Here is a 53659-nt window from a genome sequence, read left to right as displayed (position 1 = left end):
GTGGCGCGCGACGTGCTGCCCAACACCATCGTCACCGACCTCGACGGCCAGTCGCGCGAGTTCCGCGACTCCTCGGGCAGCATCTACCTGGTCTTCGCCATGGCGCTGGCCTTCATCTACCTGGTGCTGGCCGCGCAGTTCGAGAGCTGGCGCAACCCGTTCATCATCATGCTGTCGGTGCCGCTGTCCATGACCGGCGCGCTGCTGGCGCTGTGGCTGACCGGCGGCACCCTGTCCATCTACAGCCAGATCGGCCTGATCACCCTGGTCGGGCTGATCACCAAGCACGGCATCCTGATCGTCGAATTCACCAACCAGCTGCGCGACGAGGGCAGGGAACTGTTCGAGGCCGTCATCGAGGCCAGCGTGCTGCGGCTGCGCCCCATCCTGATGACCACCGGCGCCATGGTGCTGGGCACCGTGCCGCTGGCGCTGTCCTCGGGCGCGGGCGCGGAATCGCGCCAGCAGATCGGCTGGGTCCTGGTGGGCGGGCTGATGCTGGGTACACTACTGACCTTGTTCGTCGTGCCGGTGGCCTACACGCTCATCGCCACCGCACGCAAGAAACCCGGCCAGGCCGGCAGCGCAGCGCATTCCGCGGATTCCGTTCCGTCCCCGCATACGCCGCCGGCCGCGCCCGCCCAAGCGTCGGAATAGTTTTATGCGCCAGATCATCTTTGACACCGAAACCACGGGACTGGATCCCGCCCAGGGCCACCGCATCGTCGAAATCGGCTGCGTGGAGCTGGTCAACCGGATGGCCACGGGCAACAACCTGCACATCTACCTGAACCCGGACCGCGACAGCGACCCCGAGGCGCTGGCGGTGCACGGCCTGACCACCGAATTCCTGTCCGACAAGCCGCGCTTTGCCGACATCGCCGATGAATTCGTGCAGTTCATCCAGGGCGCCGAGCTGATCGCGCACAACGCCGCGTTCGACGTGAAATTCTTCAACGCCGAACTGGCCAGGACCGGCCGCGGCCCGATCAGCGATTTCTGCGAGACGGTCACCGACTCGCTGCTGCACGCACGTTCGCTGTTCCCCGGCAAGCGCAACTCGCTGGATGCGCTGTGCGACCGTTTCGGCATTTCCAACGCCCACCGCACGCTGCACGGCGCCTTGCTCGACTCGCAGCTGCTGGCGGAAGTCTGGCTGGCCATGACGCGCGGCCAGGACGCGCTGCTGATCGACGTCGAAGAGGGCGACTCGGCGGGCGCCGACGGCCTGGTGCTGGGCAGGTTCGACGCCTCCGGCCTGCCGGTGATCAAGGCCGGCGACGAAGACCTGGCCGAGCACGAAGCCTATCTGGCCGCGCTGGACAAGGCCGTGGGCGGCGAATGCATCTGGCGTAAACTGGACGCGCCGGCGCCGGCCGCATAAAGTTTTTCGGGGTGACTTGCACACGTTCAAAAAAACGTGCTAATATTTCGCCTCTTTCGGGGTGGTTAGCTCAGTGGTAGAGCACTGCCTTCACACGGCAGGGGTCACTGGTTCGAACCCAGTACTACCCACCAAAGACCCTTGAGAGACAACGCCAGGCCACCAGCCGGCCGTTGTCGGCGTCCAAGGTAAAACGACGCAGCAAAAATAGCCAACCCTTGCGGTTGGCTTTTTTGTTTTTCGCCTATGTTTGGCCGGGTGTTGATATTGCACAACCCCGCGCGCGCCGATTGAGCCGCGCGGCCTGCCAGCTGTCTATGATGGATACCGCGGGGACACATCCACAATAAACCCGCGCAAACTGGAGATGGCGATGTTCGCGAATACCAATACCATGATCATCATCATCGTCACGGCCGTGGCCCTCATGCTGGTGGGCTTCGGGCTGCGTGACCGCAATATCGGCATGGGGCTGATGGGGCTGGGCCTGGTGACGGCGCTGGGCACCATTATCTACAAGGCGTACATCACGTTTTATTGAGCTGGCGCGCCGCGCGCGACAGCAGGGCGTCGAGCTGGTTGGCGAAGGCCTTGCGGTCGGCGTGGCTGAACGAGGCGGGGCCGCCGGTGTCCACGCCGCCGGCGCGCAGTTCTTCCATCATGTCGCGCAGCGCCAGCCGTTCACGGATGGTGTCGGGCGTATAGCGTTCCCCGCGCGGGTTCAGCGCCATCGCGCCATTTTCCAGGACTTGCGCGGCCAGCGGGATGTCGCCGGTGATCACCAAGTCGCCGGGCGCGGCGCGTTCGGCGATGTGCGCGTCGGCCACGTCGAAGCCGCGCGGCACCTGCACGGCGCGGATCAGCGGCGAGGGCGGGGTGCGCAGCGGCTGGTTGGCCACCAGGGTCAGCGGCCGCTGCCAGCGTTGCGCGGCGCGGAACAGAATGTCCTTGATGACCGCGGGGCAGGCGTCCGCATCGACCCAGATGTGCATCGCTTTACGCGCCCAGCGCCTTGCGCAGCGCCTCGGCCACGATCTCGTTGGTGGACACGCCGCGCTCGGCGGCCGCGGCGCGCAGCCGGTCGGCGTCGGCCTGCGACAGCTTCAGCGGGAACGGCACCAGGCCGGCGGCCTGGTCCAGCTTGCGCTGCTCGCGCCGGTCGGGCGCGTTCGAGGCGCTGCCGTAGCGGTCCGGCGTGCCGGCCTGCTTGAGCTGGCCGGCCAGTTTCAAGGCCTGGTTTTTCTGCAGATCGAATTTATTCATGGGGTTTCCTGATGAGGAGCGCCATCATAAGCGCAACGGCCTCATCGCGGCTTGGCCTTCTCCAGTTCCGTCAGGCCCTCCTGGGCGCCGTCGTGCAGCGGCACGGTCAGTCCGCGCCGCGCGGTGGCGATGGAGACCTGGCTGCCCTGGGTCGATCCCGCGGCCAGCAGGTCCTGTCCGGTCGAATAGACGGCGCGCACGATCACCAGGGCTTCGTCGCGGGTCAGGTCCGCGGTGGTGAGCAGCAGGGCGGCCATGCCGACGGTGGGGATCGCTTCGACCTGGTTGGGATAGGTGCCGGCGACGATGTCCAGCGGCATTAGCGAACTGTCGGCCGCCGTCAGCGCCTTGATGGCGGCGGGATCGAGCGGCAGCAGCTTCAGCCGGGCCTGGGTCAGCGCGTCGCGCAGCGGCGTGGCCGGCACGCCGATCACCTGGGCGGCGGCGTCGACCGAGCCGGAATTCAGCGCCGGCAGCGAGGCCGCGAACGGGGTGTCTGCGACCTGGTAGTCGCGTCCGGCCTGCAGCCCGTGCGCGGCCAGTACCGCCTCCAGCGTGGCCCGCACGGCCGAGCCCTCCGGACCCAGCGCGACGGTCTTGCCCTTCAGGTCGCGCACGCCGCGCACCGAGGCGTCGTCGCGCACCACGATGTGGACCAGTTCCGGATACAGGCTGCCCAGCGCCCGCAGGCCGGTGAACGGCCCCTGGGCCGCGAACGGGCCCTTGCCGTCATAGGCCAGCCGCGCCGTATCGGCCTGGGCCAGTCCGACCACCGCGTCGCCGCTGCGCAGCAGCGCGATGTTCTCGGCGCCGCCGCCGGTGATGAGCGGGGCGACGCGGACCTGCCGCGAGCGGGCCACGTCGCGCAGCGCGCGCGCGAACGCCACGTATTCGCCGCGGTCGGGGCCGCCGGCCAGCGGATAGCCCTGCTGCATGCGGGCCAGCCGGCCGTTGATGCGCGCCACCGAGCGTTCCAGTTCCTGCTGCACCACGTGCTGGGCGGTGCTGGAGCCGGTGTAGGCGACGGAATGGGTGATCTGGTCCAGCGAGTCGAGCAGCTGGCGCGTGACCGGCGGCGGCGCGCCGGTGTCCAGGCTGGGGGCCTGGGCCGCCTTGAAGCCGGCCGGCGTCACCAGCTTCCAGTCCTGGCCGTCCTGCCGGTAGATCGCGCTGGCGTGCGCCACGATGCGGTCGCCGGCCTGGTTGCCGCCGGATTTCACGCCGCTGATGCTGCGCGGACCCGCGCCCAGCAGCGTGACCAGCGAGGCCGCGCCCGGCTGGTCCCAGGCGCCCAGCGAGACGTCGCGGGCCAGGTCCAGCGCGACGTCGTAATAGACCACGCGGCGGGTTTCGCCGGCGGGCGCGCCGTTGTCGACGGCCGATCCCATGCGCTTGAGTTCGGCGATCCGGAACAGCCCTTCGCCATAGGCAGCGTTCAGGCTGCGCTCGACGTCGCCGCGCAGCGCGTCGGCGTCCGGCGCGCGGCCGCAGGCGGCCAGCGTCAGGCACAGCAATACGAGGATGAGATGTTTGAACATGCTTACATCCCTCCCACGAACGGCAAGGAGATCAGCGAGGTCAGCACGATCACGTTGAGGATGTCGACCAGGAACGCGCCGGTGACCGGCACCACGATGAAGGACTCCGGCGCGGGGCCGTGGCGGCGCGTGAGCGCCTGCATATTGGCGATGGCGGTGGCGGTGGCGCCCAGCGAGAAGCCGCAGAAGGCGGCCGACATGACGGCCGCTTCGTAGTCGCGCTTGAGCAGGCGGAACACCACCCAGGCCGCGTACAGCGCGCAGAACGCCGTCTGCACCACCAGCATCAGGGCCAGCGGGCCGGCCAGGCGCGCCACGCTGGACAGGTCCAGCGTCATCATGGTCATGCCCAGGAACAGCGACAGCGAGATGGTGCCGATGATGTCGGTGACGCGGTCGTCCAGTTTCAGTCCCAGGCGCTCGCCGCCGTTGCGGATCACCACGCCCGTGGCCAGGCACCACAGGAAATTGGGCAGGCTGACCGGGGCGTCCTCGACCAGCGCGGCCAGGTAGCCGCCCACCACCAGCGCGACGAAGGCGGCCGTCAGCGACACGATGAAGGAGCCGGCGGTGGTCGGGCCCTGGTCTTCGGTCAGGTCGGGGGCGTCATGCTTGTCGCCGGGCGCGTGGTCCAGGCTGCCGGCCAGCTTGTGGCGCCGCATGATCCATTCCGCGACCGGGCCGCCTACCACGCCGCCCAGCACCAGGCCCAGCGTGGCCGAGGTCATGGCCAGCGCCATCACGTCCTGGATGTTGTTGAAGTCGGCGAAGCGCGTGGCGTAGGCTGCGCCCGTGCCGTGCCCGCCCACCAGCGTGATGGTGCCGCCCAGCAGGCCCATCAGCGGATGCATGTCCAGCAGCCAAGCCATGCCCAGTCCCACGGCATTCTGCAGGACCAGGAACGGGATCAAGGCCAGCAGGAACGCGATCAGCCTGGGGCCGCCCTTGGCCAGCAGCTTGAGGTTGGCGGTCAGGCCGATGCAGCCGAAGAACAGCAGCAGCAGGGTGGGTTTGATGCTGGTTTCGAGCGAGACGGAGATTCCGCCCCAGGTCGACAGCAGGTAGGCGATCACCGCGAAAAGCAGGCCGCCCACGATGGGATCGGGAATGCTGTAGCGGGCAAGAAACCCGATGCGGGTGGTGAGCACCCGTCCGACGACGAGCACCAGGCAGCAGGCCAGGAGTGATTGAACGGGCGAAAGCGAGATCATAGATACCTTTGCGCCCTGTCGGGGCGCAGTTAGATTTCCGGCTTCGGGAACCCTGCCGCCTCACACACGTGCGGCTTATGTTACGTCCGCGGCGGCAACGTTGTACATGGGGGGACGGAAGCGGCGCTACAGCGGCAGCGCGCGGGACATGTAAAGCGCTTGCGGGCCGTAGCCAGCAAGCTTTTCGGCCAGGCCGGCCGCGGCGACGTCCATCGGCGCGTAGCCGTGGCGCCGCCAATAGCCGGTCGCCGATTCCAGCGATACCAGGCTGGCCCGGCGCAGGCCAGCCTGCCCGGCGGCCGCCGCGGCGGCGCGCAGCAGCGCCTGGCCGACTCCCAGGCCCTGGGCCTGCGGCACCACCGCGCAATCATGCAGGAACCAGTGATCGGCCTTCGACGGCAGCGCTGTCAGCGCGACGTCGAGGGCCGGCGGCAGGCCCGCGTCCCAGGGATAGGAGATCAGATAGCCCAGGAGGTCGCCGCCTTCGGCGCGCGCGACCCAGCAGTGGGCAGGCGCGAGCGCCAGGCGGTTGAGGAAGAACGCCGCGCTCTCCAGCAGGAAATCGGGATAGGCCAGGGTCTGGGCGGCGAGGATGCCGTCCACGTCGCCGGCAAGCATGGGCCTGACTCGGTATTGCATGACTAACGGGAAAAACTGGAATCGGGCGCATTGTAGCGATGCCAACCTGTCCCCGCTTTGCTTGCGGCATTTCATGAAAATTCGACGACCCCCTGCGCATACTGCCCGCCATAGTGTCCTGCAATCCGAGTTCAGCATTCCATGCATATCCAATTCCGGTCCGATCCCATAGCCGCCCAGGTGCTGGCCAAATCGTTTCCCGTGGAAGCGTTCTGGTCGACGCAGGCGGCCAACGTGCCGTACGACACCTGCGTGACCTGCGTCATCCCCTGCCTGAATGAATGCGACAACCTGCGGGTGCTGCTGCCCCTGCTGCGTAGCCGCCTCACGGCGCTGTGCTCCAGCTGGGAAGTGATCGTGGCCGACGACGGCAGCACCGACGGCACCGAGGCGCTGATGGCGCAATGGACCGAGCACGCCGGCTTTCGCTACGTGCAGCTGTCGCGCAATTTCGGCAAGGAAGCCGCGCTCAGCGCCGGCCTCGAGGCCGCCGCCGGCAATGTGGTGATCTGCATGGACGCCGACCTGCAGCATCCGCCGGCCCTGATCGAGCAGATGCTGGCGCGCTGGGCCGCTGGCGCCGAAATGGTCTATGCCGTGCGCGAAAGCCGCGCCGACGAATCCTGGCTCAAGCGCTGCGGCGCGCGCTGGTTCTACAAGCTGCTCAGCGGCGCGCGCGGCGTGGACGTGCCGCCGCATGCCGGCGATTTCCGGCTGATGGACCGCAGCGTGGTGGACGCGCTCAACGCGCTGCCCGAACGCACGCGCTTCATGAAGGGCCTGTACGCCTGGGTCGGCTTCAAGGGCGAGGCGCTGGCCTATACACCCGACGAACGCATGCACGGCGACAGCCGCTTCAGCGGCATGCGCCTGTTCCGCCTGGCGCTGGACGGGCTTACCGCCTTCACCACCTGGCCGCTGCGCCTGGTGAGCCTGGTGGGCGTGGCGTTCGCCCTGATGGCGCTGGCCTACGCGGCCTATCTCGTGGCCGACTACCTGCTGTCCGGCAATCCGGTATCGGGCTGGACCACCATCGTCACCGCCGTGCTGTTCTTCGCCGGCGTGAACCTGATTTCCCTGGGCGTGGTGGGCGAGTACGTCGCCCGCATCTTCGACGAGGTCAAGGGCCGCCCCTTGTTCGTGGTGCGCCGCCGCCAGGGCCGCACCTGCCATCCGGACCAGGACCCGCACTGACATGTCCGCCATGACGCAACCGGGGCGTTCCAACTGGACCCCGCCGGCAGGACGCTTCCTGCTCGTCGTCGGCGCCTGGCTGGCCTGGCTGGCCTGGCTCAGGCCCCTGACGCTGCCCGACGAAGGCCGCTACGCCGGCGTCGCCTGGGACATGCTGCGCAGCGGCTCGCATGCCGTGCCGCTGCTGGACGGCATGCCGTACTTCCACAAGCCGCCGCTCTATTACTGGCTGACCGAGCTGTCCTTTTCCGTCTTCGGCGTGCATCCGTGGGCGGCGCGGGTGCCGTCCTGGCTGGCGGCCTGGGCCACGGCGGCGGCGCTGTACGGTTTCGTGCGCCGCTACCGCGACGCGGCGGCCGCCACGCTGACCGTGCTGATCCTCGCCACCATGCCGTTCTTCTACGGCGGGGCGCAGTTCGCCAACCTGGACATGCTGGTCGCCGGCATGATCGCGCTATGCCTGCTGGCCGCGGCCGACGCGGTGCTGCGCGCCGAGCGCGGCCAGGCCTGGCGCCGGATGTCGCTGGCCGCCGCCGCGCTGGCGGCGCTGGCGGTGCTGGCCAAGGGCCTGATCGGCGTGGTGCTGCCGGGCGCGATCCTGTTTCTCTGGCTGGCGTGGAGGCGGTACTGGCGCGGCCTGGCCGTGCTGCTGTGGCCGCCGTCGATACTGCTTTTCATCGCGCTGGCCGCGCCGTGGTTCGTGCTGATGCAGCTGCGCTATCCCGGCTTCTACGATTACTTCTTCGTCTACCAGCATTTCCAGCGCTTCGCCGCCGGCGGCTTCAACAACGCCCAGCCATTCTGGTTCTATCTGCCGGTGGTCGCCGGGCTGAGCCTGCCCTGGTCCTTGTGGGGCGGCGCCATCCTGCGCAAGTCGTTCTGGGCCGACGGCCCGGCGCGCGACCTGAGGCGCTTCGCGCTGTTGTGGCTGGGCGTCGTGATCGTGTTTTTCTCGCTGCCGCATTCCAAGCTGGTGGGCTACGTGCTGCCGGTGCTGGCGCCGCTGGCCTTTTTGCTGTCGGAAGCCATCCTGGCGGCCTGGCGCCGCGAGACCGAGCCCGTCACGCAGCGTCTGGTCCGCCTGAGCGCGGCCGTGGCCGCCGCCATCTGCGTGATCGCGGTGGGCATCGCCGCGCACAATGCGCGCGGCAGCGCCAGCCCGCTGGCCAAGGTGGTGCGCGAGCAGGCCAGGCCGGGCGACACCTTCGTGTCCCTGCACTCCTATCCGTTCGACCTGGCCTTGTACGCCCGGGCGCCGCGGCCGATGTGGGTGGTGGACGACTGGCTCAATCCCGAGGTGCCGGTGCGCGACAACTGGCGCAAGGAACTGTACGACGCCGCCAAGTTCGATCCGCAGACCGGCGAGCAGGTATTGCTTGGCGCGGCCGAATTCAACCAGCGGCTGTGCCGCGCGCCGGATGGAGCGCGCTACTGGGTATGGGGCACCGCCTCGGACAATCAGGCCTATCTGCCGCTGCAAGGCCTGGCGCCCGCGGTCACCAGCGCGAAGTACATGATGTGGCGGGTGGAAGTGGACGCGGCCCTCAGGCAGCGGGTCTGTGGCGGAATGCCCAGAGCCGGCCTGCAATAAAGGTCGCGACGGCAAGCCCGGCCAGTATCAGGGCGAGCAGGACATCGTAGCGGATGGCCGTGCTGTGCAGCAGCCACGCGTAAGCGGCTTCGTTGATGGCGAAGCCGGCGGCTGACACGAGAAAGAAACGGCGCGCTGCTACTGTCCAGGGAATAGTCGAATGTCGGAACGTCAGACGATAGTGGCCCAGGAAGGAAACCACGAAGGCGATCAGCCAGCCGATCAGGTTGGCGGCCAGCGGCGGCATCCCGAAGGCCTCCACGCAGCCCACGGCGACAGCCCAATGGGTGGCGGCGGCGGCGCATCCGACGGCAATGAAGGTGCTTACTTGTTGCAGCAGGGCGCGCATGGAAAGCGTGGCGAAATGGAAGTAAGGGGTATTGCGATGAGCAAACGTATCGTGGTCTGCGGGGACGATTTTGGCATGAATGCCGATATCGATGAAGGCATGATCGAACTGGCCGGCATGGGCCGCCTGAGCGCGGTCAGCTGCCTGTCGCAAGGGCCGTCGTTCGCCGCCCACGTGCGGCGGCTCGCGCCGCTGGACGTGGACGTCGGCCTGCACGTGAACTTCACCGAACAACTCGACCCGAACGCCGAAGCGCTGCCCGCGCTGGGCCGCCTGATCCTCAACGCCTACGCCGGACGCCTGGACGCCGCCTGGATCGACGCCCGCCTGCAGCGCCAGTTCGACGCCTTCGAGGCCGCCACCGGCCGCGCGCCCGATTACGTCGACGGCCATCAGCACGTGCACCAGCTGCCGGGCATCCGCGCGCGCCTGTTGCTGCTGCTCAAGCGCCGCTATGGCGAGAACCGGCCGTGGCTGCGTCAGACCGCGCCCGGCATGCAAAGCGGCATCCCGCTGCGTGAAGCGTTCAAGGCCCGCATCATCGGCGCGCTGGGCGCGGCCGCGCTGGCGCGCGAGGCGCGCGCCGACGGCCTGCGCACCAATCGCCGGCTGCTGGGCGTCTACGGCTTCGAAGGCGGCAAGCGGCACTACGCCGGCCTGCTACAGAACTGGCTGTTCAACGCGCGCGACTGCGACCTGCTGATGTGCCATCCGGCCGCGGCCAGCCAGGACGGCTGCGCCATGTCGCGCCAGCGCCGCGCCGAATTCGATGTGCTGGCCAGCCCCAAGCTGGGTGATTGGCTCAACGTCAACGGCGTGCATATTTCGCGGTTGCCGGCTGGGGCGTGATGGGTGCAGCGCGCAAATTCCTTGGCAAGAACACGAATATCGAGCGCGCGAAACCCATCACGCCCCACAAAGAAAAAACCTACCCACTAGTCAGGCTCTGCAGCAGCCACGCCCCGGCCGGCCCCAGCGCCCGGCGCCGCGACCAGACCGCATCGACCCGGATGTGGCGCGGCCAGCCCGGCGCCTTCAGCTCGGTCAGCTGGTCCTGCCCGAACCGCTGGATCATCCAGCGCGGCAGCTCGGTCCAGCCGAAACCCCGGCTGGCCATTTCCAGAAGCATCAGATAACCCGGCGCCGACCAGGTCGAATAGGCCGGCTCGGTGTCCTTGTCGCCCAGCTCGAAGGTGCTCAGGCGCAGCGCGCGCTCGGACTTCAGCTGGTCTTCGGTGACGCTGGGCAGCTTGGCCAGCGGATGGTTGCGGCCCACGCACAGCACGATCTCCGACAGTTCCGCCAGCGTGGCGTGGGCCACGTCGGGCGGATAGGTATCCTGCGCGGCCATCAGGCCCAGGTGCGCGCGCCCCTGCTGCACCAGGGCCACCACGTCCTCGTATTCCGCGATCAGGCATTCGAAGCGCAGCGCCGGATAGCGCTGGTCGATCTGGCTGAGCATGGTCTCGAAGGTTTCCGACTGGAACGTATCGGACAGCACCAGGGTGAGCCGGGGCTCCAGGCCCTCGGCCAGCTGGCTGGCGCTGCGGTTCAGGCGATCGTTGGCGGCCAGCACCTGCAAGGCCTGCCCCAGCAGCACCTGGCCGGCCTCGGTCAGGGTGGGCTGGCGCTGGCTGCGGTCGAACAGGGCCACGTTCAGGTCCACCTCCAGGTTGGCGATGGTTTCGCTGATGGTGCTCTGGCTTTTGCCCAGCTTGCGGGCCGCGGCGGAAAACGTGCCTTCCGAGGCGACCTGGGCGAAAGCGGCCAGGGATTCCAGTGAATGGCGCATGGGATGTCCGGCAAAATAGATATCGGTTTTTCCGATGAAAACCATCTTTATCGTACCGGAAATATCGTGGAAAATCCGTTCCGTTCAGTAGTAACCGACCTCGGGTGGGTCATGACGCAAGCCAAGAAATCCCTCAAAGAACGCTTTTTCCACGCCTTTCTGTTCGAAGTCCTGGCCATCGGCCTGTGCGCGCCGGCGGCCGCCTGGGCCATGGGCAAATCCCTGTTCGAGATGGGCGTGCTGACGGCCGTGATCGCCTGGATCGCGCTGGTCTGGAACATGATCTACAACGCTGGATTCGACCGAGTCGAGAACCACTACGGCTGGACCCGCAACCTGAGGGTCCGGGTGCTGCACGCCTGCGGCTTCGAGATCGGCCTGATCCTGATCGTGATCCCGCTGGCCGCCTGGTGGCTGAGCATCAGCCTGTGGCAGGCCTTCGTGCTCGACATCGCGCTGGTGCTGTTCTATCTGCCGTACGGCTTTCTGTACAACCTGGCCTACGACCGCTCGCGTCCCTACGTCATGAAATGGCTGAGCCGCAACGAGCCGGTCGCGGTCGCGCGCCAGACGCCCTGCGCGTAAGCGCGCCGGCGCGGCTTCAGCCCGCGCGGCCGCGGTAGGCGCGGCTGGCGTCGCGCATGAAACTGCCGACGGCGGTTTCGTACTGCGCGCCGCTGCGGAAGGCGCCCGAATGCGAGGCGCCTTCGATCTTCACCAGGCGCTTGAGGTCCGGCGCCACGTTGCGCGCGGCGGCGTAGAGCTCGTCGCTCATCGTATGCGGCACGACGCGGTCGGCGGTGCCGTGCATGAACAGCATGGGCGTGTGCAGGCTGGCCAGTTTCTCCACCGAATCGAAGGGCTGGGTGACCAGCAGGCCGGCGCCCGGCATCTTGCCCCAGCGCAGCGTGGCCAGCATCGCGCCGATGCTGGTGAAGCTGGATTCCACGATCAGGCCGGCGAAGTCCGGCTGTTCCGGACGCGCGGCCAGGTCGATGGCGATCGCGCCGCCCAGACTGTGGCCATAGATGAAGCGGCGCGCCGGGTCCGGCTGCAGCCGGGCCAATTCCTTGAGACCCGCGATGGCGTCTTCCTGGGCGGTGCGCTCGGAAGGCAGCAACGCGGTCGAGGCCCCGAAGCCGCGGTAGTCGATGGCCAGTACGGAATAGCCCATGCGCGTCCAGCCCTCGATGCGAAAGGCGCTGCCGTTCAGATTCCAGCGCGCGCCATGCAGGTACAGCACGGTGGGGGCGTCGGCCCGCGGGCTCTGCCAGTACCAGGCGCGCACGTGATCGCCGCCGGCCAGCGGCAGGTCATATACCTGGGTGCCGGCGGCCGGCTCGCGCCACCAGGTCTGGGGTTCGGCCTGGGGCGAGAAAATCGTCTGGCGTTGCCAGGAGTCGAGCTGGGTGCAGCCCACCACGCCGGCGCCCGTGAGCAGGGCGGCGGCCAGCAGTCGGCGCAGGGCGGGGCGGGATAGTGCGGGCATGAACGATATGACCCGGGCAGGGCGGCGGGGTTCCGGCATCAGCATACTAGCGGGTCAGCGCCAGCCAGGCCTGGGCGGCGTGCGACAGATAGCCGCCGCGGCGCCAGACCAGCACCATTTCCCAGTCCGTGCCCGCGTCGCGCAGCGGCACGCGGGCCACGCCGGCATGCAGTTCCTCGCGCGCCTTCAGGCGCGGCAGAAAGGCCACGCCCAGGCCGGCCGCCACCAGCGCCACGATGAAATCCACCTGGCTGCTGCGCGCCGCGATCGTGGGGGCGAAGCCGGCGCGCTGGCAGGCGTCATGCAGGATGCGGTTGAGTGCGAAGCCGGTCTCGAACAGGATGAAAGGCGAGTCCCGCAGCTCGCGCAGGCTGACCGACGCGGCGCCCGCCCTGGGATGGTCGGCGGGCATCAGCGCCACCAGGGGCTCGCGCGCCACGGGCTGCCACTCGAAATGCTCGGGCACCGGCTTGAGCGAGGCCGCCAGCTCGATTTCGCCGGCCATCACCATTTCCTCCAGGCGCCGGCTGCCGTGTTCCACCAGGCTGATTTCCACCTGCGGATAGCGGCTGCGAAAGCGCGCGAAAAGCGGCGCGAACAGCGTGCTGCTGCCCAGCGGCGGCAGGCCCAGCCGCAGCACGCCGCGCTTGAGGCCCTTCAGTTCGTCCAGCTCCGCGTACAGGTCGTCGCGCTGGGCCAGCATGGCCTGCGCGCGGCGGTAGACGATTTCGCCGGCGGCCGTCAGCCGCGGCGGCTGGGCGTGGCGGTCCAGCAACGGCATGCCCAGCTCGTCCTCGAGCTGGCGCACCGCCTTGCTGACGGTGGGCTGGGTGGCGTAGACGGCCTTGGCCGCCTGGGAAAAACCGCCCTGGCGGACCACCTCGACCAGCGCGCGCAGGGGGCGCAGTTCCATGGTTATGCCTGATTGGAATACGGTGGATTCAATGAATTCATTTTATCTATGGCGCGCGCCGGCGTAAAACATAGGCATGCCGCTGGAAGTCCTGCCGATGTTTTTGTCCCGTTATTCCATCCTCGCGCGCAGCGCCCTGCGCCGCAGCCGCGTCCTGCAAATCTGCCTGATCGTCCTGTTTTCCTGGCTGGGCCAGGCGCTCGCCGGGTGGCTGGGGCTGCCCATACCGGGCGCGGTCATCGGCATGGCCATCGTGCTGCTCCTGCTGGCCACGCGCCGCCTGCCGGTGCGCAGCGTGCACCGCGGCGCCAGCTGGCTGCTGGGCGAAATGCTGCTGTTCTTCGTTCCCGCCGTCATGTCGCTGCTGGACCACCGCGAATTCCTCGGGCTGCTGGGGCTGAAGCTGCTGGCCGTCATCGTGCTGGGCACCGTGCTGGTGATGGCGGGCACGGCGCTGACCATAGACCTCTGCTACCGCTGGATGAACCGCCATGCCGGTTGATTTCAATCTGCTGTTCTGGCCGGCGGCGACGGTGCTGGCCTACGCCGGCGCCCGGCTGTTCTACCGCCGCTACGCCTATTGGTGCACCTCGACGCTGGTGGTGGCGCCGGCCCTGCTGCTGGCGCTGGCGATCGCGCTGCACACCGGCTATCGCGACTACATGGCCGGCTCGCACTGGCTGATGGCGATGCTGGGCCCGGTGATCGTGGCGTTCGCGCTGCCGCTCTACCAGCAGCGCGCGCTGATCCGCCGCTACTGGCCGGTGCTGGCCGCCGGCGTCGCGGTCGGCAGCCTGGTGGCCGGCGCCAGCGCTTGGATGCTGGGCAGCCTGCTGGACCTGCCGCCCGACCTCCGGCTGAGCCTGCTGCCGCGTTCGGTGGCCACGCCTTTCGCCGTGGAAGTGTCCACGCACGTGGGCGGCATGCCCGACCTGACCGCGGTGTTCGTGATCGTGACCGGCGTGTTCGGCGCGGCCATCGGCCAGCTGATGCGCCGCTGGCTGCCGCTGCGCTCGGCCCTGGCGCGCGGCGCGCTGTTCGGCATGGGCGCCCACGGCGCGGGCACCGCCAAGGCCCGCGAACTGGCGGCCGACGAGGGCGCGGTGGCCGGCCTGGTCATGGTGATGGCGGGCCTGTTCAACGTGCTGATCACGCCGGCCGTGGTGGTGGCTTTGCGGGCCTAGTCCGGCAGGGTCAGTGCACCAGTTCGAGGGCCACCGGATACAACGAGGCCACCAGCAGCAGCGCCATGCTGATGTTGAAGGCGCGGATCGCCCAGGGCCGGTGCAGCACGCGGCGCAGCGCCGTGCCGAAGGTGACCCAGATGCCGATGCTGGGCAGGTTGACGATGCCGCAGACCAGCGTGGCGATGACCAGGTTGGCGAAAAAGCTGTTCTGCGGCGTGTAGGTGGCCACCACGCCCACGGCCATCACCCATGCCTTGGGGTTGACCCACTGGAAGGCCGCGGCCTGCAGGAACGTGAAAGGCTTGCCGCGCACCTCGCCGTCCTCCATGGCGCCCGAATTGGCGATCTTCCAGGCCAGGTACAGCAGATAGGCCGCGCCCACGTACTTCAGCACGGTGTACAGCTGCGGCATCTGCTGGAACACCGAGCCCAGCCCGACGCCCACCAGGAAGATCATCAGCGTGAAGCCGAGGTTCACGCCCAGCAGGTGCGGCATGCTGCGGCGAAAGCCGAAGTTCAGGCCCGAGGACGCCAGCATCACGTTGTTGGGGCCGGGCGTGATCGAGCTGACCAGCGCGAACATGGCCAGCGGACCGAGCAGGGACAGCGACATCAGGGGCACGTCGGCCCATTGGGAAGGGAGCAGATTCATTTAGGGGTCCTGACTATGGCGCGGCGTCCGCCGGCGATCACGACGATCACGGCGGCGGCGAAGAAGAAGGTCGCCGTTTCCACGGATTCGTCAAACAGCGCTGCCGCGGCCACCACCGTAAGAAAGGGCTGCAGCAACTGAACTTGTCCCACGCGGGCGATCCCGCCCACGGCCAGGCCGCGATACCAGGCGAAGAATCCCAGGAACATCGAGCCGAACGCCAGGTAGGCGCAGGCCAGCACGACCGACGGGCTGGGCCAGCTGGCCTGCGCGGCCATCCAGCCTACGGGGGCCGCCACGACCGGGGCGCTGATCACCAGCGCCCAGCATATTGTGCGCCCGCCGCCCAGCGTGCGCGAGGCCCGCGCGCCTTCGGCATAGCCCATGCCGCCCAGCACCACCGCCACCAGCAGCCACAGATCGCCCAGCGACAGCGTGCCGTGGCCCTGGCGCAGGGCGTAGGCGGTGACCAGCGCGGCGCCCAGCAGGGCCCAGGCCCAGAATGCCGGCGACGGGCGCTCGCCGCTGCGCAGCGCCGCGAAGGCCGCCGTCGACAGCGGCAGCAGGCCGTTGAACACCGCGCCGTGCGACGAAGGCACGGTCTGCATGGCGAAGGAGGAGGCCAGCGGCCAGCCCACCACGATGCCCAGCGCGGCCAGGATCACGCCGGGCCATTCCTCGCGGTTCGGCCGCCGCGCGCGCGTCAGCCACAGCAGCGCCACGGCCGGCACCGCCGCCACCAGCGCCCGGCCCAGCCCGATCAGCAGCGGGTCCAGTTCGGCCACGGCCAGCCGCGTCATGGGCAGCGTCAGGGAAAAGACCAGCACGCCCAGGAAGCCATAGGCGTAGCCCTCCCAGACGGGGCCGGCCGCCTTGGCGGCGGCCGGGGAGGAGGGATAGAACGCAGGACGGGTCATGGGCGCCACCAGTTGCAGGTTTTCGTGATTGCTGCCACTCTACGCATAGTCATCGGTACAGTACCGGTACACTTTGGCATATCACTTTAATCACTGGCCTGGTGAAATCTCCATGACAGTTGCCCCCGCGCTCTCATCCTCCCCGCCCTGGCAGCCGGTGCGCCAGGCCGACGCCACCCTGGTGACGCAGCTGGCCGACGGCCTGGCCCGCCGCATCGACGAGCAGGGCCTGCGGCCCGGCACCCGGCTGCCGTCCATCCGCAAGATGGCCGAACAGTCCGGCGTCAGCCGCTTTACGGTGGTGGAAGCCTACGACCGGCTGGTGGCGCGTGGCCTGGTGCAGTCGCGCCGGGGCGCGGGGTTTTTCGTGCGGGCGCGCAGCGGCCCGCTGGCGGCGTCCGCCACGGCGCCGTCCGCCGCTTCGCTGGCGCCGCCGGCGCGCATCGACGTGGCCTGGCTGCTGCGCAGCATGTTCCGCGAAACCGCCGCGCTCGGCATGCCGGGCGGCGCGGGCCTGCTGCCGCCGGACTGGCTGGACCCCGAAATGGTGGCCGGCGCGGTGCGCGCGGTCGGGCGCTCGGTGCGCGGCCATCTGGTCAGCTACGGTCATCCCCAGGGCTTCGCGCCGCTGCGCCAGCAGATCGCCGCCTCGCTGCAGAACGACGGCGTGCCGGCGCATCCGGAGCTGAACCTGCTCACGACCAACGGCGTCACGCACGGCCTGGATCTGATCGCGCGGCACCTGGTCAAGCCGGGCGACACCGTGCTGGTCGAAGACCCGGCCTGGTTCGTCATTTTCGGCCGCCTGGCGGCCTTCGGCGCGCGCCCCATCGGCGTGCCGCGCGGCCCCGACGGCCCCGACATCGCGCTGCTCGAACAGCTGGCCGCGCAGCACAAGCCCAAGCTCTTCATCGTCAACAGCGCGGTGCACAACCCCACCGGCCATACCCTGTCGGCCGGGGCGGCCTACGACATCCTGCGCATCGCCGAGCGCCACGATTTCATGGTGGTCGAAGACGACACCTACGGCGAACTGCATCCCGGCGGGGCCATGAAGCTAGCGGTGCTGGACCGCCTGAAACGCGTGATCCTGGTGGGCGGCTATTCCAAGATGCTGGCGGCCAGCCTGCGCGTGGGCTATCTGGCGGCCAATCCCGACATCCTGCAGAAGCTGGCCGACCTGAAGATGCTGGCCGGCCTGACTTCCCCCGAACTGGGCGAACGGGTCGTGCACCGGGTGCTGATGGAAGGGCAGTACCGGCGCCATATCGAACGGGTGCGCGCGCGCGTGGACGAGGCCCGCCAGCGCTGCCTGAAGGGCCTGCTCAAGCTGGGAATGACGGTGCATCACGAACCGAATGCGGGCATGTTCGTCTGGGCCGATTGCGGCCGCGACAGCGAGGAGCTGGCGCGGGTGGCGGCCGACCACGGCATGCTGCTGGCGCCGGGCACGCTGTTCTCGCCGTCGCAGGCGCCCTCCAGCATGCTGCGTTTTTCGGTCACCATTGCCGATCACCGGGGAATCTGGGCGGACCTGGAAAAAATCTTCGCGCAAACCGGCGCGGGCATTCAATAATATAAAAAGCCCTCATTACCAAGCCATATAAGGAATCGTCATGTCCGCACCCATCAAACCCCTGACCCAGAATTTCGCCGTCGCCCCGCAGCTCGGCCCGGACGACATGGCGGACGTCGCCGCCGCCGGCTACAAGAGCGTCATCATCAACCGTCCCGATTTCGAAGGCGGCCCCGACCAGCCCACCGCCGCCGACGTGTCCAAGGCCGCGCAGGCCGCCGGCCTGCAGATCGAATACCAGCCCGTGGTGGGCAGCGCCATGACCGCCGCCGACGTCCAGCGCTTCGCCGAACTGCTGCGCACGCTGCCCGGTCCGGTGCTGGCGTATTGCCGCACCGGCACCCGCTGCACCAACCTGTTCGCCGCCGCGCAGCAACTGGGCTGAGGCCGCGCTTGACGCGCATCAAGCACATCGGGTTCACATTGATGTACGCGTAGCGGGTTTCCGGTAGCATGGAGACTCCTCTCAAACAGGAGCAGGCAGATGTTCAAGAAGATCCTGATTCCCACCGACGGCTCGCCGCTGTCGGCGCAAGCCGCCAACGCGGGTATTTGTTTTGCGCGTTCCGTAGGCGCTGAAGTCGTCGCGCTGTACGTCACGCAGCCGTTCGCGGCCACCATCGGCTTCGACGGCATGGCCGCGGCCTATGCCATCACCGACGAAGACTACGAAAAGGCCTCGGCCGAACAGGCCGACAAGTACCTCAAGCAGATCACCGACCGCGCCGACACCGCCGGCGTGAAGTCCGAGGCGCGCGCCGTGTCCAACTTCAACGTGGCCGACGGCATCGTGCAGGCCGCCGCCGACGCCGGCTGCGACCTGATCTTCATCGGCAGCCACGGCCGCAGCGGCCTGTCGCGCCTGCTGCTGGGCAGCGTCACGGCCAAGGTGCTGTCGCTGGCCAGCACCGCCGTGCTGGTCTACCGCGTCAAGGAAGACAAGAAGTAAGTCCTTCCGCGCAGGTCGCCCCGAACCCCTCCGCAGCGAGGGGTTTTTTTTGCGCCCGGCGCGGCGCGCAAGCGGGCCGCGCGCGTCTTTGTATCTTGCGGCGGCGGGCGTAATATTCATGCATCAGCGCGGGCGCGGCCTCGCCACTACGCAGTCCTTCACGCGGCCTCGCGCCCGCCGCGGCAAGGCCCGGTCGGGCCTGCCGTCTTTGCCTGGCGACTTCAAAGGAAGAGGCCATGACTCGCAAGACGCGTATCGAGCTATACCGCAACATCGGCATCAGCGCCCACATCGACGCGGGCAAAACGACGACCACCGAGCGCATCCTCTTCTATACCGGCATCACCCACAAGATCGGCGAGGTGCACGATGGCGCCGCGGTGATGGACTGGATGGAGCAGGAGCAGGAGCGCGGCATCACGATCACCTCGGCCGCCACCACCGCCTTCTGGAAAGGCATGGCCGGCAACTATCCCGAGCACCGCATCAACATCATCGACACGCCCGGCCACGTGGACTTCACCATCGAGGTCGAGCGCTCCATGCGCGTGCTGGACGGCGCGGTCATGGTGTATGACGCGGTCGGCGGCGTGCAGCCGCAATCCGAGACCGTCTGGCGCCAGGCCAACAAGTACAAGGTGCCGCGGCTGGCCTTCGTCAACAAGATGGACCGCGTGGGCGCGGACTTCCTGCGCGTGCAGCGCCAGATCGCCGAGCGCCTCAAGGGCGACGCCGTGCCGATCCAGCTGCCGGTGGGCGCCGAAGACCATTTCGAAGGCGTGATCGACCTGGTCAAGATGAAGGCCATCATCTGGGACGAGGCCAGCCAGGGCGTGCGTTTCGAATACCAGGACATCCCGGCCGCGATGCAGGCGCAGGCCCAGGAATGGCACGACAAGATGGTCGAGAAGGCCGCCGAAGCCAACGAGGCGCTGCTGGAGAAATACCTGGCGGGCGAGCCGCTGACCGAGGAAGAGATCAAGCAGGGCCTGCGCCAGCGCACGGTGGCCAACGAGATCGTGCCCATGCTGTGCGGCAGCGCGTTCAAGAACAAGGGCGTGCAGGCCATGCTGGACGCGGTGCTCGACTACCTGCCGTCGCCGGTCGACGTGCCGGCCATCAAGGGCCATGACGAGCGCGACCGCGAGATCGAGCGCCATCCCGCCGACAACGAGCCGTTCTCGGCCCTGGCCTTCAAGATCATGACCGATCCCTTCGTCGGCCAGCTGGTGTTCTTCCGCGTGTATTCGGGCGTGGTGAAGTCGGGCGACTCGGTGTTGAACCCGGTCAAGGGCAAAAAGGAAAGGCTGGGCCGCATCCTGCAGATGCACGCCAACGAGCGCCGCGAAATCACCGAGGTCTATGCCGGCGACATCGCCGCGGCGGTGGGGATCAAGGACGTCACCACCGGCGACACGCTGACCGATCCGGCGCACGTCATCATCCTGGAACGCATGGTCTTCCCGGAGCCGGTGATATCGCAGGCGGTCGAGCCCAAGACCAAGGCCGACCAGGAAAAAATGGGCATCGCGCTGGGCCGCCTGGCGCAGGAAGACCCGTCCTTCCGCGTGCGCACCGACGAGGAGTCGGGCCAGACCATCATCTCGGGCATGGGCGAGCTGCATCTGGAAATCCTGGTGGACCGCATGAAGCGCGAGTTCGGCGTCGAGGCCACGGTGGGCAAGCCGCAGGTGGCCTACCGCGAAACCATACGCAAGACCTGTGCCGAGGTCGAGGGCAAGTTCGTCAAGCAGTCAGGCGGGCGCGGCCAGTACGGCCACGTGGTGCTGAAGCTCGAACCGCAGGAACCCGGCAAGGGCTATGAGTTCGTCGACGCGATCAAGGGCGGCGTGGTGCCGCGCGAGTTCATCCCGGCGGTGGACAAGGGCGTGCGCGAGGCGCTCAACGCCGGCGTGCTGGCCGGCTATCCCGTGGTGGACGTGAAGGTGACGCTGTTCTTCGGTTCCTACCACGACGTGGATTCGAACGAGAACGCGTTCCGCATGGCCGGCTCGATGGCGTTCAAGGAAGGCATGCGCCGGGCCGACCCGGTGCTGCTGGAACCCATGATGCAGGTCGAGGTGGAAACGCCCGACGATTACACCGGCAACGTCATGGGCGACCTGTCCTCGCGCCGCGGCATGGTCCAGGGCATGGAGGACATCGCCGGCGGCGGCGGCAAGCTGGTGCGCGCCGAAGTGCCGCTGGCCGAGATGTTCGGCTATTCGACCTCGCTGCGTTCGCTTACCCAGGGCAGGGCGACCTACTCCATGGAGTTCAAGCATTACGCCGAGGCCCCGCGCCAGGTGGCGCAGGAAGTGATTGCGGCCCAGGGCACGGGCCGCTGAGGCGGCTCAGGCCGCCGCGGCGGCCGCGCCCGTCGCGGCCGCGCGCCGGCGCGTCGAGGCCAGTCGCACGCCGAACAGAATCATCACGAAGCCGTAGGCGTGGAACAGCTGCGGCGCCTCGCCCAATAGCGGCCAGGCCAGCAGCGCCGCATACACCGGCACCAGGAACATGGCCAGTCCGGCCGTGGCCGGGCCGGCCTGGCTGATCAGCCGGCCGTATACGTAGTAGGCGCCCAGGCTGGGCACCACGGCCAGGAACAGCAGCGTCGCCGCCAGCCGCGGATCGGTCCATGGCGGCACGGCGCCGCTGGCCGCCTCGATCGCCGCGAACGGCGCCAGCGCCAGCACGCCACCCAGCATCAGCGTCGCCAGGCGCGCGCTGTCGGGCACCGCCGCCGGCAGGCTCAACCGCTTCTGCAGCACCGTATAGAGCGCCCAGCCGGTGGCGGCCAGCAGCACCCACAGGTCGCCCTGGCCGAAAGCCAGGCGCGCCAGCGCCTGCGCATCGCCGCGCGACAGCACCGTCAGCACGCCGCCCAGCGCCAGCGCCAGGCCCGCGGCGCGCAGGGCCGACAAAGGCTTGCGCCAGATCGCCGCTTCCAGCAGGGCCACCAGAATGGGGCTGCACGAGAAAATCAGCGCGATATTGGTGGCGCTGGTGGTCTGGGCGCCGATGTACTGCGGCGCCACCGCCACGCCCATGCCCAGCACCGCCAGCGGCAGCAGCGACGGCAGGCTGCGGCGCAGTGTCCGGCGGTGCGCGCGCAGCGCCGGCGCGGCCAGCGGCAGCAGGATCAGCAGGGCGATCAGCCAGCGGCCGAAGGCGAGAAACACAGGGGGGAGGCTGGCGTCGTGGGCCCAGCGGGCCGCGACCATGTTGGAGGCGAATAGCGCCGGGGCGGTAAGAAGCATGGCGGTGCCGGACAGGCCCAGGCCGGATCTTGCGGGTGCTGCTGCGAAGGACATGATTTCCCGCCGCGCGGATCGGCGCGCGGCATGATGCGTTGGAACTGCCGGCGCGCGCGCCGGGTTGTGCCGCAGCGAGCGCGCCGAAATCCGACGGCCGGGGTAGGCGGCCGTCTTGCAGGAAAGTCTACGGCGGGTAGCGAAAAATAGGTTTCCTGATTCACGCCTGATTGGCGGATATAGGAAAATGTCTATCCTCTAGAATTGATATTCAGAGAGATTTTCTCCTGGAGCGCCTGTCATCGTGTCCGCCATGCCCAAAATCGACGAAACCGACCGCAAGATCCTGCGCGCGCTGCGCGCCGACGGGCGGCTCACCAACCTGAAGCTGGCCGAGCAGGTGGGGCTGTCGCCCACGCCGTGCTGGAACCGCGTGAAGGCGCTGGAAGAGGCCGGGGTGATCGAGGGCTACGCCGCGCTGTTGAACCAGAAGGCGCTGGGCCTGCCCGATACCGTCATGATCGAGGTCACGCTGGAGCACCACGACGACGACACGCTGGCGCGCTTCGGCGAGGAAATCACGCGCCTGCCGGAAGTGGTCGAGGCCTTTCTCGTGACCGGCGAGTACGACTACCTGATCAAGGTGGCGGTGGCGGGCACCGAGGGCTACGAGTCCTTTCTGCGCAAGCGCCTGTACAAGCTGCGCGGCGTGCGCCACAGCCGCTCCACCTTCGTGCTGCGGCGGCTCAAGCACACGCCTTCGGTCGAGCCCTGATCAGCCGCCGATGAATTCCTCGATGGCGCCGTTGAAGGCGCGCGGATTGCCCAGGTTCATGCCGTGCGAGGAGCCGGCGATGGTCACCCGGTGGGCGTGCGGCAGCCATTGCGCCAGCGCGTCGAGCACGGCGGGGTAGGGCGCGGGGCTCAACGCGCCGCCGATCAGCAGCGTGGGCATTTTCAGGGAGCCGATCTGCTGCGGCGTCAGCGCGGCGGGCGTCTCGCGCGCCTGACCGAACAGCGTGCCGACGTTGTCGCGCACCATCTCCTTGAACCAGGGCATCATGCGCTGCCAGGTGTTGGGGCCGGTCACGGTATCGACGAACAGCGCCAGGCCGGCTTCGGTTTCGCCGGCGCGGATGAGCTCCAGCGCGCGCAGCCGGAAACCGCCGCGGTGGTCGTCCGCGCCGGGCAGCGGCAGGCCGGGATCGGCCAGGGTCAGGCTGCGCAGCGCGTCGGGACGGCGCAGCGCCGCTTCCAGCGCCACGCGCCCGCCGCGGGAATGGCCCACCAGATGGGCCGGGCCGCCGGCCACGGCGTCGATGAATTCCAGCACGTCGCTGGCGTGCTGCTCGATCGAAAAGCCGTCGCCCGCGCCGTCCCAGGCTTCCGGCCAGTAGCGGCGCAGGCATACCGCCAGCACGCGGAACGACCGCCCCAGCGGCGCCATCTGCGACTTCCAGTAGCGGCTGTCGGACAGGGAGCCATGCACCAGCACCAGCGGCGCGCCGCTGCCATACTCGGTGTAGGACATGGCATAGCCGCCGATCGGCGCGGTTTGCAGGGGCAGGACGGGTTCGGAACGCATGGGAGTCTTGTGCAAAAGCCAGGTGCGCATTCTAGCTCCCCAGCCATCGCGGGCCGGCGCTGATAAACTCGTTTTCCGTTGCGCCGGCCTATCCCAGCGCCGGCATCGCCTGAAACGGAGCCCGCCACGATGTCCCCCGAGTCCCTCGCCGCCCTGCCCGAATCCGCTCGCCGCGTCGCCCAGCTGCTGCTGGACCTGGGGCACGACAAGCCCGTCGTGGTGCTGCCGCAGACCGGCAAGACCTCGGCCGAAGCGGCGGCCGGGCTGGGCTGCGAAGTGGCGCAGATCGCCAAGTCCATCATCTTCCGCCGCGCCGCCGACGATGCGCCGGTGCTGGTGATCGCCAGCGGCGTGAACCGGGTCGACGAGGCCAAGGTGGCCGCGCAGGTCGGCGAACTGGCCAAGGCCGACGCCAAGTTCGTGCGCGACATGACCGGCTATGCCATCGGCGGCGTCTGCCCCATCGGCCACACGGTCAAGCCGGTGATGCTGCTGGACGCGGACCTGTTCAACTACGAAAGCCTGTGGGCCGCCGCCGGCCATCCTCATGCCGTGTTCAACCTGACGCCGCGGCAATTGGCGGACATGACCGGCGCGCCGGTCGCCGACGTGGCGCAGCGCGCATGAGCCGTCCTTAGCGCGGGCGCGCCTCCAGCCCGTCTATCAGCACCTGCCGCAAGCCGTGCGAGCAGGTTTCGACGCGCCCCTGCACCCCATACACCGCCGCCAGCGAGGCCGGCGTGATGACTTCGGCGGGGGCGCCCGCCGCGTGCAGCCGTCCGCCGTGGATCATGACCGCGCGGTCCGCGTGCTGCAGGGCCGCGTTCAGGTCGTGCAGCACGATCAGGCTGATGAGGCCGTGCTCGCGCGTTTCCTGCCTGAGCAGGCGCATCACGTGGAACTGGTAGTTCAGGTCCAGCGCCGACAGCGGTTCGTCCAGCAGCAGCACGCGCGGATGGCGCACCAGCGCCTGCGCCAGGCCGACCAGCTGCTTCTGCCCGCCGGACAGCGCATCCAGGTAGTGCAGCGCCAGATGGGCGATGCCCAGCCGTTCGAGCAGCCGCTCGACGCTGCGGGCATCGGCCGCCGCGGCATCGCCGCCGCTGGCCCGCGCCGCCACCAGCACCGATTCCAGCACCCGCAGGTGCACCGCGGCGGGCAGGCTCTGCGGCAGATAGACCACGTGGCGCGCGCGTTCGCCGAAGTTCAGCCGGATCAGGTCCTGTTCGCCCAGCCGGGCGCTGCCGGCGCGGGTCCGGACCAGGCCGGCCAGCGCCTTGAGCAGCGTGGACTTGCCGCTGCCGTTGGGGCCGAGCAGGGCGGTGACTTCGCCGGCGGCCAGCGCCGGCAGGCCCAGCCCGTGCAGCACGTCGCCGCGCCCGTAGCCGGCGCAGAGCCCTTCGATGGCGAGTTGCGGGCTCATGGCAGTTGCCGGCGCAGGACCACCGCCACGAAGAAGGGGATGCCGACCAGCGCGGTCACGATGCCCACCGGCACGATCACGCCGGGCACGAGGTTCTTGGACGCGATCGAGGCCAGCGACAGGATCACCGCGCCCACCAGCGCGCTGCCGGGCAGGTAATAGCGGTGATCTTCGCCGAACAGCCGGCGCGCGATATGGGGCGCCACCAGCCCGATGAAGCCTATCGTGCCGACGAAGGCGACGGCCAGCGACGACAGCAGGCTGACGCGCGCCAGCGCCGCGACGCGCACGCGGCGCACGTCCACGCCGAAGCTGGCGGCGCGGTCTTCGCCCAGTCGCAAGGCGGTCAGCTTCCAGGACTGGCGCATGGCCAGCGGCAGGGCCAGCGCAACGGCGGCCGCCAGCACGGCCACCGCGGCCCAGCCCGGGCGCGCCAGGCTGCCCAGGGTCCAGAACACCAGGTTCTGCAGGGCTTCGGCGCTGGCCATGAACTGCACCAGCGAAACCAGCGCGTTGAAGGTGAACAGCATGGCGATGCCGAACAGCACCACAGTCGACGTATTCATGCCGCCCCAACGGGTCACCGCGTCCAGCAGCAGCGCGGCCAGCAGCGCGAACAGAAACGCGTTGCCGGCCACCAGCCAGCCGTCGGGGATGCCCGGCACGCCCAGCTGCAGCACGATGGCCAGCGAGGCCCCGAAGGCGGCCGCCGAGGACACGCCCAGCGTGAACGGGCTGGCCAGCGGGTTGTTCAGGATGGTCTGCATCTCGGCGCCCGCCAGGCCCAGCGCCATGCCCACCAGGGCGGCCAGCAGGGCCGAGGGCAGGCGGATGTCCCAGACGATGACGCGGGTGGTGGGATCGGCGGCGGCGGGCGCGGTCAGCGTCTGCCACAGGTCGCGCCACGGCAGGCCGGAAGGGCCCAAGGTGAAATCGGCCAGCAGCGCCATGAAAATCGCCGCCAGCAGCAGGGCGATCAGCCCCGCGCGGCGGCGCAGGATATGCCGGTAGGCGGCAACCGCCATTACTGGAGCAGCTGCAGGCGGCTCTTGGCGGTGCCGGCGGCCGGCGTGGTGGGGTAGTCGCGCACGATGCGCTGCAGCGTCGTCTTGGCGCCGGCGCGGTTGTTCAGCTCGATCTGGCTGCCGGCGATGACCAGCAGCGCATCGGGGGCGCGCGCGTTGTCGGGGGATTTTTCGACCATGGCGTTGAGCTGTTCGATGGCGCCCTTGAAGTCCTTCAGCGCGTAGCGGCTGCTGCCCAGGTAGAACTGGGCGCTGGGCGCGAGCTGGCTGGAGGGGTAGAGCGCGGTGAACGCGGCGAACGACTCGGAGGCGTCCTTGTACTGGCCCTTGCGGAAGAGGTCGATGGCGCCGTCATAGGCGGCCTGTTCCTGCGGGTCGCCGGCATTGGCGCCCGGCGGGTTGGTGCTGCCGGCGGCGCCGCCCGGGCGCGCGCTGGGCTGCTGGCGCGACACCAGTTCGAGCTGGTCGCGCAGTTGGGCGATTTCCTGCTGCAGGGACTGGATCTGGTCGGCAAGCTGCAGCTTGGCGCGCTGGTTCTGCTCGTTCTGCTGCTGAACCTGCTTGCGCAGATCCAGGATGGCCCGACGGGCCTCATCGTCGGAAAAAGCGTGGGCCGGCGCCGTCAGGGCGGCAAGCACCAGGCCGGTGGCCACAATAAGGGGACGCAGGGACAGAACGTTATCGCGCATGAAAATTCCCGGGTATAAAAACAAACGTCGGGACGGCCGGCTGACCGTCCCGACGCGTGGTAGGACACTCGACTATACGGAAAGTTTAGCGGCGATAGACGATATCGGCACGGCGGTTTTCCGCAAAATCGGCTTCCGACGTACCGGTCGCCTTCGGCTTTTCCTTACCGAAGCTGATGGTTTCGATCTGGTTGTCGCTGACGCCCAGCAGGGTCATCATGCGGCGCACGGCGTCGGCACGGCGCTGGCCCAGGGCCAGGTTGTACTCGGAACCGCCGCGTTCGTCGGTGTTGCCTTCGATCTTGATGTTTTGCTGCGGGTGCGAGGCCAGGTACTTCGCGTGGGTTTCGACCAAACCGCGGTACTGGTCCGACACCGTGTAGCTGTCGAAGTCAAAGTACACCGAGCGCTGTTGCGCCAGGATGCTTTGGGGGTTGAAGGGATCAAGGATTTCGCCGGAGCTCGACGACGATCCTTGGCCAGCGCCTCCGCCCTGACCCGCTTTATCGTCGAGAGGGACGGAGCTGCAGGCTGCCAGGGCGGCAGCCAGAGCGGCGATGGTTAGGCTTTTGGCAATGCGCGACTTCATGATAGTTCCTTTGCAAAGAGAGTCACACGTGTTATCGGGTAAATGGGCCCCAAGTCGGTTCACGTATTTCCCCGTTCAGTACCGATAGCGTCTGCCGTACGCGGCCATCGCTCGAGACACCTGCAAGCACGCTACGACCGTTTTGGACGGCGGCGTAAAGCACTTGCATTCCATTAGGCGCGAAGCTAGGGGACTGATCGTCACGACCATCGGTCAGCAAAGTCTCGGCACCTGAGGACAGGTTCAACGACGCGATACGAAACGCGCCGTCGCGTTTCGCAACGTACAGCAGCGTCGATCCGTCGGGGGAAATTCGGGGTGAGATGTTGTAACCACCATTAAACGTGAGGCGGCGGGCTTCGCCGCCACTCGAGCCGGTCTGGTAGATCTGCGGCCCGCCGCTGCGGTCACTCGTAAAGATAATGGATGCCCCGTCCGGCGTAAAGCGCGGTTCGGTGTCGATGCCGGGAGAACGCGTCACACGGGTCGGATTGGAGCCGTCGGACGCATTAACGATGTAAATTTGCGACAAACCATCGCGGGTCAGAGCCACCGCGAGCTTGGAGCCGTCGGGCGACCAGCCGGGTGCACTATTGTTACCTTTGAAGTTGGCGACGGGAACGCGCGCGCTGGAAGCCAGATTGTGCACGTACACGACAGGTTTGCCGGATTCGAAGCTCACGTAGGCCAGCTTGGAGCCATCGGGCGACCAGGACGGCGAGATGATGGGCTCGCGCGAGCGCAGGGCCACCTGCGGGTTCTGGCCGTCGGCATCGGCCACCTGCAGTTCGTAGGTGGTGCCCTTCTTCAGCACGTAGGCGATACGGGTCGAGAACACGCCGCGAACGCCGGTGATCTTCTCGTAAATGCGGTCGGCGATCTGGTGGGCGACGCGGCGCAGTTCCTGCTCGGTGCCCGAGAACGCGACGCCGTCGAGCTGGCCCTTCTTGACCGTGTCGGCCAGGCGGTAGCGGACGTCGTAGCGGCCGTCGGCCCCGCGCGAGATGCTGCCGTAGGCGATGAAGTCGGCGCCCTTGGCGCGCCAGTCGTCGTGCGAAATGGGGGAGTCGACGTTCAGGCCGGAACCGGCGGCGTTGATGAGGCGGAACTGGCCGGTGCGGGTCAGGTCGGCGCGGATGACTTCGGCCAGCGCGCGTCCGTGGGTGTCGTCGACGGCGAAATCGGCGATGGCCACGGGGTACTGGGTGGCGCCGGTCCCCGAGATATCGACGCGCAACTGGGCCTGGGCGGGTCGCATGGCCATCAGGCAGGCCAGCGCCAGCATCAGCAGCCCGAGTCCATACGATCGCCAGAGAGCGAGCTGGGGTACTCGTCGGCTATAAGCGGGAGTCATATTCGTCAATCTCCTGTCAATCATACATTCTGTACACAACGTCAATAATGGGTTCGTAGCGGCCCGTCGAAGGCTTGGGGAAGGGGTTGCAACGGCGGATGCCGGTTTCGACCGCGCGGTCGAAGCCTGCAATGCCCGAAGACCGGGTCAACGTTACGCCGTTGACCTTCCCGTCGGAACCTAACTGTACCCGGTATTGTGCCGTGGGATTTTCCGATCCGCTGCGCGGCGGGGGCGGATAGGCCACCCCGGGCTGCACGCAGGCGCGCACCTTGGCGCCGTAGCCGCTGTCGCGCCCGCCGCCTGCCTGGTTGCGGTCGGCCGTGCCGCCGGGGATGCCGGCGGCGCCCAGGGCGTCGTTGCGGAACGCCTCCCGGAGGGCCTTGTCGGCGGCCGCCTTCTTGGCGGCTTCTTCCTTGGCCTTCTTCTCGGCGGCGGCCTTTTTCTCGGCTGCGGCCTTTTCGGCAGCAGCCTTTTCGGCGGCAGCCTTCTTCTCGGCGGCCGCTTTTTCCTCGGCCGCCTTCTTTTCGGCAGCCGCCTTCTCGGCAGCGGCCTTTTCGGCGGCGGCCTTCTTGGCGGCTTCTTCCTTGGCCTTTTTCTCGGCGGCGGCCTTCTCGGCTGCGGCTTTTTCGGCGGCAGCCTTCTCGGCGGCCTGGCGTTCCTGCTCCAGGCGCTTCTTCTCTTTCAGTTCGGCCTGCTTGCGCTCTTCCTCGAGGCGCGCCTTTTCCTTGGCGGCTTCGGCGGCCTGGCGCGCCTTTTCCTCTTCCTCGCGCTTCTTCTTGGCTTCCTGGAGCGCGATTTCGGGGTCGACCTCCTCGGTCTTGGGCTGAACCTGGGGTTCCGGCTCGGGCGGAGGCGGCGGGGGCGGCGGAGGCGGCGGCTCGGGCGCTTCTTCAGGCTCGGGCTTGGGCTGCGGCTTGGGTTCGGGCTTGGTCGGTTCGGGTTCGGGCGTGGGCGGCGGCGAGTCGGGCGAATTGCCGTCGGCCCAGAGTTCCACCTGCACGGGGCCGGGGTTCTCCGAGCGCCAGCTCACGCCGAAGATCAGCACGATCAGCAGCAGCACGTGCACCGCCACGGCCAGCAGCAATGCCTTGCGGTTGTCGTGATGGGGCGGGGGGGCCGGGGGGCCGCTGCGGTGTCGGATAATGGGTGGCGTCATGGGCGTTGCATGCCTTCGGCGCCGGCCGAAGGCGTCGCGTTAGCGTTTCTTCGCGGGGGCGGGCTGGTTCTGGCCGGCGGATTGGTCCACCAGCAGACCCAGGCGGGTGATGCCGTTGGTGCGCAATTCATCCATGACCTTCACTACCGTCTCGTACGGCACCTTGCCGTCGGCGGCGATGACCACCGGGGTTTCAGCCGTAATGCGCGAGCGCACTTGCGCCACCAGTTCGGGACGCGCGATGTCCTGCGGCGTCGCGCCGGGTTCGCGCATGCGCAGGGCGAGCTTGCCGTCTTCCGAAATCTGGACTTCCAGCGGCTTGACCGGCACCTCGGAGGCGGCGCCGACCGAGGGCAACTGGATCAGGCCGGGCGTGATGAGGGGCGCGGTCACCATGAAGATGACCAGCAGCACCAGCATGACGTCGATGTAGGGCACGACGTTGATGTCGGCCTTCATGCGGCGGCCGGCCCGGCCGCGCGAGCTTACCGAGGGCATTAGCGTACCTGCCGTTGCAGAATGTTCAGGAATTCATCGACGAAGCTGTCGAAGCGGATCGAGATGCGGTCGATGTCGTTGGTGAAGCGGTTGTAGGCGACCACGGCCGGAATGGCGGCGAACAGGCCGATGGCGGTCGCGATCAGGGCTTCCGCGATGCCGGGGGCCACCGAGGCCAGCGTGGCCTGCTGCATGTTCGACAGGCCGATGAAGGCGTGCATGATGCCCCAGACCGTGCCCAGCAGGCCGATGTACGGCGAAACCGAGCCGGCCGAGGCCAGGAAGTTGAGATGCGATTCCAGCGAGTCCATTTCGCGCTGGTAGGCTGCGCGCATGGCGCGGCGCGGGCCGTCGAGCAGGGCGATGGCGTCGCCCGTGGCGTTGCCGCGGCGGGCCTTCAGGAATTCGGTCATGCCGGCATCGAAGATGCGGGCCAGCGCGCCCTGTTCGTCGCGGCGCGAGGCCACGGCCTGCTGCAGCATGGACAGGTCGCCGCCGGACCAGAAATCGTCTTCGAAACGGCGGGTCTGCGCATGGGCGCGCTTGATGGCCAGGCGCTTGGCGAAGATGTAGGTCCAGGACATGATCGAAATGCCCAGCAGCAACAGCATGATCAGCTGGACCGGCACGCTGGCGTCGGTGATCAGGGTAAGCAACGACATGTCGTTGGTGACTTGCATGGTTATTCCTGAATGAATTTCAGTTTGGCGCGAACGTCGGCCGGCAGTTCCGCCGGCCGCATGTGGATGGCATCGACGCAGCAGACTTGGATATTGCCTTCGGCAAGCAGTTCCCCGTCACGCTCGGCGCGCTGCGCGAAGTGTATCGAAGCGCGGCCCAGTCGTGTGATCCGGCTGCGTATGGTAAGCAGGTCGTCCAGCCTGGCCGGTTTGCGGTAGGACATGTCCAGGGAGTGGACGACGAAAAGCCGTTGCTCGCTGGCCGCCAGGGCGGACTGGTTGACTCCCAGGTCGCGCAGCCACTCGGTGCGTGCGCGCTCCAGGAATTTCAGGTAGTTGGCATAGAAAACCACCCCGCCCGCGTCCGTGTCTTCGTAGTAGACGCGGACCTGCAGGATGGATTCGGGGAACTTCGGGGCGGTCACGGTACGGATAGGCAGATGTCGGACAGGGCCGATAAGCCCGTAGTTACTATAAGGTTAAAGGGTGTCGAGCTTGCTCAGCACGGCCTCGAGCGCGGACTCTACCGGAATCTTGGCGGCTTCGGTTTCCCGACGGGCCTGCAATTCCAACACACCATCGTTCAGGCCGCGTTCTCCAACTGTTACACGCAGCGGCGCGCCGATCAATTCCCATTCGGCGAACATCACGCCGGGGCGGGCGTCGCGGTCGTCCAGGATGACGTCCACGCCGCGCGCCAGCAGCGATTCATAGAGCTTCTGGGCGGTGTCACGCACGGTTTCACTTTTGCCCCAGCCCACCGGGCAGATCACGACTTCGAAGGGCGCGATGGCGCGCGGCCAGATGATGCCGCGGGCGTCGTGGTTCTGTTCGATGGCCGCGCCCACGATGCGGGTGACGCCGATGCCGTAGCAGCCCATCTCCAGCACCGCCGGCTTGCCGGTCTCGTCCAGGAAGGTGGCCTTGAGCGCTTCGGAGTACTTCTTGCCCAGGTAGAAAACGTGGCCCACTTCGATGCCGCGCTGGATCGAGAGCGTGCCCTTGCCGTCGGGCGAAGGATCGCCGGCGACGACGTTGCGCAGGTCGGCGACCAGCTCGGGCTCGGGCAGGTCGCGGCCCCAGTTCACGCCGCGGATGTGGAAATCTTCCTTGTTCGCGCCGCAGACGAAGTCGGCCATGTTGGCCACGGTGCGGTCGGCGACGACGTGCACCGGGCGCGCGGTCTTGACCGGGCCCAGGTAGCCGGGCTTGCAGCCGAAAGCCTCGACGATCTCGCTTTCCGTGGCGAAGCGGAAGCCCGCCAGGCCCGGCAGCTTGCCGGCCTTGATCTCGTTGAGCTCATGGTCGCCGCGCAGCAGCAGCAGCCAGATGTCGGCGCCTTTTTCGCCGTCGGTGGCCAGCACGATGGACTTGATCGTGCGCTCCAGCGGCATGTCCAGCAGGCGGGCGACGTCTTCGCACTTGGCCGCGCCCGGGGTGGGCACTTCGGCCATGGCCTCGGCCGGCTCGGCGCGCGTGGCGTACAGCGCGGGCGCCTCGGCCAGCTCGATATTGGCGGCGTAGTCGGACTCGGCGTTGTAGACCAGCAGGTCCTCGCCGGTTTCGGCGATGACCTGGAATTCATGGCTGCGCGAACCGCCGATCGAGCCCGTGTCGGCCGCCACCGCGCGGAATTCCAGGCCCAGTCGGCCGAAGATGCGCATGTAGGCGTTGAACATGATGTCGTAGCTGCGCTGGGCGCCGGCCTCGTCGCGGTCGAACGAGTAGGCGTCCTTCATGGTGAATTCGCGGCCGCGCATCAGGCCGAAGCGCGGACGGCGCTCGTCGCGGAACTTGGTTTGGATGTGATAGAAGTTCAGCGGCAGCTGGCGGTAGCTGTGGATCTCGTTGCGCGCGATATCCGTGATCACCTCTTCGGACGTGGGCTGCAGCACGAAATCGCGCTGGTGCCGGTCCTTGATGCGCAGCAGTTCCGCGCCGTACTGCTCCCAGCGGCCCGACTCCTGCCAGAGCTCCGCGGGCTGGACCACCGGCATCAGCAGCTCGATGGCGCCCGCGGCGTTCATTTCCTCGCGGACGATGGCCTCGACCTTGCGGATGATCTTCAGCCCCAGGGGCATGTAGGTGTAGATGCCGCCCGCGAGCTTGCGGATCATGCCGGCCCGGGTCATCAGTTGGTGGCTGGCGACTTCGGCTTCCGAAGGGGCTTCTTTGAGGGTGTTGATGTGGTAGTTGGATGCGCGCATGTTTAAAGGTGGCAGCAGATACGTATAATCGTCCGTAATTGTATTGAATTCGGTGGGGGTGGCCCATGCTTGACCGCGAAGGCTACCGCCCCAATGTCGGCATCATTCTCGTCAACACCAAAAACGAGGTCTTTTGGGGCAAGCGTATCAGGGAACATGCATGGCAGTTCCCCCAGGGCGGCATCAAGTACGGCGAAAGCCCGGTGCAGGCCATGTATCGCGAGCTCCATGAAGAGGTGGGCCTGAAGCCCGAGCATGTCCGCATTTTGGGGCGTACACGCGATTGGTTACGTTATAACGTGCCCGATCACTTCGTCCGGCGTGAGTGGCGCGGCCACTATAAAGGACAAAAGCAGATTTGGTTCTTGTTGCGCCTGGTCGGCCGTGACAGCGACGTTTGCCTGCGCGCGACGCAGCATCCGGAATTCGACGCCTGGCGCTGGAGCCAGTACTGGGTTCCGCTGGATGCCGTGATCGAGTTCAAGCGCGACGTCTATACCCAGGCGTTGAACGAGTTGTCGGCGATCCTCTTTCGGCGTCACCACGAAACCCGCTACTTGCGCCAGCGGGTGCACGGACAACGTGCGGCTGAGAATTTGCCCGAAGGAACGGACGGTCATGCGCATATTGTTGGTTGAAGACGAACGGGACATGGCGTCCTGGTTGATGCGCGCGCTCGCCCAGAGCGGGTTCGTGCCCGACCACGCGGCCGATGCCCGGACGGCCGAAGCCTTCATGGCCGGCACGGAGTACGACGCCATCGTCATGGACCTGCGCCTGCCCGACAAGCACGGGCTGGTGGTCCTGCGCGAGATGCGCAACCGCGACGACCGCACGCCGGTGCTGCTCTTGACCGCGCAGGGCGCGCTGCAGGACCGCGTGCGCGGCCTGAACCTGGGCGCCGACGATTTCCTGACCAAGCCCTTCGCCCTCGAAGAACTGGAAGCCCGCCTCACCGCCCTGGTGCGCCGCAGCCGCGGCCGCCAGCATCCGCGGCTGCAGTGCGGCTCGCTGTCCTACGACAGCGAAAGCCGCGCCTTCACGCTGGACGGCTCGCTGCTGTTTCTCACCCCGCGCGAACACGCCGCGCTGGCGGCCCTGCTGACCCGCAGCGGCTACCCGGTGGACAAGTCGCAGCTGTTCGGCAAGGTCTTCACCCACGACAGCGAAGCCAACCCCGACGCCATCGAGGTCGTGCTGCACCGGCTGCGCAAGAAGCTGGCTGGCAGCGACGTGCGCATCGTCACGGTCCGCGGGCTGGGGTACATGCTGGAAAGCGTCGCCAGCGAGTCGGCCTAGATGAAGTTGCCGCGCGTCGGCATCCGTGCGCTGCTCATCATCCTGCTGCTGCCGGGCGTGGTGGTGCTGCTGGTCGTCGACAGCCTGAACGACTACCGCACGCTGGCCGAAATCACCAACGAAGCCTACGACAGCGCGCTGGTCGAGCCGGCGCGCGTGCTCGAAAGCAGCCTGGAATTCACGCCCGAGGGCAGGCTGCAGGTGGCCACGCCGCTCTATGCGCAGGTCATGCTGGAATCGCGCGCCGGCCTGCGCAAGTATTTCCGCATCGAAGAAATGGACCCGCCGCTGCCGGACGGCTCGCCGGTGCCGCAGGACCAGGGCAAGACCTTGCTGGGCATGCCCGAAATGCCGCGTCCGCCGAGCTGGCCGCGCTCCAACGGCCAGCCGGTCTTCTACGACAGCGTCTACCGCAACGACCCGGTGCGGGTCGTTGCGGTGGTGCGCGATCTCTACTACAAGGGGCAGCACCGGCAGGTGCTGGTGGTGGTGGCCGAAAGCACCGGCAAGCGCATCGAGGCCGAGAACCGCGCGCGCCGCCAGGAAATCCTGCGCGACACGCGCATGCTGGCCCTGGTGGCGCTGCTGGTGTGGTGGGGCGTGTCGTGGGCCCTGAAGCCGCTGCGCCGGCTGCGCAACGATATCCGCGGGCGCCGGCCCGACGACCTGACGCCGCTGGACGCCTCGCGCGTGCCCAGCGAGGTCAGCCCGCTGGTCGACGCCGTCAACCACCATATCGCGCGCTACCGCCGGGTGCTGGACGAGCAGTCGCACTTCCTGGCCGACGCCTCCCACCAGTTGCGCACGCCGCTGGCCATCATGCTGACGCAGGCGCAGTATGCGCTGCGCGAGCGCGATCCGGCGCGCGCGCAGGAGGGCCTGCGCGCCATCGTCGACCAGCTGGGCCGCACCCGCCGCCTGACCGAACAGCTGCTGTCGCTGGCGCACGCCAACCAGGCCGATCCGCTGCCGCGCCAATTGCTGGACCTCAACGCCGTGTCGCGCGAGGTGGTGCTGCAGTACCTGCCGCTGGCGCACGAGAAACAGCAGGACCTGGGCTGGGTGCCGGCCGGCGCCGAAGAAGGGCAGGAAACCCCCGTGCCGGTCTCGGGCAACGAGGCCGAGCTGCACGAGGCCCTGTCCAACCTGGTCCATAACGCCATCCATTACACGACCCCCGGCGCGCGCATCACCGTATCGGTCTGCCGCCAGGACGGCCGCGCCGAGGTCGCCGTGTCCGACAACGGCCCCGGGCTGGACCCGGTGCTGCGCCAGCGCGCCTTTGCGCGCTTCGAGCGGGTCGGCACCGACAAGCCGGTCGCCTCCTCGGGCTCGGGCCTGGGGCTGGCGATCGCGCGCGCCTACGCGCGCCGCAACGACGGCGACATCGAACTGCGCGACGGCGAGCCCAACGCGCAGGGCGGCGTCGGCCTGGCTTCCGTGCTGTGGCTGCCGATCGCCTCCACGGTCTCGCAGTATCCGCGCCCGGCCGACGTCGAACTCAAGGGCGAGCAATAGCGCGCCGTCACCGTCGCTTACGCATGCGACACGCCCGCCGCTCAGGGATTACCCCTGGATTCAGCAAGGCGACAGCGCACAGAAAGCGAATCCGCAGCTTCCTTCCGTAATCTGCCCTCCGGCCTGTCGCAAGCGGCCGCGGCGTCCGTTCCGGGCGGCGCATTCAGGGCTGCAAAGGCCTGTGAGGAAGGAGGAAGACGTGCAAAAAACCATCAACAGAAAGGACTATTACGGCGGCGCGCTGATGGTCCTCATCGGCCTGGGCGCCATATACGGCGGCACCGACTATCACGTCGGCACGCTCAGCCACATGGGCCCCGGATTCTTTCCGGCGGCGCTGGGCGGACTGCTGGCGCTGACCGGCGTGCTGATCGCGCTGTCGGCGCGTTCCGGCGAAGGCGGCGGCGCCGCGCCGGGCGAGGGCCACGCCCACGGCCTGCCGGACCTGCGTGGCGGCGCCTGCATCCTGCTGGGCATCCTGGCATTTCTGCTGCTCGGCCACTACGGCGGCCTGCTGCCGGCGACCTTCGCCATCGTGTTCATATCCGCGCTGGGCGACCGCAAGAACACGGTCAAACAGGCGTTCCTGCTGTCGATCGCCATGGTCGCGATCGCGGTCGTCGTTTTCTGGTGGGCGCTGCAACTGCAGATGCCGCTGTTTCGCTGGGGTTGACGCGCCATGATCTCCCAATCCTTGATGGACCTCTGGTACGGCTTCGGCGTCGCGTTCCAGTGGCATAACCTGATGTGGTCGTTCTTCGGCGTGCTGGTGGGCAACCTCATCGGCGTGCTGCCCGGCATGGGCGCGCTGTCGGCCATTTCGATCCTGCTGCCGCTGACCTATGTGATGCATCCGGTGCCCGCCATCCTGATGCTGGCCGGGATTTTCTACGGCTCGCAATACGGCGGCGCCATCGGCGCGATCCTGCTCAACCTGCCTTCGCATCCGCCGCATGCGGTGACCTGCCTGGACGGCTATCCGCTGACCAAGCAGGGCAAGGGAGGAACGGCGCTGGGCATCACCATGATCTGCTCGTTCTTCGCCGCCTCCGTAGGCATCATCGTCATGATCTTCGCCTCGCCGCTGCTGGTGGAGGTGGCGTTCAAGTTCGGCCCGACCGAGATCTTCTCGATCATGCTGCTGGGGCTGCTGGCCGGCGCGACCATGTCGCGCGGCTCGCCGCTGAAGGGCGTGGCGATGACCCTGTTCGGCCTGATGTGCGGCGTGGTGGGCACCGACGTCAACACCGGCACCATCCGCTTTTCGTTCGGCCTGCTGGACTTGTCCGACGGCCTGGAGCTGGTGGCGATCTCGATGGGCCTGTTCGGCGTGGCCGACTTCCTCATGAGCGTCAACCGCATGAGCATCATCGGCAGCGGCGCCAAGCTGCGCCTGAAGGACATGCGGCCCAGCCGCCAGGAGCTCAAGACCGCCTTCTGGCCCATGGTCCGCGGCACCACGGTGGGCACGCTGTTCGGCGCCATGCCGGGCACCGGCCCGACGATCACCACCTTCGTGTCCTACGCGCTGGAACGCAAGATCTCCAAGACGCCGGAAAAATTCGGCACCGGCATGATCGCCGGCGTGGCCTCGCCCGAAGCCTCGTCGCACTCCAAGACGCAGGTCGACTTCATCCCGACGATGAGCCTGGGCATTCCGGGCGACGCGGTGATGGCGCTGATCCTGGGCGCGCTGCTGATCCAGGGCATCCAGCCCGGCCCGCAGCTGATCACCGAGCATCCGGACATCTTCTGGGGCCTGATCGCCAGCTTCTGGGTCGGCAACGTGCTGCTGATGGTGCTGAACGTGCCGTTGATCGGCGTGTGGGTGAAACTGCTGCAGGTGCCTTACCGCTACCTGTTCCCGTCCGCGCTGTTCTTCATCGCGGTGGGGGTGTTCAGCACGCAGAACAGCCTCTTTCAGATCTGGGAGGTGCTGGCCTTCGGCGTGATCGGCGCCATCCTGATGACGCTGGAATTCTCGGTCGCGCCCATCCTGCTGGGCTTCGTGCTCGGGCCGATGGTGGAAGAGAATTTCCGCCGCGCGCTGCTGCTGTCGCGCGGAGATCTGGGCGTGTTCATCGAGCGTCCGATCAGCGCCTGGTTCATCGCGGCCAGCGCCTTGCTGATCGCGCTGCAGGTGTGGGCCTTCCTGCGCCGCGGCCGCGGCAAGGGCCGCGGCAAGCCCGAAGTGCCGCAGGCGGCCTGAACGGCGCGATCCCGATCGGCCCGGCGCTTTCGCCGGGCCGTTTGATTTGTCGGGCGGCATCCCTCATGCTTGGGGGTTCCTGAGTTCCGCATACGAAAGCCGCCATGCACATCCTGTTCGCCTGTCCCCACCACGATCCCGACGCCTGGGTGCCCCTGCTGGAGGCCGCCATGCCCGGCTGCCGCATTTCGGTATGGAACCCCGAAGGCCCGCCGTCGGGCGCCGACGTCGCGCTGGTGTGGCGTCCGCCGGCCGAACTGTTCAGGCACGAGACCGGCCTGACCACGCTGTTCAACCTGGGGGCGGGCGTCGACGCCCTGCTGAAGATGCCCGAGATCCCGCCGCACGTGCGCATCGTGCGCCTCGAAGACGCGGGCATGGCGCTGCAGATGGCCGAGTATGCGTTGTACGCGCTGCTGCGCGTCTCGCGCGATTTCGAAGCCTTCGACCGCGCCCAGGCGCGCCAGCACTGGGAGCCGGGCGAAGGCAGCCGGCCGGCCGACTGGCCGGTGGGCGTACTGGGGCTGGGCCAGGTGGGCCTGCGCGTGGCGCAGACGCTGGCCGGCTTCGGCTATCCGGTGGCGGGCTGGTCGCGTTCGCCGCGCGACATCCCGGGCGTCGAATCCTATGCGGGCATGGACGCGCTGCCGGCGTTCCTGGCGCGCACGCGCTTCCTGGTTAACGTCCTGCCGCTCACGCCGGATACGGCCGGCATCCTCAATCGGGACACGCTGTCGCGGCTGCTGCCCGGCGCCCATCTGGTCAACGTCGGCCGCGGCGAGCACCTGGTCGAGGACGACCTGGTGCAGATGCTGGAAGAGGGCGAGATCGCCGGCGCCACGCTGGACGTGTTCCACACCGAGCCGCTGCCGCGCGACCATCCCTTCTGGCGCGATGCGCGCGTGCACGTCACGCCGCATATCGCGGCGCGCACGCTGCGCGACGAAAGCATCGCCCAGATCGCGGCCAAGGTCGCGCAGCTGCAGCGCGGCGAGGCCATCAGCGGCGTGGTGGAGCGCGAGCGGGGCTACTGAGCCGCCGCGGTCGGCGCCTTTTCCAGCCGCTGGTACATGGAAGGCAGGCGCTCGGACAGGAAATCGAGCAGCGCGCGCACCGCGGGCATCATGCCGCGGCGCGACGGGTAGATACAGTGCACGATACCTTCGGGCGACTGCCATTGCGGCAGCACCTGCACCAGCTGGCCGCGGCGCAGCTCTTCATGCGTGGCGATCGACGGCAGCAGCGCGATGCCGCGGCCGCGCACCGCCGCCTCGGTCAGCACGATGAAGTCGTTGCAGGACAACTGCGGCTTGAGCTCGATGCTCACCTCTTCGCCCTTGTCGTTGCGCAGCGGCCAGCGCACCTCGTGCTGCGGGTCGCTGAAGCTCAGCGTCGTGTGGGTGGCCAGGTCCTGCGGGCTGTCGGGCGTGCCATGGCGCTGCAGGTAGCCCGGGCTGGCGACCAGCGTGCCGCGTCCGGTGCCGAAGTGGCGCACCACCAGTTCCGCATCCGTATCCAGCTTGGTGCGCACCCGCAGCGCCAGGTCCACGCCCTCGCGTATCAGGTCCACGCGGCGGTTGGTCACCAGCAGCTGCACCGATATCGCCGGCCAGGCGTCCAGGAATTCCGGCAACAGCGGCGCCAGCACGTCCTGGGCGATGGAAACCGGGCAACTGACGATTACAGGCCCGCTGGGCTCGGACTGCAGCTGGCGCATGGCCTCGTCGGCCGCGCGCGCCGAAGCCGCCATTTCGCGGCAATAGTGCAGATAGCGCTCGCCGGCCGAAGTCAGTCGCAGACGCCGCGTCGTGCGTTGCAGCAGGCGTACGCCCAGGCTTTCCTCCAGGTGGGAGATCCGGCGCGACAGGCGGGATTTGGGGATGTCCAGCGCCCGCGCCGCGGCGCTGAAACCGCCTTGCTCGACGACCTGGGAAAAATAATAGAGATCATTGAGGTCTTGCATGATTGTTCTGCACTTGGAACGAACAGTTCATCATAACCCCATTTATATGTGCAATCAGCCCAGTTACAGTGAGGCCATGCATTCGGCGCCTGCCCGAGCCAAGACCGCGACAGGCCCCCGCCCACTGGAGATATTTGCAATGAAGACCCTGGTTATCCTTTCCTCGATTCTCGGCGATCGTTCCAACAGCAAGCAATTGGCCGATCACCTGATTGCGCGCATCAAGTCCGCCAACCCCGCCGCGGCGGTCAAGATCCGCGACATCGGCGCCCAGCCCCTGCCGTATTTCGACGGCGCCACCGTCGGCGCGCTGTTCACGCCGTCCGACGCCCGCACGGCCGAGCAGCACCGCATCGTCGAACTGGGCGATGCCTTGATCGCCGAACTGATGGAAGCCGACCGCATCGTCTTCGCCGTGCCCGTCTACAACTTCAGCCTGCCCGCGCAGTTCAAGACCTACCTGGATTACGTCGCCCGCGCCGGCGTCACCTTCCGCTATACGTCCGAAGGCGTGCCGGAAGGCCTGGTCAAGGGCAAAGAGGTGCTGGTGCTGACCGCCCGCGGCGGCAAGGCCGAAGGCACGCCCGCCGATACGCTCACGCCTTACCTGCGCCAGATGCTGGGCTTCCTGGGCATGGACGACGTGACCTTCATCGCCGCCGAGGGCATGGCCATGGGCGAAGTCGCGGCGCTGGAAGGCGTGGCGCAGGCCAAACAGCGCATCGACGCGCTGCTGGCCGACGCGGCGCCGGTCGGCATCGCTGCATAAGCCCGGTCGTCGGGCCAAAAAAAGGCGAGCCCCAGGGCTCGCCTTTTTGCTTGACTGCGGCGTTCAGTCGCGCAGGCGCTTGATCAGGCTGGACGTGTCCCAGCGGCCTCCGCCCATCTTCTGGACGTCGCCGTAGAACTGGTCCACCAGGGCCGTCAGCGGCAGGCGGGCGCCGTTGTGGCGCGCCTCCGCCAGCACCAGCCCGAGGTCCTTGCGCATCCAGTCCACCGCGAAGCCGAAATCGAACTTGTCGTCGACCATGGTGCCGCCGCGGTTCTCCATCTGCCAGCTTTGCGCCGCGCCCTTGCTGATCACGTCCAGCACCAGCTTCATGTCCAGGTCGGCGGCCTGGCCGAACGCAATGGCTTCCGACAGCCCCTGCACCACGCCGGCGATGCAGATCTGGTTGACCATCTTGGCCAGCTGGCCGGCGCCCGGAGGGCCCACCAGCGTGACGGCGCGGCCGAAGCACTGCGCCACCGGCTTGATTGCGTCGAACACGGCCGGCTCGCCGCCGCACATGATGGTCAGCACGCCGTTGACCGCGCCCGCCTGTCCGCCGGACACCGGAGCGTCGATGAAGTTCAGGCCCAGCTCCTTGGCCTGCGCGTAGAGTTCGCGCGCCACGTCGGCCGAGGCCGTGGTGTGGTCCACGAACACCGCGCCCGGCGCCATGCCCGCGAACGCGCCGTCCGGCCCCAGCACCACGCTGCGCAAGTCGTCGTCGTTGCCGACGCAGGCGAACACGATCTGCGCGCCGGCGACGGCTTCGCGCGGCGTGGCCGCGCTCTTGCCGCCGAATTCGGCCACCCAGGCCTGGGCCTTGGCCGGCGTGCGGTTGTAGACGGTGACGTCATGGCCCGCGCGGGCCAGATGGCCGGCCATGGGCAGGCCCATCACGCCCAATCCGAGGAAAGTGACTTTCTGGGCTACCGCCGCGTCGTAGCTCTTGGTACCGATCGTTGCCATGCAGGACTCCGCTCTATGAGGGTAAGGTCAGTCTGAGGACAGTAACCTTAACGCAATCAAAAGCCGGCGGCGAGCCCATCGCGCCTGCCGTCGCTGGCGCCGACATAGCCATCGACGGCCGGATCGCCCAGCCGCCAGATGAATTGGCCCGACCCGAAATCCTGCCCCGGGTCTTGCGCGGCCAGCAACGCGTGGCCCCGCGCCAGCAGGCCCTGCGCCACGGACGGCGCCAGGCCCGCTTCCACGTCCAGCGTCTGGCCGTGGCGCCATCTCCAGCGCGGCGCGTCGCAGGCGGCCTGCGGCTGCTGGCCGTAGTCCAGCATGCGCACCAGCGCCTGCACCTGCCCCTGGGGCTGCATGTCGCCGCCCACGACGCCGAAGCTCATCACGGGCGCGCCGTCGCGCATCAGGAAAGCCGGCAGGGCGGCGTGCGCCGGCCGCTTGCCGCCGGCCACCGCGTCCGGATGGCCGGCATCGGCGCTGAACCCGTGGCCGCCGTTCTGCAGGCTGACGCCGGTGCCGGGCACCACCACGCCCGAGCCGAATCCCATGTGGTTCGACTGGGCCAGGCTCACCATCATGCCGTTGCGGTCGACGGCGCTCAGGCAGATCGCGTCCGCATGCGGCGCGTTGCCGCCCGCGCCGCGCCGGGCATGGGCCGGATCGATCAGCCGCGCGCGCTCGGCCAGGTGCCCGGCCTGGAGCAGGTCTTCGGGCGTCATGCCCGGGCGACGCGCCCCGGCGTCGGCCTGGGCCAGCTTCATGGCCTCGATCAGCAGGTGCTGCGTGTCGGGATGGTCGACGGGGCGGGCGGCCACGTCGAAATGCTGCAGCATGCCCAGCGCGAGCAGGGCGGCGATGCCCTGGCCGCCGGGGGCCAGCTGATGCAGCGTATGGCCGCGGTACGTCTGGCCGACGGGGCAGGTCCATTGGGGCGCGTAGTCGCGCAGGTCGGCCAGGGTCAGCACGGCGTCGTGCGCCTGGGCATGCGCGACCAGCTTGTGTGCCGTTTCCCCTTCGTAGAAATCGCGTCCGCCGCTGGCGGCGATGCGCTTGAGCGTGGCCGCGGCCCCCTGCAGCACGAAGTGCTCTCCGACCTGAGGCGGGCGGCCGCGGGGCAGGAAGTGCTCGGCGTATCCCGGCTGCGGCTGCAGTTCGTCGGCCTGGGCCGCCCATTTCCGCTGGACGGCCGCGGAGACGGCGAAGCCGCGTTCGGCGTATTCGATGGCCGGTTCGAGCACGTCGGCGAAGGACATGCGGCCCAGCTTCTCGTGCAGGGCGGCCCAGCCCGCCACGCAGCCCGGCACCGTGACGCTGTCCCAGCCGCGCGCGGGAATCCGCCCCTGGTGCTTGCGCCGGAAATAATCCAGGTTCCAGGCCGCGGGCGCCGCGCCCGATGCATTCAGCCCGTGCAGCCTGGAGCCGTCCCAGACGATCGCGCAGCAATTCGAGCCCAATCCGTTGGCGGCCGGCTCGGTCAGGGCCTGCGTGGCCGCCGCCGCGATGGCGGCGTCGACCGCGTTGCCGCCGCGGGCCAGGATACGCAGGCCGGCCTGAGCCGCCAGCGGCTGCGAGGCCGCGACCATATTGCTGGCGTACACCGGCCGGCGCGTGCCGGGGTAGGGGTTGTTCCAGTCGAAATTCATCTCGAATGCCGCATGGGGTAAACCCGTAGCTTAACGTAGGAGATCGGCGCGGCGGAACAATTTGTATTGCGCAGTATCGATTGGTCGCGTCCTGGGACTGCCGGAAAGGCAAAAAAAATCCCCGGCCGGGGCCGGGGATCTTGGCTGGCGTGCGCCGCAGGGCGGCGCGCCGGGATCAGTCTTCTTCGACGAAGGTCTCTTCGCGCTTCTTGCGGATGGCCGGCAGGGCCACCAGCACCACCAGGAACACGGCCACAGCCAGCAGCGAGGCCGACAGCGGACGCGTCACGAAGGTGCTGAAGTCGCCGCGCGACAGCAGCAGGGCGCGACGGAAGTTCTCTTCCATCATGGGGCCCAGCACCAGGCCCAGCAGCAGCGGGGCGCCTTCGCACTTCAGCTTAGACCACACGTAGCCGATGATGCCGAAGATGGCGGTGGTGAAGATATCGAAGGTGTTGTAGTTCAACGAGTACACACCGATAGTGCAGAACACCAGAATCGCCGGGAACAGGATGCGGTAGGGCACCTTGAGCAGCTTGACCCACAGGCCGATCAGCGGCAGGTTCAGCACCACCAGCATCAGGTTGCCGATCCACATCGAGGCGATCAGGCCCCAGAACAGCTCCGGGTGGCTCGTCATGACTTGCGGGCCGGGCTGGATGTTGTGGATGGTCATCGCGCCGACCATCAGCGCCATCACGGCGTTGCCCGGGATACCCAGGGTCAGCAGCGGGATGAACGAGGTCTGGGCGGCGGCGTTGTTGGCCGATTCCGGACCGGCCAGGCCGGCCGGGTGACCCTTGCCGAAGCGCTCCGGATTCTTGGAGATCTTCTTTTCCAGCGTGTAGGAAGCGAACGACGACAGCACCGCGCCACCGCCCGGCAGGATACCCAGCGCCGAACCCAGGGCCGTGCCGCGCACGACGGCGGGAGCGGCTTCCTTGAATTCCTGCAGGTTCGGGTACAGCGTGCCGATCTTGTCGGTGATGTCGACGCGGTTTTCCTTCTGCTCGAGGTTGGTCATGATTTCGGCGAAGCCGAACACGCCCATGGCCACGATGGCGAAGTCGATGCCGTCCTGCAGTTCGGGGATGCCGAAGTCGTAGCGGGCCACGCCCGAGTTCACGTCGGTGCCCACCATGCCCAGCAGCAGGCCCAGCAGGATCATGCAGATGGCCTTGGGCAGCGAACCCGAAGCCAGCACCACGGCGCCGACCAGGCCCAGGCACATCAGCGAGAAGTACTCGGCGGGGCCGAACTTGAACGCGACTTCAGCCAGCGGGGGCGCGAACGCGGCCAGCAGCAGGGTGGCCACGCAGCCGGCGAAGAACGAACCCAGGGCGGCGATCGCCAGGGCCGCGCCTGCGCGGCCGTTGCGCGCCATCTGGTGCCCGTCCAGCACGGTCACCACCGCGGATGTCTCCCCTGGCAGCGCCACCAGAATGGCCGTCGTGGAGCCGCCGTACTGGGCGCCGTAGTAAATGCCCGCAAGCATGATGAGACCGGCGATCGGCGGCAGCACGTACGTGATCGGCAGCAGCATCGCGATGGTCGGGACCGGGCCGATGCCCGGCAGCACGCCGATCAGCGTGCCCAGAATGCAGCCCAGCAGGGCGTAGGCGAGGTTTTCGGGCGTGAACGCCACGCCGAAACCCAGCATCAGGTGATCCAACAGTTCCATGGCCGATTACTCCTTAATTCATGCCCAGGAAGGACGGCCACAGCGGGAAAATCAGCCCCAGCCCCTTGACGAATGCCAGATACGAGAAGATCACCAGGAAGATGCCGTTGGCGACGGCGACCTTCAGGTTGAACTCGTGGCTGGCCAGGCTGCTGACCACAACCAGGATGAATACCGAAATGTAGATGCCCAGCAGTTTGAGGATGAAGCCGTAGAGCACGACCGATCCGACCACCAGGAAGACGATGCGCCAGTCGAACTTGTCGACGTGCGTTTCATGGGCTTTCTTGGACAGCGAGCCGAGCAGCACGATGGCGCCCAACAATGCCAGAACAATACCTAGCCAGAAAGGAAAATACCCTGGGCCCATCCGTGCGGCAGTACCCATTTGGTAGCTGCTGGCCTGCCAGGCGAATCCCAGTCCGAGGACGATGAACATCACCCCCGACCAGAAGTCCTGTCGATTGCGTAGCTGCATGATTGCTTGGCTCCTGTTTACAGCATGTAGAGAAAAAAAGTTTGTGGCCCGACGGCTTCGCGAAAGGCGGGTGACAGGCACAAAAAAGGCACTTCAGGGTGCCATTTATTCTTTTGAAAGCGACGGCGTGGTTTCTTGGAAGGGCGAATGGTAATGGACGCCTGCCACGCTGCAAACCCTGTAAGTTCGGTGAAAGCCTGGGGTTTTCCCTAAAATTCGGGTACTCCCGAACCTCAGTTGTAACGAGCGGGGAGGTTTGAGGGCTTTTTGAAAGCTAAGTGAAAGTTTATAGAAAGAAATGCGAAAGCCGGATCGGCCAGATGAGGGATTCTTTCCGCGCGCCGGATTCGAGGATTTCTTTTTCCGGCTGGAATCGGGTAAGGTCGCATCCCGAAATTTCAGACGTAATTCCTACTGAATATTGCCGGGTTTCTCACCTTGCGTGAAGAGGCCCCGTCCAACCCAGGATGGTTTACGATAGCGCCCATGCTGCAAGATCTAGACCAACTCGCTGCCCGCATCGGGCAACTGGTGCAACGCACCCGCCAACTCCACGCAGAGCGTGACGCGTTGCGCGCCCGTCTTAACGAATCCGAAGCTGAGCAGCGCGTGCTGAAGCAGCGCGCCGCCGAGCGCGAGGCCGAGATCGTCACGCTGCAAAGCAAGCTTCAGGAACACGACGGCGCCGTCACCGCCATGCTCGAGCAGGCCCAGCAGGCCGAGGCCGCGCTGCGCGAACAACTGGCCCGCGAGACCGCCGAGCGCCAATCGCTCGAATCGCGTTTCTCCGCCAGGGAAACCGAACTGCAGGGCAGCCTGCAGAACCGCGACACCGAACTACAGCGCTTGCGCGTGGCCGCCGCGACGGCCCGCGAGCGCATCGACGCCGTGCTGGCCCGTCTGCCGGGCGCGCCGTCTGGAGAGCAACACTGATGGAACGCGTAGATGTAACGATACTGGGGCGCGACTATTCCCTGGCGTGCTCGGCCGAAGAAAAGCCGACGCTGGTCGCCGCCGTGCGCCACGTCGACCAGCTCATGCTGCGCATTCAAGGCACTGGCAAGGTCTCCAGCAACGAGCGCATCGCCGTGATGGCCGCGCTGCAGATCGCGGGCGAACTGCTTGCGATGAAAGCGCCCGATGGTCCCCTGGGCGGTTTGGCGGTCGGCGACTTCAAGCGTAGAATCGAGGACATGAATGCAGTGCTCGATGACGCCTTGTCGGGTCAGGAAAAGCTGCTCTAGCATTCGCCAGCTGCAGCCATCAACGCTGCAGTCCAGATTTTTCAGTTTGTCCCTGCCGTGTTCGTGACTAGGCCATACATTCTCTGAACCTATGTCTTATGGCATATTGGTTGCGGGAGTGCAGAGCTGGAGTGATCGTCTCTCGCAGACGAACCCGATGCTCTACGGAACGCGACCACCTTGAACCTCAGGGTTCGAGATGCCGGCCTTGACGGCACAGGCGGGGCATCTATCCCAGCGGGCCTGCCATCGGCGCAGGTCCGCGCCGGGCGCCCCACCCCTTTCCATCGTCCTCTCTCCTAGGACTCGTCCATGTTCAAACACCCTGTTTTTTCGCTGACCAAATTGGGTGCGGCGAGCGCAGCCGTGGCTGCGCTCGCCGCCGTGCAACCGGCTCATGCGCAGGCCCAGGCGCCCGCCGCCACGGAAGCGCCCGCCAGCCGAGCGCCCGAGCTGTCCTTGCAGGCCACGGCATCTTCCGAGGTCAAGCAGGACACCGTGCGCATCACCCTGTCGGCCGAAGTCGACGCGCCGGACCAGCCGGCCGCCGGCAAGAAGCTGAGCGCCGCGCTGGACGACGTGGTCAAGCGCGCGCGTGACGTCAAGGGCGTGGAAGTGCGCACCGGCAGCTACAACGTCTGGCCCAACACCAATAACAAGGGCAAGATCGCATCCTGGCGCGGCCACGGCGAAGTCGTGCTCGAATCCAAGGATTTCGCGGCCGCCGCCGCGCTGGCTTCCAAGCTGTCCGACAAGACCGCCATCTCCAATATCGGCTTCCTGCTGTCGCGCGAGGCGCGCGAAGCCGAAGAGCGCAAGCTGCTCAAGGAAGCCGCGCAGGCCTTCAAGGAGCGCGCGCTGGCGGCGTCCAATGCTTTCGGATTTTCCGGCTACCGCCTCAGCAAGCTCGAGCTGGGCGGCTCCGGCGGGCCGATGCCCATGCCCCGCATGATGGGGGCGGCCATGGCCAAGGATGCTTCGGCCGGCTACAGCCCGGACGTCCCGCTGGAAGCGGGAGACGTCACGGTCAGCATCGCCGTCAACGGGACGATCGTTTTGCAGTAAGGCTGAACATGATGGCGCCCAGGGCGACCATCGGCACGGACAGCCACTGTCCCATGCTCAGCCCGCCCGCGAGCAGGCCCAGGAAATTATCCGGCTCGCGGGTGAACTCCACCAGGAAGCGGAACGTTCCGTAGCCCATCAGGAACAGCGCGCTCACCTGGCCCAGCGGCCGCGGCTTGCTCGAAAACCACCACAGCAGCACGAACAGCACGATGCCTTCCAGGCCCAGCTCATAGAGCTGCGACGGATGGCGCGCCAGGCCGTCGCCGCTGCCCGGAAACACCATGGCCCAGGGCACGTCGGTGGGCCGGCCCCACAGTTCGCCGTTGATGAAATTGCCCAGGCGGCCGAACCCCAGCCCCAGCGGAATCAGCGGCGCGATGAAGTCGCTGATCGCGAAAAACGGCAGCTTCTTCTTGCGCGCGAAGAGCAGCATCACCAGGATCACGCCGATCAGGCCGCCGTGAAACGACATGCCGCCCTGCCACAGGTACAGCACTTCGAGCGGGTTGGACAGGTAGTAAGAGGGCTTGTAGAACAGCACATAGCCCAGCCGCCCGCCCAGCACCACGCCCAGCACGCTATAGAAAATCAGGTCTTCCAGATCGCGCACGTTCAGCGTGGTGGTGTGGCCGCTGGTGATGCGCCGGCGGCCCAGCAGGTACACCAATGCGAAGCCCAGCAGGTACATCAGCCCGTACCAGTGGATGGCCAGCGGTCCGATCTGCAGGGCCACGGGGTCGAATTTCGGATATTGCAGCATGTTCTGCCCGACACAATGAAGTTGAATGATAATAACCGGCGAGCCCTGAAGATTCGCGAGCCAGCGAGCCAGCTTCCCCGGGGCGCGGCCACCTGCTCCGCGCCCGGCGGCCGACAGGAGACACAGACCATGCCGCATAACGAACGTTCCCGCCACATCACCGAAGGCGTCGCGCGCGCGCCCAATCGCGCCATGTACTACGCGCTCGGTTATCAGGAATCGGATTTCGCCAATCCCATGATCGGCGTGGCCAACGGCCATTCCACCATCACGCCGTGCAATAGCGGCCTGCAGCGCCTGGCCGACGCCGCCATCAACGCCATCCGGGCCTCCAGCGCCAATCCCCAGGTGTTCGGCACGCCCACCATCTCCGACGGCATGTCCATGGGCACCGAGGGCATGAAGTACTCGCTGGTTTCGCGCGAAGTCATCGCCGACTGCATCGAGACGGCGGCGCAGGGGCAGTGGATGGACGGCGTGGTCGTGATCGGCGGCTGCGACAAGAACATGCCGGGCGGCATGATCGCGCTGGCGCGCACCAACGTGCCCGGCATCTACGTCTATGGCGGCACCATCAAGCCGGGCCATTACAAGGGCAACGACCTCACCATCGTGTCCGTCTTCGAGGCCGTGGGCGAATACACCATGGGCCGCATGCCCGAAGCCGACTTCAAGCAGATCGAGAAATGCGCCATCCCCGGCTCCGGCTCCTGTGGCGGCATGTACACCGCCAACACCATGAGCTCGGCCTTCGAAGCCATGGGCATGAGCCTGCCGTACTCCAGCACCATGGCCAACGAGGACGAGGAAAAAGTCGCCTCGGCCGCGGAATCGGCGCGCGTGCTGGTCGAGGCCGTCAGGCGCGGGCTGCGTCCGCGCGACATCATCACGCGCGAGTCCATCGAGAACGCCGTGTCCGTCATCATGGCCACCGGCGGCTCCACCAATGCCGTGCTGCACTTCCTCGCGATCGCCCACGCCGCCGAAGTGCCGTGGACCATCGACGACTTCGAGCGCATCCGCAAGCGCGTCCCGGTGCTGTGCGATCTCAAGCCTTCGGGCAAGTACGTCGCGACCGACCTGCATCGCGCCGGCGGCATCCCGCAGGTCATGAAGCTGCTGCTCAACGCCGGCCTGCTGCATGGCGATTGCATCACCATCACCGGCAAGACCGTGGCCGAGACCCTGGCCGACGTGCCCGACGCGCCGCGCGCCGACCAGGACGTCATCATGCCGCTGGACCGCGCGCTCTATCCGCAGGGACACCTGGCCATCCTCAAGGGCAACCTGTCGCCCGAGGGCTGCGTGGCCAAGATCACCGGCCTCAAGAACCCGGCCATCACCGGGCCGGCGCGCGTCTTCGATTCCGAGGACGAGGCCATGGCGGCCATCATGGCGCGCCAGATCCGCGACGGCGACATCGTGGTCATCCGCTACGAAGGTCCCAAGGGCGGCCCGGGCATGCGCGAAATGCTGGCGCCCACCTCGGCGCTGGTCGGCCAGGGCCTGGGCGAAACCGTGGGCCTCATCACCGACGGGCGCTTTTCCGGCGGCACCTGGGGCATGGTCGTGGGGCACGTCGCGCCCGAGGCCTTCGTCGGCGGTCCGATCGCGCTGATCCGCGAGGGCGATTCGGTTACCATCGATGCCCACAAGCTGCTGCTGCAGCTCAATATCAGCGACGAAGAAATGGCGGCTCGTCGCCAGGCCTGGGTCCAGCCCAAGCCGCGTTATACACGCGGTGTGCTTGCCAAGTTCGGCAAGCTCGCCAGCACCGCGAGCCGTGGGGCCGTAACCGATGCATTTGAAGAGTAATCTGTTGTTGGCCGTCGCCTGCGCGTTGGGCGCGGGCGCGGCGCAGGCCCAGACTACCGGTCTGGACCTGGCCAAGAGCAAGGCCTGCATGGCCTGTCACCAGGTCGAGGCCAAGCGGGTCGGCCCGCCTCTGAAGAGCGTGGCCGAACGTTATGCGGGGCAGGGCGACGCCATGGTGGACTACCTGGCGGGCAAGATCCGCGGCGGCGGCCGCGGCGCCTGGGGCGCCGTGCCCATGCCCGCCCAGACCCAGGTCAGCCAGGAAGACGCCCGCCTGCTTGCGCAATGGATACTGTCGCTGGCGCCGGCCAAGCCGTAAGTCTCAAGGAAAAGGAATCGTCATGGCAGAACAACCCTCTCCCGGCAACGAGGTCGCCGTCCTCGGTGGCGGCTGCTTCTGGTGCGTCGAAGCGGTGTTTACCGACCTGCGCGGCGTCAAGAGCGTGCTGCCCGGCTACAGCGGCGGCCACGTGGATCATCCCAGCTACGAGCAGGTATGCGGCAAGACCACCGGCCACATCGAGGTCGCGCGCATCGAGTTCGATCCGGCCGAGCTGTCCTACAGCGACCTGCTGCGCGTGTTCTTCGCGACCCACGATCCGACCACCCCGGGCCGCCAGGGCAACGACGTCGGCCCGCAATACGAATCCGCCATCTTCTGGCAGGACGAGGCACAGCGCGAGCAGGCCGAGGCCGTCATCGCCGAGGTCGAAGCGCAGAAGGTCTACGACGCGCCCATCGTCACGCGCCTGCTGGCGCCGGCCACTTTCTGGCCGGCCGAAGACTACCATCGCGACTATTTCGCCCTGCATCCCGAACAAGGCTATTGCCAGTTCGTGATCGCGCCCAAGGTCGCCAAGTTTCGCAAGCAGTTCCAGGGCCGGCTGAAAAAATAAGTCGGCCACGCAAAAAAACCTCACCGCGATGGTGAGGTCTGAAGGCCGGCGAGGGCGCTTGCGCGCCACGCCGAGCCGGGGAAGGACGGTATTGGCGGCGTCGGCGTTCAGTCCACCGACTTGACCACGCCGCGGCGCATCTGGTCGAGCTCGATCGATTCGAACAAGGCCTTGAAGTTGCCTTCGCCGAAACCGTCGTTGCCCTTGCGCTGGATGATCTCGAAGAAGATCGGGCCGATCTGGTTCTCGGTGAAGATCTGCAGCAGCAGGCCGCCGCCGGGGGCGCCGTCGAGCAGGATGCGGTTCTTCTGCAGGCGCGCCACGTCCTCGCCGTGGTTGGGCAGGCGGCGGTCGAGCAGCTCGTAATAGGTATCCGGCGTGTCCAGGAACACCACGCCATTGGCGCGCAGCGCCTCGATGGTGCCGTAGATGTCTTCCGTGGCCATGGCGATGTGCTGGATGCCTTCGCCGCGGTACAGGTCCAGGTACTCCTGGATCTGGCCCTTCTCGTCGGTGCCTTCCTCGTTGATCGGAATGCGGATATTGCCGCAGGGCGAGGTCATGGCCTTGGACTTCACGCCCGTCACCTTGCCCTCGATGTCGAAATAACGCACTTCGCGGAAATTGAAGAGGCGCTCGTAGAACTCCGCCCACTCGGCCATGCGGCCCTTGTGCACGTTGTGCGTCAGGTGATCCACCAGCGTCAGGCCGGCGCCGCGATGGTTCAGGTCCGCCTGCGCGTTGGCCGGGTCCACCGGCACGAAGTCCACGTCATAGATGCTGATGTCGCCGATGCCGCCGTGGCCTTCCTTGCCGTTCCAGCGGTCCACCAGGTAGATCAGCGAATCGCCGATGCCCTTGATGGCGGGAATGTTCAGTTCCATCGGGCCGCTGTGCGAATCGAAGCCCCAGGCGCCCAGCTCCAGCGCCCGCTTGTAGGCCGCGTTGGCGTCCTGCACGCGAAAGCCGATTGCACAGATCGAGGGGCCGTGCAGGCGGGCGAAACGCTGGGCGAACGAATCCGGCTCGGCATTGATCAGGAAGTTCACGCCGCCCTGGCGGTACAGCGTCACGTCCTTGTGGCGGTGGCGGGCGATGGCCTTGAAGCCCAGCAGCTCGAACACCTTGCGCAGCGCGACGGGGTCCGGCGCCGCATATTCAATGAATTCGAACCCGGCGGTGCCCATCGGGTTGTCCCAGGGTTGGAAAGCGCTGCTCATAAGTCTGCTCCCTTGCATCGTTTTAAGGATGACCTGTTGATTCAAGTCTAGAGGGAGATTGTAGGAAGGAACGGCAGGCAGACAATTGCAAATATGGCTCAAAAGCCAGTACTCTGAGCAATAATATTGCCGTGATTGGAAAGTTGGGGGCTAAAAATGTCTGGCATTGAGCTCGATAGGACAGATCTAAGGATTTTGGCGGAGTTGCAGCGCGACGGACGCCTGAGCAACCAGGAACTGGCCGACCGCGTTTCGCTATCGCCCAGCCCTTGCCTGCGCCGGGTCCGCAGGCTCGAGGAGCAGGGCTTCATCAAGAAGTACGTGGCGCTGATCGACGCCGAAAAAGTCGGCTTGGGCTTGCTGGCCTACGTGAACATCCGCCTGAACAAGCACAGCGGCTCCAGCCACGCGCCCATGAGCGACTTCGCGCGCGACGTGCAGCTGTGGCCGGAAGTCGTCGAGTGCTACGCCATGTCCGGGGACATGGACTATCTGTTGCGCATCCAGGTGGCGGACCTGGCGCACTTCTCGCGCTTCGCCATGGATACCCTCATGCGCCATCCGGCGGTGGTGGACATGCGTTCCTTCTTCGCGCTCCAGCAGATCAAGGAAACGACGGAGCTGCGCATCTAGCGCCCGGGCTTTGCTTTTCGTCCCCCTCTATATAGAGGGGAAGGGCTGGCGGACCGAGTGCGTCCCCTAAAAAATTCATTTTTCTGAAAAAAGAGTGTCATGCTGGCGACACACGTTTAAATTCTGTGCTATAGTCTCGCTCCTTCGCAGTTCAAACAGTTTTTCGGGCAGCGAAGCAAGCAGTAAAGCCGGTCCGGCAGGGCGATAGCCCCAAAGGACCGCCGCGAGACGATCAGGTAAGCGTTTAGCGGTTTTGCAAGATAGGATGCAAATTAGGCAGAAGCCAGTTGCAAAATCTGCAAAAGCTGTGTTATAGTTTCAGGCTTGGCAGTTGCCGAAAACTTAGGGTTAACCCTGATGTTTCGATAGCTGGTAAGTAATACA

59 protein-coding genes, 1 tRNA gene and 1 other RNA gene (1 of these 61 cut by a window edge) are annotated in these 53659 nt (G+C 67.3%); 31 read left to right on the top strand and 30 right to left on the bottom strand.

The window, feature by feature from the left end; translation table 11 throughout:
• The 4 genes from A6B37_RS19825 to A6B37_RS26105 all read left to right on the top strand — a co-directional run.
• On the top strand, positions 1–657 hold the final stretch of the coding sequence (locus A6B37_RS19825) for an efflux RND transporter permease subunit (protein ID WP_102775828.1). It extends 2460 nt beyond the left edge of the window; 657 of the gene's 3117 nt are visible here — the last part of the coding sequence; its start codon lies beyond the left edge, outside the window; it ends in the stop codon at positions 655–657.
• 4 nt (positions 658–661) lie between these two features.
• Complete coding sequence (dnaQ, locus tag A6B37_RS19820) at positions 662–1384, top strand: DNA polymerase III subunit epsilon (protein WP_102775829.1); 723 nt, start codon at positions 662–664, stop codon at positions 1382–1384.
• A gap of 59 nt (positions 1385–1443) precedes the next feature.
• A tRNA-Val gene (locus tag A6B37_RS19815) sits at positions 1444–1518 on the top strand.
• A 239-nt stretch (positions 1519–1757) separates the two neighbouring features.
• On the top strand, positions 1758–1925 hold the full coding sequence (locus tag A6B37_RS26105; protein ID WP_168202271.1) for a hypothetical protein: 168 nt from the start codon (positions 1758–1760) through the stop codon (positions 1923–1925).
• Here A6B37_RS26105 and A6B37_RS19810 read toward each other — a convergent pair.
• The 5 genes from A6B37_RS19810 to A6B37_RS19790 all read right to left on the bottom strand — a co-directional run bounded on the left by A6B37_RS19810 (position 1912) and on the right by A6B37_RS19790 (position 6014).
• On the bottom strand, positions 1912–2376 hold the full coding sequence (locus A6B37_RS19810; RefSeq protein ID WP_111826717.1) for a YaiI/YqxD family protein: 465 nt from the start codon (positions 2374–2376) through the stop codon (positions 1912–1914). The two genes, A6B37_RS26105 and A6B37_RS19810, sit on opposite strands and share 14 nt — an antisense overlap.
• A 4-nt stretch (positions 2377–2380) precedes the next feature.
• Entirely contained in the window at positions 2381–2647 is a 267-nt protein-coding gene (locus A6B37_RS19805) for a ribbon-helix-helix protein, CopG family (RefSeq protein WP_102775832.1), read from the bottom strand.
• A gap of 41 nt (positions 2648–2688) precedes the next feature.
• Complete coding sequence (locus A6B37_RS19800) at positions 2689–4185, bottom strand: TAXI family TRAP transporter solute-binding subunit (protein ID WP_111826716.1); 1497 nt, start codon at positions 4183–4185, stop codon at positions 2689–2691.
• 2 nt (positions 4186–4187) lie between these two features.
• A complete protein-coding gene (gene gltS, locus A6B37_RS19795) occupies positions 4188–5396 on the bottom strand; it encodes a sodium/glutamate symporter (protein ID WP_102775834.1) in 1209 nt (402 codons plus the stop codon).
• A gap of 126 nt (positions 5397–5522) precedes the next feature.
• The gene (locus A6B37_RS19790) at positions 5523–6014 is read right to left on the bottom strand and encodes a GNAT family N-acetyltransferase (protein ID WP_102775835.1); all 492 of its coding nucleotides are present in this window, start codon (positions 6012–6014) and stop codon (positions 5523–5525) included.
• A gap of 162 nt (positions 6015–6176) precedes the next feature.
• Here A6B37_RS19790 and A6B37_RS19785 point away from each other — a divergent pair, with 162 nt between their 5' ends.
• Together A6B37_RS19785 and A6B37_RS19780 are read left to right on the top strand one after the other, a co-directional pair.
• Positions 6177–7229 (top strand): glycosyltransferase family 2 protein, encoded by a 1053-nt coding sequence (locus A6B37_RS19785; RefSeq protein ID WP_111826715.1) that lies wholly within the window; start codon positions 6177–6179, stop codon positions 7227–7229.
• A gap of 1 nt (position 7230) precedes the next feature.
• Positions 7231–8820 carry a glycosyltransferase family 39 protein gene (locus A6B37_RS19780; protein ID WP_111826714.1) on the top strand — a complete coding sequence of 530 codons (1590 nt, stop codon included), beginning with the start codon at positions 7231–7233 and terminating at the stop codon, positions 8818–8820.
• Here the strand turns inward: A6B37_RS19780 and A6B37_RS19775 are convergent.
• A complete protein-coding gene (locus A6B37_RS19775) occupies positions 8774–9169 on the bottom strand; it encodes a GtrA family protein (RefSeq protein WP_102775838.1) in 396 nt (131 codons plus the stop codon). The two genes, A6B37_RS19780 and A6B37_RS19775, sit on opposite strands and share 47 nt — an antisense overlap.
• Before the next feature lie 36 nt (positions 9170–9205).
• Between A6B37_RS19775 and A6B37_RS19770 the strand changes: the two genes are divergently transcribed.
• Positions 9206–10018, top strand: coding sequence for a ChbG/HpnK family deacetylase (locus tag A6B37_RS19770; protein ID WP_102775839.1), 813 nt, complete (start codon positions 9206–9208; stop codon positions 10016–10018).
• A gap of 79 nt (positions 10019–10097) precedes the next feature.
• On the opposite strand, the gene A6B37_RS19765 is transcribed toward A6B37_RS19770, so the two are convergent.
• Complete coding sequence (locus A6B37_RS19765; protein ID WP_111826966.1) at positions 10098–10961, bottom strand: LysR family transcriptional regulator; 864 nt, start codon at positions 10959–10961, stop codon at positions 10098–10100.
• 111 nt (positions 10962–11072) lie between these two features.
• Between A6B37_RS19765 and A6B37_RS19760 the strand changes: the two genes are divergently transcribed.
• Positions 11073–11546 (top strand): multidrug/biocide efflux PACE transporter, encoded by a 474-nt coding sequence (locus tag A6B37_RS19760; RefSeq protein ID WP_111826713.1) that lies wholly within the window; start codon positions 11073–11075, stop codon positions 11544–11546.
• A 16-nt stretch (positions 11547–11562) separates the two neighbouring features.
• Here A6B37_RS19760 and A6B37_RS19755 read toward each other — a convergent pair whose 3' ends face one another.
• Entirely contained in the window at positions 11563–12450 is an 888-nt protein-coding gene (locus tag A6B37_RS19755) for an alpha/beta fold hydrolase (RefSeq protein ID WP_111826965.1), read from the bottom strand.
• A 46-nt stretch (positions 12451–12496) separates the two neighbouring features.
• On the bottom strand, positions 12497–13363 hold the full coding sequence (locus A6B37_RS19750; protein ID WP_102775841.1) for a LysR family transcriptional regulator: 867 nt from the start codon (positions 13361–13363) through the stop codon (positions 12497–12499).
• Between the two features lie 97 nt (positions 13364–13460).
• Between A6B37_RS19750 and A6B37_RS19745 the strand changes: the two genes are divergently transcribed.
• Together A6B37_RS19745 and A6B37_RS19740 are read left to right on the top strand one after the other, a co-directional pair.
• Complete coding sequence (locus A6B37_RS19745; protein WP_102775886.1) at positions 13461–13865, top strand: CidA/LrgA family protein; 405 nt, start codon at positions 13461–13463, stop codon at positions 13863–13865.
• On the top strand, positions 13855–14547 hold the full coding sequence (locus tag A6B37_RS19740; RefSeq protein ID WP_111826712.1) for an LrgB family protein: 693 nt from the start codon (positions 13855–13857) through the stop codon (positions 14545–14547). Before A6B37_RS19745 ends, A6B37_RS19740 begins: the two co-directional genes overlap by 11 nt.
• A gap of 10 nt (positions 14548–14557) precedes the next feature.
• Here the strand turns inward: A6B37_RS19740 and A6B37_RS19735 are convergent, their stop codons facing one another.
• Both A6B37_RS19735 and A6B37_RS19730 read right to left on the bottom strand, forming a co-directional pair.
• On the bottom strand, positions 14558–15202 hold the full coding sequence (locus tag A6B37_RS19735; RefSeq protein WP_102775843.1) for a LysE family translocator: 645 nt from the start codon (positions 15200–15202) through the stop codon (positions 14558–14560).
• Positions 15199–16119, bottom strand: coding sequence for a DMT family transporter (locus tag A6B37_RS19730; RefSeq protein ID WP_102775844.1), 921 nt, complete (start codon positions 16117–16119; stop codon positions 15199–15201). The genes A6B37_RS19735 and A6B37_RS19730 overlap by 4 nt, the downstream gene beginning before the upstream one ends.
• A 112-nt stretch (positions 16120–16231) precedes the next feature.
• Between A6B37_RS19730 and A6B37_RS19725 the strand changes: the two genes are divergently transcribed.
• From A6B37_RS19725 to fusA, 4 genes are all read left to right on the top strand, one after another.
• Entirely contained in the window at positions 16232–17695 is a 1464-nt protein-coding gene (locus A6B37_RS19725) for a PLP-dependent aminotransferase family protein (protein WP_168202270.1), read from the top strand.
• 40 nt (positions 17696–17735) lie between these two features.
• A complete protein-coding gene (locus A6B37_RS19720; protein WP_043544931.1) occupies positions 17736–18080 on the top strand; it encodes a TIGR01244 family sulfur transferase in 345 nt (114 codons plus the stop codon).
• A 99-nt stretch (positions 18081–18179) separates the two neighbouring features.
• The gene (locus A6B37_RS19715) at positions 18180–18644 is read left to right on the top strand and encodes a universal stress protein (protein WP_102775846.1); all 465 of its coding nucleotides are present in this window, start codon (positions 18180–18182) and stop codon (positions 18642–18644) included.
• Between the two features lie 236 nt (positions 18645–18880).
• Positions 18881–20992: an elongation factor G gene (gene fusA / locus A6B37_RS19710; RefSeq protein WP_102775847.1), complete on the top strand. Its 2112-nt coding sequence runs from the start codon at positions 18881–18883 to the stop codon at positions 20990–20992.
• A 6-nt stretch (positions 20993–20998) separates the two neighbouring features.
• Here fusA and A6B37_RS19705 read toward each other — a convergent pair whose 3' ends face one another.
• Positions 20999–21958, bottom strand: a complete 960-nt coding sequence (locus A6B37_RS19705) for a DMT family transporter (protein WP_246842528.1) — start codon at positions 21956–21958, stop codon at positions 20999–21001.
• 244 nt (positions 21959–22202) lie between these two features.
• On the opposite strand from A6B37_RS19705, the gene A6B37_RS19700 reads away from it, so the two are divergent.
• Positions 22203–22673, top strand: coding sequence for an Lrp/AsnC family transcriptional regulator (locus A6B37_RS19700; RefSeq protein WP_102775849.1), 471 nt, complete (start codon positions 22203–22205; stop codon positions 22671–22673).
• Here the strand turns inward: A6B37_RS19700 and A6B37_RS19695 are convergent, their stop codons facing one another.
• Positions 22674–23483, bottom strand: a complete 810-nt coding sequence (locus A6B37_RS19695; RefSeq protein WP_111826964.1) for an alpha/beta hydrolase — start codon at positions 23481–23483, stop codon at positions 22674–22676.
• 129 nt (positions 23484–23612) lie between these two features.
• On the opposite strand from A6B37_RS19695, the gene A6B37_RS19690 reads away from it, so the two are divergent.
• The gene (locus A6B37_RS19690) at positions 23613–24110 is read left to right on the top strand and encodes a YbaK/EbsC family protein (protein ID WP_102775850.1); all 498 of its coding nucleotides are present in this window, start codon (positions 23613–23615) and stop codon (positions 24108–24110) included.
• A 7-nt stretch (positions 24111–24117) separates the two neighbouring features.
• Here the strand turns inward: A6B37_RS19690 and A6B37_RS19685 are convergent, their stop codons facing one another.
• The 10 genes from A6B37_RS19685 to A6B37_RS19640 form a co-directional block, all read right to left on the bottom strand.
• Positions 24118–24906 carry an ABC transporter ATP-binding protein gene (locus tag A6B37_RS19685; protein ID WP_111826711.1) on the bottom strand — a complete coding sequence of 263 codons (789 nt, stop codon included), beginning with the start codon at positions 24904–24906 and terminating at the stop codon, positions 24118–24120.
• Positions 24903–25931 carry an iron ABC transporter permease gene (locus tag A6B37_RS19680; protein WP_102775852.1) on the bottom strand — a complete coding sequence of 343 codons (1029 nt, stop codon included), beginning with the start codon at positions 25929–25931 and terminating at the stop codon, positions 24903–24905. The genes A6B37_RS19685 and A6B37_RS19680 overlap by 4 nt, the downstream gene beginning before the upstream one ends.
• The gene (ybgF, locus tag A6B37_RS19675) at positions 25931–26620 is read right to left on the bottom strand and encodes a tol-pal system protein YbgF (RefSeq protein WP_102775853.1); all 690 of its coding nucleotides are present in this window, start codon (positions 26618–26620) and stop codon (positions 25931–25933) included. Before ybgF ends, A6B37_RS19680 begins: the two co-directional genes overlap by 1 nt.
• An 85-nt stretch (positions 26621–26705) precedes the next feature.
• Complete coding sequence (pal, locus tag A6B37_RS19670) at positions 26706–27209, bottom strand: peptidoglycan-associated lipoprotein Pal (protein WP_102775854.1); 504 nt, start codon at positions 27207–27209, stop codon at positions 26706–26708.
• 31 nt (positions 27210–27240) lie between these two features.
• Positions 27241–28563 (bottom strand): Tol-Pal system beta propeller repeat protein TolB, encoded by a 1323-nt coding sequence (tolB, locus tag A6B37_RS19665; RefSeq protein ID WP_102775855.1) that lies wholly within the window; start codon positions 28561–28563, stop codon positions 27241–27243.
• Positions 28564–28579: 16 nt separating this feature from the next.
• Positions 28580–29722 carry a cell envelope integrity protein TolA gene (gene tolA / locus A6B37_RS19660; RefSeq protein WP_102775856.1) on the bottom strand — a complete coding sequence of 381 codons (1143 nt, stop codon included), beginning with the start codon at positions 29720–29722 and terminating at the stop codon, positions 28580–28582.
• Between the two features lie 39 nt (positions 29723–29761).
• Positions 29762–30220: an ExbD/TolR family protein gene (locus A6B37_RS19655; RefSeq protein WP_111826710.1), complete on the bottom strand. Its 459-nt coding sequence runs from the start codon at positions 30218–30220 to the stop codon at positions 29762–29764.
• Entirely contained in the window at positions 30220–30900 is a 681-nt protein-coding gene (gene tolQ / locus A6B37_RS19650; RefSeq protein WP_102775858.1) for a protein TolQ, read from the bottom strand. The genes A6B37_RS19655 and tolQ overlap by 1 nt, the downstream gene beginning before the upstream one ends.
• Before the next feature lie 2 nt (positions 30901–30902).
• A complete protein-coding gene (gene ybgC, locus A6B37_RS19645) occupies positions 30903–31325 on the bottom strand; it encodes a tol-pal system-associated acyl-CoA thioesterase (RefSeq protein WP_102775859.1) in 423 nt (140 codons plus the stop codon).
• Positions 31326–31379: 54 nt separating this feature from the next.
• Positions 31380–33107 (bottom strand): proline--tRNA ligase, encoded by a 1728-nt coding sequence (locus tag A6B37_RS19640; RefSeq protein WP_102775860.1) that lies wholly within the window; start codon positions 33105–33107, stop codon positions 31380–31382.
• 65 nt (positions 33108–33172) lie between these two features.
• Between A6B37_RS19640 and A6B37_RS19635 the strand changes: the two genes are divergently transcribed.
• The 6 genes from A6B37_RS19635 to A6B37_RS19610 all read left to right on the top strand — a co-directional run bounded on the left by A6B37_RS19635 (position 33173) and on the right by A6B37_RS19610 (position 39167).
• A complete protein-coding gene (locus A6B37_RS19635; RefSeq protein WP_102775861.1) occupies positions 33173–33745 on the top strand; it encodes an RNA pyrophosphohydrolase in 573 nt (190 codons plus the stop codon).
• The gene (locus A6B37_RS19630; RefSeq protein ID WP_062681263.1) at positions 33726–34406 is read left to right on the top strand and encodes a response regulator; all 681 of its coding nucleotides are present in this window, start codon (positions 33726–33728) and stop codon (positions 34404–34406) included. The genes A6B37_RS19635 and A6B37_RS19630 overlap by 20 nt, the downstream gene beginning before the upstream one ends.
• On the top strand, positions 34407–35924 hold the full coding sequence (locus tag A6B37_RS19625) for a sensor histidine kinase (RefSeq protein WP_111826709.1): 1518 nt from the start codon (positions 34407–34409) through the stop codon (positions 35922–35924).
• A gap of 244 nt (positions 35925–36168) precedes the next feature.
• Entirely contained in the window at positions 36169–36597 is a 429-nt protein-coding gene (locus tag A6B37_RS19620; RefSeq protein WP_111826963.1) for a tripartite tricarboxylate transporter TctB family protein, read from the top strand.
• Between the two features lie 6 nt (positions 36598–36603).
• Entirely contained in the window at positions 36604–38133 is a 1530-nt protein-coding gene (locus A6B37_RS19615; RefSeq protein ID WP_102775863.1) for a tripartite tricarboxylate transporter permease, read from the top strand.
• 104 nt (positions 38134–38237) lie between these two features.
• The gene (locus A6B37_RS19610) at positions 38238–39167 is read left to right on the top strand and encodes a glyoxylate/hydroxypyruvate reductase A (protein WP_102775864.1); all 930 of its coding nucleotides are present in this window, start codon (positions 38238–38240) and stop codon (positions 39165–39167) included.
• Here A6B37_RS19610 and A6B37_RS19605 read toward each other — a convergent pair.
• Positions 39161–40096, bottom strand: a complete 936-nt coding sequence (locus tag A6B37_RS19605) for a LysR family transcriptional regulator (RefSeq protein WP_102775865.1) — start codon at positions 40094–40096, stop codon at positions 39161–39163. The two genes, A6B37_RS19610 and A6B37_RS19605, sit on opposite strands and share 7 nt — an antisense overlap.
• A gap of 139 nt (positions 40097–40235) precedes the next feature.
• Between A6B37_RS19605 and A6B37_RS19600 the strand changes: the two genes are divergently transcribed.
• Positions 40236–40865 (top strand): NAD(P)H-dependent oxidoreductase, encoded by a 630-nt coding sequence (locus tag A6B37_RS19600; RefSeq protein ID WP_102775866.1) that lies wholly within the window; start codon positions 40236–40238, stop codon positions 40863–40865.
• A 63-nt stretch (positions 40866–40928) separates the two neighbouring features.
• On the opposite strand, the gene A6B37_RS19595 is transcribed toward A6B37_RS19600, so the two are convergent.
• From A6B37_RS19595 to A6B37_RS19580, 4 genes are all read right to left on the bottom strand, one after another.
• A complete protein-coding gene (locus A6B37_RS19595) occupies positions 40929–41834 on the bottom strand; it encodes an NAD(P)-dependent oxidoreductase (RefSeq protein WP_102775867.1) in 906 nt (301 codons plus the stop codon).
• A 56-nt stretch (positions 41835–41890) separates the two neighbouring features.
• The gene (locus tag A6B37_RS19590) at positions 41891–43480 is read right to left on the bottom strand and encodes a gamma-glutamyltransferase family protein (RefSeq protein WP_111826708.1); all 1590 of its coding nucleotides are present in this window, start codon (positions 43478–43480) and stop codon (positions 41891–41893) included.
• A 175-nt stretch (positions 43481–43655) separates the two neighbouring features.
• Entirely contained in the window at positions 43656–45161 is a 1506-nt protein-coding gene (locus A6B37_RS19585) for a tripartite tricarboxylate transporter permease (RefSeq protein ID WP_102775869.1), read from the bottom strand.
• A 13-nt stretch (positions 45162–45174) separates the two neighbouring features.
• Positions 45175–45639, bottom strand: a complete 465-nt coding sequence (locus A6B37_RS19580) for a tripartite tricarboxylate transporter TctB family protein (RefSeq protein ID WP_102775870.1) — start codon at positions 45637–45639, stop codon at positions 45175–45177.
• Positions 45640–46125: 486 nt separating this feature from the next.
• Between A6B37_RS19580 and A6B37_RS19575 the strand changes: the two genes are divergently transcribed.
• The 4 genes from A6B37_RS19575 to A6B37_RS19560 all read left to right on the top strand — a co-directional run bounded on the left by A6B37_RS19575 (position 46126) and on the right by A6B37_RS19560 (position 47948).
• On the top strand, positions 46126–46572 hold the full coding sequence (locus A6B37_RS19575) for a hypothetical protein (protein ID WP_168202269.1): 447 nt from the start codon (positions 46126–46128) through the stop codon (positions 46570–46572).
• Positions 46572–46883: a cell division protein ZapA gene (locus A6B37_RS19570; RefSeq protein WP_043542394.1), complete on the top strand. Its 312-nt coding sequence runs from the start codon at positions 46572–46574 to the stop codon at positions 46881–46883. The genes A6B37_RS19575 and A6B37_RS19570 overlap by 1 nt, the downstream gene beginning before the upstream one ends.
• A 46-nt stretch (positions 46884–46929) precedes the next feature.
• A non-coding RNA gene (gene ssrS, locus A6B37_RS19565) (6S RNA) lies at positions 46930–47114 on the top strand.
• A gap of 81 nt (positions 47115–47195) precedes the next feature.
• Positions 47196–47948 (top strand): SIMPL domain-containing protein, encoded by a 753-nt coding sequence (locus A6B37_RS19560; protein ID WP_111826707.1) that lies wholly within the window; start codon positions 47196–47198, stop codon positions 47946–47948.
• Here the strand turns inward: A6B37_RS19560 and lgt are convergent.
• Positions 47923–48711, bottom strand: a complete 789-nt coding sequence (lgt, locus tag A6B37_RS19555; RefSeq protein WP_102775873.1) for a prolipoprotein diacylglyceryl transferase — start codon at positions 48709–48711, stop codon at positions 47923–47925. The genes A6B37_RS19560 and lgt overlap by 26 nt on opposite strands.
• A gap of 129 nt (positions 48712–48840) precedes the next feature.
• Between lgt and ilvD the strand changes: the two genes are divergently transcribed.
• Genes ilvD through msrA form a run of 3 tightly spaced genes read left to right on the top strand, consistent with a single transcriptional unit; the run spans position 48841 to position 51422 of the window.
• Entirely contained in the window at positions 48841–50526 is a 1686-nt protein-coding gene (gene ilvD / locus A6B37_RS19550) for a dihydroxy-acid dehydratase (RefSeq protein ID WP_111826706.1), read from the top strand.
• Positions 50510–50845: a c-type cytochrome gene (locus A6B37_RS19545; RefSeq protein ID WP_102775889.1), complete on the top strand. Its 336-nt coding sequence runs from the start codon at positions 50510–50512 to the stop codon at positions 50843–50845. Before ilvD ends, A6B37_RS19545 begins: the two co-directional genes overlap by 17 nt.
• A gap of 22 nt (positions 50846–50867) precedes the next feature.
• Positions 50868–51422 carry a peptide-methionine (S)-S-oxide reductase MsrA gene (gene msrA / locus A6B37_RS19540; RefSeq protein ID WP_111826705.1) on the top strand — a complete coding sequence of 185 codons (555 nt, stop codon included), beginning with the start codon at positions 50868–50870 and terminating at the stop codon, positions 51420–51422.
• A gap of 107 nt (positions 51423–51529) precedes the next feature.
• Here msrA and hppD read toward each other — a convergent pair whose 3' ends face one another.
• Positions 51530–52642, bottom strand: coding sequence for a 4-hydroxyphenylpyruvate dioxygenase (hppD, locus tag A6B37_RS19535; protein ID WP_102775876.1), 1113 nt, complete (start codon positions 52640–52642; stop codon positions 51530–51532).
• Positions 52643–52798: 156 nt separating this feature from the next.
• Between hppD and A6B37_RS19530 the strand changes: the two genes are divergently transcribed.
• The gene (locus A6B37_RS19530) at positions 52799–53275 is read left to right on the top strand and encodes an Lrp/AsnC family transcriptional regulator (protein ID WP_111826704.1); all 477 of its coding nucleotides are present in this window, start codon (positions 52799–52801) and stop codon (positions 53273–53275) included.
• Positions 53276–53659 lie beyond the last annotated feature (384 nt).

Origin of the sequence: Achromobacter sp. HZ01, assembly GCF_003267925.1 — a bacterium.
Classification (GTDB): Bacteria; Pseudomonadota; Gammaproteobacteria; order Burkholderiales; family Burkholderiaceae_B; genus Achromobacter; species Achromobacter pulmonis_A.
The sequence above is the reverse complement of the archived record's forward strand: the minus strand, read 5'-3'. Positions and strand labels throughout refer to the sequence as shown.

What these genes read in the sequence shown, in the direction of transcription:
- dnaQ (WP_102775829.1), top strand. Translation starts at nt 662, where the DNA reads ATGCGCCAGATCATCTTTGACACCGAAACCACGGGACTGGATCCCGCC.
- A6B37_RS26105 (WP_168202271.1), top strand. Translation starts at nt 1,758, where the DNA reads ATGTTCGCGAATACCAATACCATGATCATCATCATCGTCACGGCCGTG.
- A6B37_RS19810 (WP_111826717.1), bottom strand. Translation starts at nt 2,376, where the DNA reads ATGCACATCTGGGTCGATGCGGACGCCTGCCCCGCGGTCATCAAGGAC.
- A6B37_RS19805 (WP_102775832.1), bottom strand. Translation starts at nt 2,647, where the DNA reads ATGAATAAATTCGATCTGCAGAAAAACCAGGCCTTGAAACTGGCCGGC.
- A6B37_RS19800 (WP_111826716.1), bottom strand. Translation starts at nt 4,185, where the DNA reads ATGTTCAAACATCTCATCCTCGTATTGCTGTGCCTGACGCTGGCCGCC.
- gltS (WP_102775834.1), bottom strand. Translation starts at nt 5,396, where the DNA reads ATGATCTCGCTTTCGCCCGTTCAATCACTCCTGGCCTGCTGCCTGGTG.
- A6B37_RS19790 (WP_102775835.1), bottom strand. Translation starts at nt 6,014, where the DNA reads ATGCTTGCCGGCGACGTGGACGGCATCCTCGCCGCCCAGACCCTGGCC.
- A6B37_RS19785 (WP_111826715.1), top strand. Translation starts at nt 6,177, where the DNA reads ATGCATATCCAATTCCGGTCCGATCCCATAGCCGCCCAGGTGCTGGCC.
- A6B37_RS19780 (WP_111826714.1), top strand. Translation starts at nt 7,231, where the DNA reads ATGTCCGCCATGACGCAACCGGGGCGTTCCAACTGGACCCCGCCGGCA.
- A6B37_RS19775 (WP_102775838.1), bottom strand. Translation starts at nt 9,169, where the DNA reads ATGCGCGCCCTGCTGCAACAAGTAAGCACCTTCATTGCCGTCGGATGC.
- A6B37_RS19770 (WP_102775839.1), top strand. Translation starts at nt 9,206, where the DNA reads ATGAGCAAACGTATCGTGGTCTGCGGGGACGATTTTGGCATGAATGCC.
- A6B37_RS19765 (WP_111826966.1), bottom strand. Translation starts at nt 10,961, where the DNA reads ATGCGCCATTCACTGGAATCCCTGGCCGCTTTCGCCCAGGTCGCCTCG.
- A6B37_RS19760 (WP_111826713.1), top strand. Translation starts at nt 11,073, where the DNA reads ATGACGCAAGCCAAGAAATCCCTCAAAGAACGCTTTTTCCACGCCTTT.
- A6B37_RS19755 (WP_111826965.1), bottom strand. Translation starts at nt 12,450, where the DNA reads ATGCCCGCACTATCCCGCCCCGCCCTGCGCCGACTGCTGGCCGCCGCC.
- A6B37_RS19750 (WP_102775841.1), bottom strand. Translation starts at nt 13,363, where the DNA reads ATGGAACTGCGCCCCCTGCGCGCGCTGGTCGAGGTGGTCCGCCAGGGC.
- A6B37_RS19745 (WP_102775886.1), top strand. Translation starts at nt 13,461, where the DNA reads ATGTTTTTGTCCCGTTATTCCATCCTCGCGCGCAGCGCCCTGCGCCGC.
- A6B37_RS19740 (WP_111826712.1), top strand. Translation starts at nt 13,855, where the DNA reads ATGCCGGTTGATTTCAATCTGCTGTTCTGGCCGGCGGCGACGGTGCTG.
- A6B37_RS19735 (WP_102775843.1), bottom strand. Translation starts at nt 15,202, where the DNA reads ATGAATCTGCTCCCTTCCCAATGGGCCGACGTGCCCCTGATGTCGCTG.
- A6B37_RS19730 (WP_102775844.1), bottom strand. Translation starts at nt 16,119, where the DNA reads ATGACCCGTCCTGCGTTCTATCCCTCCTCCCCGGCCGCCGCCAAGGCG.
- A6B37_RS19725 (WP_168202270.1), top strand. Translation starts at nt 16,232, where the DNA reads ATGACAGTTGCCCCCGCGCTCTCATCCTCCCCGCCCTGGCAGCCGGTG.
- A6B37_RS19720 (WP_043544931.1), top strand. Translation starts at nt 17,736, where the DNA reads ATGTCCGCACCCATCAAACCCCTGACCCAGAATTTCGCCGTCGCCCCG.
- A6B37_RS19715 (WP_102775846.1), top strand. Translation starts at nt 18,180, where the DNA reads ATGTTCAAGAAGATCCTGATTCCCACCGACGGCTCGCCGCTGTCGGCG.
- fusA (WP_102775847.1), top strand. Translation starts at nt 18,881, where the DNA reads ATGACTCGCAAGACGCGTATCGAGCTATACCGCAACATCGGCATCAGC.
- A6B37_RS19705 (WP_246842528.1), bottom strand. Translation starts at nt 21,958, where the DNA reads ATGTCCTTCGCAGCAGCACCCGCAAGATCCGGCCTGGGCCTGTCCGGC.
- A6B37_RS19695 (WP_111826964.1), bottom strand. Translation starts at nt 23,483, where the DNA reads ATGCGTTCCGAACCCGTCCTGCCCCTGCAAACCGCGCCGATCGGCGGC.
- A6B37_RS19690 (WP_102775850.1), top strand. Translation starts at nt 23,613, where the DNA reads ATGTCCCCCGAGTCCCTCGCCGCCCTGCCCGAATCCGCTCGCCGCGTC.
- A6B37_RS19685 (WP_111826711.1), bottom strand. Translation starts at nt 24,906, where the DNA reads ATGAGCCCGCAACTCGCCATCGAAGGGCTCTGCGCCGGCTACGGGCGC.
- A6B37_RS19680 (WP_102775852.1), bottom strand. Translation starts at nt 25,931, where the DNA reads ATGGCGGTTGCCGCCTACCGGCATATCCTGCGCCGCCGCGCGGGGCTG.
- ybgF (WP_102775853.1), bottom strand. Translation starts at nt 26,620, where the DNA reads ATGCGCGATAACGTTCTGTCCCTGCGTCCCCTTATTGTGGCCACCGGC.
- pal (WP_102775854.1), bottom strand. Translation starts at nt 27,209, where the DNA reads ATGAAGTCGCGCATTGCCAAAAGCCTAACCATCGCCGCTCTGGCTGCC.
- tolB (WP_102775855.1), bottom strand. Translation starts at nt 28,563, where the DNA reads ATGACTCCCGCTTATAGCCGACGAGTACCCCAGCTCGCTCTCTGGCGA.
- tolA (WP_102775856.1), bottom strand. Translation starts at nt 29,722, where the DNA reads ATGACGCCACCCATTATCCGACACCGCAGCGGCCCCCCGGCCCCCCCG.
- A6B37_RS19655 (WP_111826710.1), bottom strand. Translation starts at nt 30,220, where the DNA reads ATGCCCTCGGTAAGCTCGCGCGGCCGGGCCGGCCGCCGCATGAAGGCC.
- tolQ (WP_102775858.1), bottom strand. Translation starts at nt 30,900, where the DNA reads ATGCAAGTCACCAACGACATGTCGTTGCTTACCCTGATCACCGACGCC.
- A6B37_RS19640 (WP_102775860.1), bottom strand. Translation starts at nt 33,107, where the DNA reads ATGCGCGCATCCAACTACCACATCAACACCCTCAAAGAAGCCCCTTCG.
- A6B37_RS19635 (WP_102775861.1), top strand. Translation starts at nt 33,173, where the DNA reads ATGCTTGACCGCGAAGGCTACCGCCCCAATGTCGGCATCATTCTCGTC.
- A6B37_RS19630 (WP_062681263.1), top strand. Translation starts at nt 33,726, where the DNA reads ATGCGCATATTGTTGGTTGAAGACGAACGGGACATGGCGTCCTGGTTG.
- A6B37_RS19625 (WP_111826709.1), top strand. Translation starts at nt 34,407, where the DNA reads ATGAAGTTGCCGCGCGTCGGCATCCGTGCGCTGCTCATCATCCTGCTG.
- A6B37_RS19620 (WP_111826963.1), top strand. Translation starts at nt 36,169, where the DNA reads ATGGTCCTCATCGGCCTGGGCGCCATATACGGCGGCACCGACTATCAC.
- A6B37_RS19615 (WP_102775863.1), top strand. Translation starts at nt 36,604, where the DNA reads ATGATCTCCCAATCCTTGATGGACCTCTGGTACGGCTTCGGCGTCGCG.
- A6B37_RS19610 (WP_102775864.1), top strand. Translation starts at nt 38,238, where the DNA reads ATGCACATCCTGTTCGCCTGTCCCCACCACGATCCCGACGCCTGGGTG.
- A6B37_RS19605 (WP_102775865.1), bottom strand. Translation starts at nt 40,096, where the DNA reads ATGCAAGACCTCAATGATCTCTATTATTTTTCCCAGGTCGTCGAGCAA.
- A6B37_RS19600 (WP_102775866.1), top strand. Translation starts at nt 40,236, where the DNA reads ATGAAGACCCTGGTTATCCTTTCCTCGATTCTCGGCGATCGTTCCAAC.
- A6B37_RS19595 (WP_102775867.1), bottom strand. Translation starts at nt 41,834, where the DNA reads ATGGCAACGATCGGTACCAAGAGCTACGACGCGGCGGTAGCCCAGAAA.
- A6B37_RS19590 (WP_111826708.1), bottom strand. Translation starts at nt 43,480, where the DNA reads ATGAATTTCGACTGGAACAACCCCTACCCCGGCACGCGCCGGCCGGTG.
- A6B37_RS19585 (WP_102775869.1), bottom strand. Translation starts at nt 45,161, where the DNA reads ATGGAACTGTTGGATCACCTGATGCTGGGTTTCGGCGTGGCGTTCACG.
- A6B37_RS19580 (WP_102775870.1), bottom strand. Translation starts at nt 45,639, where the DNA reads ATGCAGCTACGCAATCGACAGGACTTCTGGTCGGGGGTGATGTTCATC.
- A6B37_RS19575 (WP_168202269.1), top strand. Translation starts at nt 46,126, where the DNA reads ATGCTGCAAGATCTAGACCAACTCGCTGCCCGCATCGGGCAACTGGTG.
- A6B37_RS19570 (WP_043542394.1), top strand. Translation starts at nt 46,572, where the DNA reads ATGGAACGCGTAGATGTAACGATACTGGGGCGCGACTATTCCCTGGCG.
- A6B37_RS19560 (WP_111826707.1), top strand. Translation starts at nt 47,196, where the DNA reads ATGTTCAAACACCCTGTTTTTTCGCTGACCAAATTGGGTGCGGCGAGC.
- lgt (WP_102775873.1), bottom strand. Translation starts at nt 48,711, where the DNA reads ATGCTGCAATATCCGAAATTCGACCCCGTGGCCCTGCAGATCGGACCG.
- ilvD (WP_111826706.1), top strand. Translation starts at nt 48,841, where the DNA reads ATGCCGCATAACGAACGTTCCCGCCACATCACCGAAGGCGTCGCGCGC.
- A6B37_RS19545 (WP_102775889.1), top strand. Translation starts at nt 50,510, where the DNA reads ATGCATTTGAAGAGTAATCTGTTGTTGGCCGTCGCCTGCGCGTTGGGC.
- msrA (WP_111826705.1), top strand. Translation starts at nt 50,868, where the DNA reads ATGGCAGAACAACCCTCTCCCGGCAACGAGGTCGCCGTCCTCGGTGGC.
- hppD (WP_102775876.1), bottom strand. Translation starts at nt 52,642, where the DNA reads ATGAGCAGCGCTTTCCAACCCTGGGACAACCCGATGGGCACCGCCGGG.
- A6B37_RS19530 (WP_111826704.1), top strand. Translation starts at nt 52,799, where the DNA reads ATGTCTGGCATTGAGCTCGATAGGACAGATCTAAGGATTTTGGCGGAG.